Annotated in this window: 56 protein-coding genes and 1 riboswitch (1 of these 57 cut by a window edge); of the genes, 29 read left to right on the top strand and 27 right to left on the bottom strand. The window is 67.8% G+C overall.

What is annotated here, in order from left to right; translation table 11 throughout:
* The 3 genes in view from BN1263_RS09570 to BN1263_RS09560 are tightly spaced (at most 35 nt apart) and all read left to right on the top strand, a layout consistent with a single transcriptional unit that may run on beyond the window.
* On the top strand, positions 1–268 hold the end of the coding sequence (locus BN1263_RS09570; RefSeq protein ID WP_021204365.1) for a sensor histidine kinase. The gene continues 992 nt to the left of window position 1, outside the view; 268 of the gene's 1260 nt are visible here — the last part of the coding sequence; its start codon lies beyond the left edge, outside the window; it ends in the stop codon at positions 266–268.
* Entirely contained in the window at positions 258–1028 is a 771-nt protein-coding gene (locus BN1263_RS09565; RefSeq protein ID WP_058980720.1) for a LytR/AlgR family response regulator transcription factor, read from the top strand. The genes BN1263_RS09570 and BN1263_RS09565 overlap by 11 nt, the downstream gene beginning before the upstream one ends.
* 35 nt (positions 1029–1063) lie before the next feature.
* Positions 1064–1408, top strand: a complete 345-nt coding sequence (locus BN1263_RS09560) for a hypothetical protein (RefSeq protein WP_031270794.1) — start codon at positions 1064–1066, stop codon at positions 1406–1408.
* A gap of 39 nt (positions 1409–1447) precedes the next feature.
* On the opposite strand, the gene BN1263_RS09555 is transcribed toward BN1263_RS09560, so the two are convergent.
* Complete coding sequence (locus BN1263_RS09555; RefSeq protein ID WP_021204368.1) at positions 1448–2062, bottom strand: hypothetical protein; 615 nt, start codon at positions 2060–2062, stop codon at positions 1448–1450.
* 309 nt (positions 2063–2371) lie between these two features.
* Here BN1263_RS09555 and BN1263_RS09550 point away from each other — a divergent pair, with 309 nt between their 5' ends.
* A complete protein-coding gene (locus BN1263_RS09550) occupies positions 2372–3298 on the top strand; it encodes an oxygenase MpaB family protein (protein WP_058980717.1) in 927 nt (308 codons plus the stop codon).
* Positions 3299–3410: 112 nt separating this feature from the next.
* Here BN1263_RS09550 and BN1263_RS09545 read toward each other — a convergent pair whose 3' ends face one another.
* Positions 3411–3998, bottom strand: a complete 588-nt coding sequence (locus tag BN1263_RS09545) for a TetR/AcrR family transcriptional regulator (RefSeq protein ID WP_058980715.1) — start codon at positions 3996–3998, stop codon at positions 3411–3413.
* A 133-nt stretch (positions 3999–4131) separates the two neighbouring features.
* Between BN1263_RS09545 and BN1263_RS09540 the strand changes: the two genes are divergently transcribed.
* Complete coding sequence (locus BN1263_RS09540) at positions 4132–5346, top strand: MFS transporter (RefSeq protein ID WP_058980713.1); 1215 nt, start codon at positions 4132–4134, stop codon at positions 5344–5346.
* Positions 5343–6515 (top strand): MFS transporter, encoded by a 1173-nt coding sequence (locus tag BN1263_RS09535; protein WP_058980712.1) that lies wholly within the window; start codon positions 5343–5345, stop codon positions 6513–6515. Before BN1263_RS09540 ends, BN1263_RS09535 begins: the two co-directional genes overlap by 4 nt.
* A 113-nt stretch (positions 6516–6628) precedes the next feature.
* Here BN1263_RS09535 and BN1263_RS09530 read toward each other — a convergent pair whose 3' ends face one another.
* Positions 6629–8740: a M13 family metallopeptidase gene (locus BN1263_RS09530; protein ID WP_021204370.1), complete on the bottom strand. Its 2112-nt coding sequence runs from the start codon at positions 8738–8740 to the stop codon at positions 6629–6631.
* A 176-nt stretch (positions 8741–8916) separates the two neighbouring features.
* Here BN1263_RS09530 and BN1263_RS09525 point away from each other — a divergent pair, with 176 nt between their 5' ends.
* Entirely contained in the window at positions 8917–11979 is a 3063-nt protein-coding gene (locus tag BN1263_RS09525; protein ID WP_058980711.1) for a bifunctional diguanylate cyclase/phosphodiesterase, read from the top strand.
* Between the two features lie 90 nt (positions 11980–12069).
* On the opposite strand, the gene BN1263_RS09520 is transcribed toward BN1263_RS09525, so the two are convergent.
* Positions 12070–12951, bottom strand: coding sequence for a LysR family transcriptional regulator (locus BN1263_RS09520; RefSeq protein ID WP_058980710.1), 882 nt, complete (start codon positions 12949–12951; stop codon positions 12070–12072).
* Positions 12952–13047: 96 nt separating this feature from the next.
* On the opposite strand from BN1263_RS09520, the gene BN1263_RS09515 reads away from it, so the two are divergent.
* From BN1263_RS09515 to BN1263_RS09505, 3 genes are all read left to right on the top strand, one after another.
* Positions 13048–13458 carry a DoxX family protein gene (locus tag BN1263_RS09515; protein ID WP_058980708.1) on the top strand — a complete coding sequence of 137 codons (411 nt, stop codon included), beginning with the start codon at positions 13048–13050 and terminating at the stop codon, positions 13456–13458.
* Positions 13459–13489: 31 nt separating this feature from the next.
* Positions 13490–14278: a dioxygenase family protein gene (locus BN1263_RS09510; RefSeq protein WP_058980706.1), complete on the top strand. Its 789-nt coding sequence runs from the start codon at positions 13490–13492 to the stop codon at positions 14276–14278.
* Positions 14279–14395: 117 nt separating this feature from the next.
* Positions 14396–16045 carry a Na+/H+ antiporter gene (locus BN1263_RS09505; RefSeq protein ID WP_019660908.1) on the top strand — a complete coding sequence of 550 codons (1650 nt, stop codon included), beginning with the start codon at positions 14396–14398 and terminating at the stop codon, positions 16043–16045.
* 99 nt (positions 16046–16144) lie between these two features.
* Here BN1263_RS09505 and BN1263_RS09500 read toward each other — a convergent pair whose 3' ends face one another.
* The gene (locus BN1263_RS09500) at positions 16145–16393 is read right to left on the bottom strand and encodes a DUF3297 family protein (protein WP_026347120.1); all 249 of its coding nucleotides are present in this window, start codon (positions 16391–16393) and stop codon (positions 16145–16147) included.
* A gap of 90 nt (positions 16394–16483) precedes the next feature.
* Here BN1263_RS09500 and BN1263_RS09495 point away from each other — a divergent pair, with 90 nt between their 5' ends.
* Complete coding sequence (locus BN1263_RS09495) at positions 16484–17026, top strand: DUF6630 family protein (RefSeq protein ID WP_019660910.1); 543 nt, start codon at positions 16484–16486, stop codon at positions 17024–17026.
* A 94-nt stretch (positions 17027–17120) separates the two neighbouring features.
* Here the strand turns inward: BN1263_RS09495 and BN1263_RS09490 are convergent, their stop codons facing one another.
* The 5 genes from BN1263_RS09490 to msrB (BN1263_RS09470) all read right to left on the bottom strand — a co-directional run bounded on the left by BN1263_RS09490 (position 17121) and on the right by msrB (BN1263_RS09470) (position 20359).
* Positions 17121–17396: a DUF4031 domain-containing protein gene (locus BN1263_RS09490; protein WP_058980704.1), complete on the bottom strand. Its 276-nt coding sequence runs from the start codon at positions 17394–17396 to the stop codon at positions 17121–17123.
* 13 nt (positions 17397–17409) lie between these two features.
* Positions 17410–17895 (bottom strand): hypothetical protein, encoded by a 486-nt coding sequence (locus tag BN1263_RS09485; RefSeq protein ID WP_058980702.1) that lies wholly within the window; start codon positions 17893–17895, stop codon positions 17410–17412.
* A 108-nt stretch (positions 17896–18003) separates the two neighbouring features.
* The gene (gene motB, locus BN1263_RS09480) at positions 18004–18942 is read right to left on the bottom strand and encodes a flagellar motor protein MotB (protein ID WP_019660913.1); all 939 of its coding nucleotides are present in this window, start codon (positions 18940–18942) and stop codon (positions 18004–18006) included.
* 3 nt (positions 18943–18945) lie between these two features.
* Positions 18946–19800: a flagellar motor stator protein MotA gene (motA, locus tag BN1263_RS09475; protein ID WP_014645799.1), complete on the bottom strand. Its 855-nt coding sequence runs from the start codon at positions 19798–19800 to the stop codon at positions 18946–18948.
* A gap of 91 nt (positions 19801–19891) precedes the next feature.
* Positions 19892–20359 (bottom strand): peptide-methionine (R)-S-oxide reductase MsrB, encoded by a 468-nt coding sequence (msrB, locus tag BN1263_RS09470; RefSeq protein WP_019660915.1) that lies wholly within the window; start codon positions 20357–20359, stop codon positions 19892–19894.
* 139 nt (positions 20360–20498) lie between these two features.
* On the opposite strand from msrB (BN1263_RS09470), the gene BN1263_RS09465 reads away from it, so the two are divergent.
* Together BN1263_RS09465 and BN1263_RS20875 are read left to right on the top strand one after the other, a co-directional pair.
* Positions 20499–20873, top strand: coding sequence for a hypothetical protein (locus BN1263_RS09465; RefSeq protein WP_058980700.1), 375 nt, complete (start codon positions 20499–20501; stop codon positions 20871–20873).
* A gap of 142 nt (positions 20874–21015) precedes the next feature.
* Positions 21016–21192 carry a hypothetical protein gene (locus tag BN1263_RS20875; protein ID WP_058980698.1) on the top strand — a complete coding sequence of 59 codons (177 nt, stop codon included), beginning with the start codon at positions 21016–21018 and terminating at the stop codon, positions 21190–21192.
* Positions 21193–21253: 61 nt separating this feature from the next.
* Here the strand turns inward: BN1263_RS20875 and BN1263_RS09455 are convergent, their stop codons facing one another.
* Positions 21254–21733: an Lrp/AsnC ligand binding domain-containing protein gene (locus BN1263_RS09455; RefSeq protein WP_019660918.1), complete on the bottom strand. Its 480-nt coding sequence runs from the start codon at positions 21731–21733 to the stop codon at positions 21254–21256.
* Between the two features lie 149 nt (positions 21734–21882).
* Between BN1263_RS09455 and BN1263_RS09450 the strand changes: the two genes are divergently transcribed.
* Both BN1263_RS09450 and alr read left to right on the top strand, forming a co-directional pair.
* Positions 21883–23187 (top strand): D-amino acid dehydrogenase, encoded by a 1305-nt coding sequence (locus tag BN1263_RS09450; protein ID WP_058980697.1) that lies wholly within the window; start codon positions 21883–21885, stop codon positions 23185–23187.
* A complete protein-coding gene (gene alr / locus BN1263_RS09445; protein WP_058980695.1) occupies positions 23166–24233 on the top strand; it encodes an alanine racemase in 1068 nt (355 codons plus the stop codon). The genes BN1263_RS09450 and alr overlap by 22 nt, the downstream gene beginning before the upstream one ends.
* Positions 24234–24321: 88 nt before the next feature.
* Here the strand turns inward: alr and BN1263_RS09440 are convergent, their stop codons facing one another.
* Positions 24322–24885, bottom strand: coding sequence for a DUF3016 domain-containing protein (locus BN1263_RS09440; protein ID WP_058980693.1), 564 nt, complete (start codon positions 24883–24885; stop codon positions 24322–24324).
* Positions 24886–25128: 243 nt separating this feature from the next.
* Between BN1263_RS09440 and BN1263_RS09435 the strand changes: the two genes are divergently transcribed.
* Positions 25129–27117, top strand: a complete 1989-nt coding sequence (locus tag BN1263_RS09435; protein ID WP_058980691.1) for a hybrid sensor histidine kinase/response regulator — start codon at positions 25129–25131, stop codon at positions 27115–27117.
* A gap of 43 nt (positions 27118–27160) precedes the next feature.
* Entirely contained in the window at positions 27161–27454 is a 294-nt protein-coding gene (locus BN1263_RS09430; RefSeq protein ID WP_019660923.1) for a DUF3247 family protein, read from the top strand.
* Between the two features lie 70 nt (positions 27455–27524).
* Here the strand turns inward: BN1263_RS09430 and BN1263_RS09425 are convergent, their stop codons facing one another.
* The gene (locus BN1263_RS09425) at positions 27525–27788 is read right to left on the bottom strand and encodes a hypothetical protein (RefSeq protein WP_005407925.1); all 264 of its coding nucleotides are present in this window, start codon (positions 27786–27788) and stop codon (positions 27525–27527) included.
* Positions 27789–27944: 156 nt separating this feature from the next.
* On the opposite strand from BN1263_RS09425, the gene BN1263_RS09420 reads away from it, so the two are divergent.
* Genes BN1263_RS09420 through BN1263_RS09410 form a run of 3 tightly spaced genes read left to right on the top strand, consistent with a single transcriptional unit; the run spans position 27945 to position 30387 of the window.
* Positions 27945–29009 carry a class I SAM-dependent methyltransferase gene (locus BN1263_RS09420; protein WP_058980689.1) on the top strand — a complete coding sequence of 355 codons (1065 nt, stop codon included), beginning with the start codon at positions 27945–27947 and terminating at the stop codon, positions 29007–29009.
* Positions 29006–29707, top strand: coding sequence for a pseudouridine synthase (locus BN1263_RS09415; RefSeq protein ID WP_058980688.1), 702 nt, complete (start codon positions 29006–29008; stop codon positions 29705–29707). The genes BN1263_RS09420 and BN1263_RS09415 overlap by 4 nt, the downstream gene beginning before the upstream one ends.
* Entirely contained in the window at positions 29704–30387 is a 684-nt protein-coding gene (locus BN1263_RS09410; protein ID WP_021204381.1) for an HAD family hydrolase, read from the top strand. The genes BN1263_RS09415 and BN1263_RS09410 overlap by 4 nt, the downstream gene beginning before the upstream one ends.
* 97 nt (positions 30388–30484) lie before the next feature.
* Here BN1263_RS09410 and fabB read toward each other — a convergent pair whose 3' ends face one another.
* Both fabB and fabA read right to left on the bottom strand, forming a co-directional pair.
* Positions 30485–31693, bottom strand: coding sequence for a beta-ketoacyl-ACP synthase I (fabB, locus tag BN1263_RS09405; RefSeq protein WP_058980687.1), 1209 nt, complete (start codon positions 31691–31693; stop codon positions 30485–30487).
* Positions 31693–32208, bottom strand: coding sequence for a 3-hydroxyacyl-[acyl-carrier-protein] dehydratase FabA (fabA, locus tag BN1263_RS09400; protein ID WP_014035851.1), 516 nt, complete (start codon positions 32206–32208; stop codon positions 31693–31695). The genes fabB and fabA overlap by 1 nt, the downstream gene beginning before the upstream one ends.
* 191 nt (positions 32209–32399) lie before the next feature.
* On the opposite strand from fabA, the gene dinB reads away from it, so the two are divergent.
* A complete protein-coding gene (gene dinB / locus BN1263_RS09395) occupies positions 32400–33494 on the top strand; it encodes a DNA polymerase IV (RefSeq protein WP_058980739.1) in 1095 nt (364 codons plus the stop codon).
* A 119-nt stretch (positions 33495–33613) separates the two neighbouring features.
* Here dinB and BN1263_RS09390 read toward each other — a convergent pair whose 3' ends face one another.
* From BN1263_RS09390 to BN1263_RS09380, 3 genes are all read right to left on the bottom strand, one after another.
* On the bottom strand, positions 33614–34114 hold the full coding sequence (locus BN1263_RS09390; RefSeq protein ID WP_058980686.1) for a hypothetical protein: 501 nt from the start codon (positions 34112–34114) through the stop codon (positions 33614–33616).
* A gap of 151 nt (positions 34115–34265) precedes the next feature.
* Entirely contained in the window at positions 34266–35177 is a 912-nt protein-coding gene (locus BN1263_RS09385) for an MBL fold metallo-hydrolase (protein WP_058980684.1), read from the bottom strand.
* A 91-nt stretch (positions 35178–35268) separates the two neighbouring features.
* On the bottom strand, positions 35269–35907 hold the full coding sequence (locus tag BN1263_RS09380; protein ID WP_058980682.1) for an NAD(P)-dependent oxidoreductase: 639 nt from the start codon (positions 35905–35907) through the stop codon (positions 35269–35271).
* Positions 35908–36013: 106 nt separating this feature from the next.
* Here BN1263_RS09380 and BN1263_RS09375 point away from each other — a divergent pair, with 106 nt between their 5' ends.
* From BN1263_RS09375 to gph, 3 genes are all read left to right on the top strand, one after another.
* Positions 36014–36943: a LysR family transcriptional regulator gene (locus BN1263_RS09375; RefSeq protein ID WP_058980680.1), complete on the top strand. Its 930-nt coding sequence runs from the start codon at positions 36014–36016 to the stop codon at positions 36941–36943.
* Positions 36940–37731, top strand: a complete 792-nt coding sequence (locus BN1263_RS09370; protein WP_019660932.1) for a class I SAM-dependent methyltransferase — start codon at positions 36940–36942, stop codon at positions 37729–37731. The genes BN1263_RS09375 and BN1263_RS09370 overlap by 4 nt, the downstream gene beginning before the upstream one ends.
* Positions 37732–37794: 63 nt before the next feature.
* Entirely contained in the window at positions 37795–38463 is a 669-nt protein-coding gene (gene gph / locus BN1263_RS09365) for a phosphoglycolate phosphatase (RefSeq protein WP_058980678.1), read from the top strand.
* A gap of 119 nt (positions 38464–38582) precedes the next feature.
* On the opposite strand, the gene btuB is transcribed toward gph, so the two are convergent.
* Positions 38583–40427 carry a TonB-dependent vitamin B12 receptor gene (gene btuB / locus BN1263_RS09360; RefSeq protein ID WP_058980676.1) on the bottom strand — a complete coding sequence of 615 codons (1845 nt, stop codon included), beginning with the start codon at positions 40425–40427 and terminating at the stop codon, positions 38583–38585.
* 115 nt (positions 40428–40542) lie between these two features.
* A riboswitch (cobalamin riboswitch) is annotated at positions 40543–40765 on the bottom strand.
* A gap of 143 nt (positions 40766–40908) precedes the next feature.
* Here btuB and BN1263_RS09355 point away from each other — a divergent pair.
* On the top strand, positions 40909–41487 hold the full coding sequence (locus tag BN1263_RS09355; RefSeq protein WP_058980674.1) for a histidine phosphatase family protein: 579 nt from the start codon (positions 40909–40911) through the stop codon (positions 41485–41487).
* 90 nt (positions 41488–41577) lie between these two features.
* Here BN1263_RS09355 and BN1263_RS09350 read toward each other — a convergent pair whose 3' ends face one another.
* Together BN1263_RS09350 and msrC are read right to left on the bottom strand one after the other, a co-directional pair.
* A complete protein-coding gene (locus tag BN1263_RS09350) occupies positions 41578–41940 on the bottom strand; it encodes a TfoX/Sxy family protein (protein WP_058980671.1) in 363 nt (120 codons plus the stop codon).
* On the bottom strand, positions 41937–42419 hold the full coding sequence (gene msrC, locus BN1263_RS09345; RefSeq protein ID WP_005407940.1) for a free L-methionine (R)-S-oxide reductase MsrC: 483 nt from the start codon (positions 42417–42419) through the stop codon (positions 41937–41939). The genes BN1263_RS09350 and msrC overlap by 4 nt, the downstream gene beginning before the upstream one ends.
* Before the next feature lie 68 nt (positions 42420–42487).
* Between msrC and bioD the strand changes: the two genes are divergently transcribed.
* Positions 42488–43180, top strand: coding sequence for a dethiobiotin synthase (gene bioD, locus BN1263_RS09340; protein ID WP_058980669.1), 693 nt, complete (start codon positions 42488–42490; stop codon positions 43178–43180).
* A gap of 64 nt (positions 43181–43244) precedes the next feature.
* Here bioD and BN1263_RS09335 read toward each other — a convergent pair whose 3' ends face one another.
* From BN1263_RS09335 to msrB (BN1263_RS09320), 4 genes are all read right to left on the bottom strand, one after another.
* Complete coding sequence (locus tag BN1263_RS09335; protein WP_058980667.1) at positions 43245–44693, bottom strand: aminotransferase-like domain-containing protein; 1449 nt, start codon at positions 44691–44693, stop codon at positions 43245–43247.
* Between the two features lie 242 nt (positions 44694–44935).
* A complete protein-coding gene (gene msrA, locus BN1263_RS09330) occupies positions 44936–45673 on the bottom strand; it encodes a peptide-methionine (S)-S-oxide reductase MsrA (protein WP_058980665.1) in 738 nt (245 codons plus the stop codon).
* A gap of 14 nt (positions 45674–45687) precedes the next feature.
* The gene (locus BN1263_RS09325; RefSeq protein ID WP_058980664.1) at positions 45688–47457 is read right to left on the bottom strand and encodes a cytochrome c biogenesis protein DipZ; all 1770 of its coding nucleotides are present in this window, start codon (positions 47455–47457) and stop codon (positions 45688–45690) included.
* Positions 47458–47459: 2 nt separating this feature from the next.
* Positions 47460–48032, bottom strand: coding sequence for a peptide-methionine (R)-S-oxide reductase MsrB (gene msrB, locus BN1263_RS09320; RefSeq protein ID WP_021203379.1), 573 nt, complete (start codon positions 48030–48032; stop codon positions 47460–47462).
* 144 nt (positions 48033–48176) lie between these two features.
* Here msrB (BN1263_RS09320) and BN1263_RS09315 point away from each other — a divergent pair, with 144 nt between their 5' ends.
* Together BN1263_RS09315 and BN1263_RS09310 are read left to right on the top strand one after the other, a co-directional pair.
* Entirely contained in the window at positions 48177–48896 is a 720-nt protein-coding gene (locus BN1263_RS09315) for a response regulator transcription factor (protein ID WP_005407947.1), read from the top strand.
* Positions 48893–50362, top strand: coding sequence for a sensor histidine kinase (locus BN1263_RS09310; protein WP_058980662.1), 1470 nt, complete (start codon positions 48893–48895; stop codon positions 50360–50362). The genes BN1263_RS09315 and BN1263_RS09310 overlap by 4 nt, the downstream gene beginning before the upstream one ends.
* Here BN1263_RS09310 and BN1263_RS09305 read toward each other — a convergent pair.
* A complete protein-coding gene (locus tag BN1263_RS09305) occupies positions 50359–51705 on the bottom strand; it encodes an ATP-binding protein (protein WP_058980660.1) in 1347 nt (448 codons plus the stop codon). The genes BN1263_RS09310 and BN1263_RS09305 overlap by 4 nt on opposite strands.
* Entirely contained in the window at positions 51702–52391 is a 690-nt protein-coding gene (locus BN1263_RS09300; protein WP_010484092.1) for a winged helix-turn-helix domain-containing protein, read from the bottom strand. Before BN1263_RS09300 ends, BN1263_RS09305 begins: the two co-directional genes overlap by 4 nt.
* 347 nt (positions 52392–52738) lie before the next feature.
* Between BN1263_RS09300 and asnB the strand changes: the two genes are divergently transcribed.
* Entirely contained in the window at positions 52739–54640 is a 1902-nt protein-coding gene (gene asnB / locus BN1263_RS09295) for an asparagine synthase (glutamine-hydrolyzing) (protein ID WP_058980658.1), read from the top strand.
* The last annotated feature ends 84 nt before the right edge of the window (positions 54641–54724 follow it).

Below are 54724 nucleotides of genomic sequence, written 5' to 3'. Positions count from 1 at the left end.
CGGCCTGGAACCCAAGCCCGGCGGTGGCACGATCTGGATCCTCGCGCGTGGTTTCGATGACCACGTGACCGTGACCGTCGCCGACGACGGGCTCGGCTTCGGTCAGGGCACCAGCGGTACCGGCATCGGCCTGAAGAACCTGCGCGAGCGCCTGCGCCTGACCTGCGGTGAGCAGGCCGGTGTGGCGATCGTGGCCAATTTCCCCAGCGGCGTGGCCGCGACCATGACCCTGCCGCAGTCGCACAAGGAGCGCAGCCATGCCGCTTGAGGCACTGATCGCTGAAGACGAAGAACTGCTGCGGCAGTCGCTGGTGGAGCAACTTCGCCGGCTGTGGCCGGACCTGAAGCTGGTGGCCGAGTGCGAGGACGGCGCCAGCGCGCTGGAGCAACTGGCCGAGACGCAGCCGGACATTGCGTTCCTCGACATCCGCATGCCCGGCATCAGTGGCATCGAAGTTGCGCGCTCGCTGTCCGAGCTGAGCCCGCGTACCCAGGTGGTGTTCGTCACCGCCTATGACCAGTACGCCATCGACGCGTTCGAGCAGGGCGCGATGGATTACCTTCTGAAGCCGGTCAGTGACGAACGCCTGCTGGCGACGCGTGAGCGCATCCTGTCGCGGCTGCCATCGACGCGCCAGGATGACGCCGTGCTTGAACGCCTCCTGCAGCGGCTGGGTCCATCGCAGGGTGCTGCCGAGCGCCCGCCGCTGGCCTGGATCACTGCCAGCAACGGCCGCGAGACGCAGCTGATCATGCTGGAAGATGTCGCCTACTTCCGTGCCGACAACAAGTACACCACCGTGGTCACCGCTGCCGGCGAGAGCCTGTTGCGCACGCCGTTGCGCGAACTGCTGGAAGTGCTCGACCCGCAGCATTTCCGCCAGATCCACCGCTCGACCATCGTCAACATGAAGGCCGTGGCGGCGGTCAGCCGCGACGATACCGGGCGGGGCGTGCTGCGCCTGCGTGGCCGAACGGAAACGCTGGTGGTCAGCCAACCGTTCATGAGCCTGTTCCGCGGCATGTAGCCGCAGCCGCATCCCCCCTGCACCGAGGAATGAACATGTCCCGTCTGCTGATTGCGTGCGTTGCCGTGCTGGCACTGGCCGGCTGCGAAAAATCCCGCAACACCTCGATCACCCGCACCCATGCCAACGGCGTGGACACGCTGTACAGCAAGAGTACGGTGGTCGATGGCGAGGCGCGCTTTCAGTGCATTGCCAGCAGCAGTGGCCACTGCCATTACCTGGTGCTGGACCCAGCGTGCAGCACCGATGCCGCGTGCACCACGCCGCCGCTGCGTCGGTTTGCGGTTGCGGCAGGCAAGACCGAGGCCATGCGTGGCCTGCCCGACGGCTTCCGCCAGTGCGTCAGCCAGGACCCGATAGAACACTGCCACCGCGAGTGATCACGGTGGCAGTGTGGATCCCCCCGCTTCGCTGAAGGGTCAGTAGGCAGGCTGCAGCGTCAGCTCGTGATGGTGTTCGGTTTCGCCGACGTGGTTCAGGCGTCCGACCAGCTCCGAGTGCTGCTTCATCCGCCCGATCTCGGTCATGATGCGGATGTCCTCGTGGCGCAGTTCGCGCTTGGTGGTGACCGCCTGCTTGTAGTCCAGCACTTCCGGGTAGTGCTCGGCCAGGTCCAGCGCCTCGGCCACGTGCTCCACGCTGTCGGCCTTGGAACTGATGCGGGCGCGGCTGTTGAAGGCCTTCATCCAGCGCTCGAAGCCGGCTTGCTGATCGAACATGTTGGCCATGAACCAGATCACGAACAGGATCGATACCCATGAGCCGAACACGATCACCACGCGGGTGAAGGTGATATGGAAGTCATCGCGCCACAGGTAGTTGGCGATCAGGCCCAGGATCAGCAGAGAGGCTGCCTGCCAGCCGATGATCGATGCGATCAGCCACTGGCACTTGGCCTGGGCCAGCACCGCCACTTCATCGCGGATCTGCTGCTCGCTGAGGTTGCGCCAGTGCGCCACCTGTTTGTCGAACGGGCTGCTGTAGAGCTCGTTGTCGCGAAGCAGAATTCCCAAACCCTTGAACAAGGCAATCATGGCTGGCTCCTTGTGGAACGTGCGTCGATCAGCATTGGACGGTGTGGCGGGTCCAGTTCTAGCACTTCCAGCGGGCGGTGCAACGGGGGCAATGCCAAGCGGTGCAAGGGTTTGCCCGGCGGGGGTGAAAATTGATGCATTGCATCATCGCGGTCACACCCTGCGACAGGATGTCGCAGGGTGAAACGTGCTGCGGCCGCACATGAAACGGTCGCTGAGCGGGGAGGCTCGCCGCCTGCGCCGTGATCGCGGAGAATCGGGGCCGACCGCGCAAGATGCGACCGTTCTTCCGACTTTCCTGGACCCGTGATGCCGGCTTTGCTGCAGCGACTCTACCGCCCCGTCACCGCGCCGATCCGGCGCTGGGTACTGGACGCCTTCCCGCGCGGCCAGAGTGGCATCGACTACGACCATCCGCAGGGCGACCCGGGCTGGTTCGGCCCGGACAGCGTCACCTGGCGGCTGCACGCCGAATTTCCCTCGATGCTCGCCGGTGGCCTGTGCGCGCTGATGCTGCAGACCCTGCACCCGCGCGCGCTGGCCGGGGTCTACGATCACTCCAATTTCCGTCAGGACCTGGTGGGACGCCTGCGCCGCACCACCGCCTTCGTTGCCGGCACGAGCTATGCGCCCACCGGCGAGGTGGAGGCGCTGGTGGCCAAGGTGCGCCGTATTCATGCACGGATCCGCGGCCAGACCGCGCAGGGCGAACCCTACGCCGCCGACGATCCGCAGTTGCTGACCTGGGTGCACGTGACCGAAGCCTTCGGGTTCCTGCAGGGTTTCCGCCGCTATGGGCGCGAGGTGCCGGGGGACATCGCCGACCGCTACTACGATGAGTACCGCCGTGTGGCCGAGGCGCTGGGTGCAGTGGATGTGCCGTGCAGCGAAGCCGAGGTGGCGGCGTACTTCTGCGCGCGGCAACCGGAACTGCGCGTGGATGAGCGCTCGCGCGAAGTGCTGGAGGTGTTGTCCGGCGTGCGCCTGCCGGTACCGGTGCCGGGGCTGTCGCGCGAAGTGTTTCTGGGTGCAGGCGCGGCGCTGCTGCCGGACTGGGCCGAGGGCATGCTCGAGCGCAGTGGACGCCAGCGTGCGCAGGCGGCAGCTTCAGCGAAGTTGATGCAGGGCATGGCGCCGCTGTTCCGCCGCGCGCTGCCCGATGGCCTGGCCAGCCGCGCCTGCGCGCGGATGGGCGTGCCGGTGGAGATCCTGCGCGAGTGGCCCGCAGTTGCCTGATAGGTGCCAACCTTGGTTGGCACGCGTTGCGCGGTGCCGCAGAAGCGCCAACCAAGGGTGGTATCTACGCGAGCGGGTTCCGCAGCAGATCCATGCCATGCATGGATGCGTGTCACCGCGCCGACTTCAACCCACGCAACAGCAGGTCCAGCGCCGCCGTCGCCTGACGCAGTCGCGCATCACCATCCTCTCCTTCGGCGATCCAGAACGCGGCCTCGGCCAGGCTGCCGTAGATCAGCGACGCCAGCGCCTGCGCATCCACCGGTGCTACCACGCTCTGCGTGATCAACTGTTCGATCAACCGCTGCATCGAGTGCACGCAGTGGCGCTGCGATTCCGGTGAGGCGCCACCGAGCACCGCACGTGCATCGCGCAGCACGATGCGCTGGATCTCCGGTTCCAGCGCCATCTCCAGATAGGCGCGGCATCGCTGCACGAAGCCCTCCCAGGCATCGTCGGCGCTGTCACTGATCGCCTGCAGGCGCTGGTCGGTCTCGGCATCCAGCTGGGCGACCACTGCGGCCAGCAGCCCCTTCTTGTCGCCGAAGTGGTGGTACAGCGCACCGCGGGTGAGCCCGGCCTGGGCGGTCAGGTCATCCATCGAGGTGGCGGCATAGCCATGCGCGCTGAAGACGCGACGGGCGGTGGCCAGCAGGGTGGCGCGGGTTTCTTCCATCTCGGCGCGGGTGCGACGAACCATCCGGAACTCCTTACATACACAATGCATGATTGTTTACATACGGCGCGTATGAATGTAGCCTCTTATTCATACGCTCTGTATGTATTGTCGTGGCGCGCCGTGCGCCAGGCAAGTCGCTGCCCTGGAGATCCTGATGACCACCCCTTACCGCGACCTGTTCGCTGGCCCCGGCACCGCCGGCCTTGCTCTGGCCGGGCTGCTGGCACGCCTGCCGCTGCCTATGACCGGCATCGGCATCATCACCCTGCTGTCGCAGCTGCGCGGCAGCTATGCACTGGCTGGTGCGGTGTCGGCCACCTTCGTGCTGACCTACGCGCTGCTGTCGCCGCAGGTGTCGCGCTGGGTTGACCGCCGGGGCCAGGGCAGGGTGCTGCCTTGGGCCACGGCGGCCAGTGCGGCGGGGCTGGTGTTGCTGCTCGCGTGCACGCTGTTGGCTGCGCCGGACTGGACGCTGTTCATTGCGGCGATGCTGGCCGGTTGCATGCCCAGCGTGTCGGCGATGGTGCGCGCGCGCTGGACCGCGATCCATCGCGGACGCGCGCAGCTGCAGACCGCGTATTCGCTGGAGACCGTGTTCGACGAGGTGACCTTCATCGCCGGACCACCGCTGTCGGTGGGATTGTCGGTTGCGGTGTGGCCGCAGGCGGGCGTGCTGGCGGCAGCGTTGCTGCTGGTGTTTGGAGTGGCCGCACTGGTAATGCAGCGTGGCACCGAGCCGCCGCTGCAGCACCGCGAAGGTGCCGCACCCTCGCGTTCGTTGCTGCGGCAGCCGGAGATCCGCTTGCTGGCGTTGCTGATGCTGGCGATGGGCGTGATTGTGGGCACCGTCGACATCACCAGCGTGGCGTTCGCCGAAGAGCGGGGCCAGCCGCTTGCCGCCAGCGCGGTGCTGTCGGCCTATGCGCTGGGCAGCTGCACAGCGGGCCTGCTGTTCGGTGCACTGAAGCTGCAGGCACCGTTGCCGCGCCTGTTGCTGGCCGGCGCAGCGGCCACCGCACTGACCACGTTGCCGTTGCTGTGGGTGGGCAACCTGCCTGCACTGGCCTTTGCCGTGCTGCTGGCCGGGGTGTTCTTCGCGCCGACGATGATCGTGGCGATGTCGCTGGTCGAACAGCACGTGCCCGAATCGCGCCTGACCGAGGGCATGACCTGGTTGCTGGCCGGATTGAACATCGGCGTGGCGCTGGGTGCGGCGCTGTCCGGCCAGAGCGTCGATGCGGGGGGCGTGCGCAGCGGCTTTGTCGTTGCGCTGTTGGCAGGCGGTGGCGTGCTGCTGTTCGCCATGCTCGCGCAACGTGCACTGCGCCCGTCTGCTGCATCCACATCCCCTGAAGGAATCATCCCGTGAGCGGTTCATCGCCTGCGCACGCCGCGCCTGTGCCCCGCCATCCGTGGTGGGCAGTTTCCGCCGTCGGCCTCGCCACCTTCTCGGTGGTCACCACTGAAATGCTGCCGGTGGGCCTGCTTACCCCTATCGCCGAAGATCTCGGCGCGTCCACTGGTACCGCCGGTCTGATGATCTCGCTGCCGGCCCTGCTGGCGGCCCTGTTCGCACCGCTGGTGGTGATCGCAGCCGGTGGCATCGATCGTCGCCGCATCCTGTGCGCGCTGCTGGGGCTGCTGCTGGTCGCCAACCTTGCATCGGCGCTGGCACCGGGCATCGGCTGGCTGTTGGCCGCGCGCGTGCTGGTGGGGTTCTGCATGGGCGGCACCTGGGCCATCGCCGGTGGGCTGGCAGCGCGCCTGGTACCTGCGCAACGCATGGGCCTGGCCACCTCGATCATCTTCGGTGGCGTGGCCGCGGCATCGGTGCTGGGTGTGCCACTGGGCGCGCTGATCGGGGATGCATTGGGCTGGCGCAGCGCGTTCGTGGCGCTGGCGTTGTTCAGTGCGGCGGTGATGCTGCTGCATCTGCGGGTCGTTCCTGCGTTGCCTGTCAGTACATCGGTGCGGCTGCGGCAGTTCGTACAGCAGCTTGGCCAGCGCGACCTGCGGCGTGGCCTGTGGCTGACCGTGCTGCTGGTGTCCGGGCACTTCATCGCCTTCACCTATGTGCGGCCGCTGCTGACGTGCCTCTCCAGCATGGATGCGTCGTGGATCGGTGCACTGCTGTTTGCCTACGGCCTGGCTGGCATCGCCGGCAACTTCATCGCCGGGCCGCTGGCAGCACGCCATCCACGTGGCACGGTGCTGGCGATCGCATCGGGCCTGATGCTGACGCCGCTGTTGTTCCTGTGGGTGGGAAACACACCGTCCGCTGGCATCGCGGTGCTGCTGCTGTGGGGCCTGGCTTATGGCGGTGTATCGGTGGGCCTGATGAGCTGGATGATGAAAGCGGTGCCGCAGGCCGTGGAGATCGCCACCGCGCTGTATGTGGGTGTATTCAACATCGGCATCGCGCTCGGGGCGTGGGGCGGTGGACTACTGCTGGATGGCATCGGGCTGCACGCCACGCTGTGGGCTGCGGCGGTGTTGGCGGGGAGTGCTCTGCTGATGGTTGCCACCACCGGCAGGTAGATCCGTGCCATGCCAACCAAAGTTGGCTCCCACCGGAGCGGGGCATGTGCCGACCAAGGTTGGCCGCTACCGGGAAATGAAACGGGCGCCTTGCGGCGCCCGTTCCAGTCAGGTCACCACACCTTGACCCGCTTGTCCGGGGCCAGGTACAGCTTCTGGCCTTCCTTCACGTCGAACGCCGGGTACCACGCGTCGATGTTGCGCACGGTGAGTGCGCGGAACTGGCCCGGTGCATGCACATCGGTCAGCAGCGAGTTGCGCAGCGCCTGCTCGCGGCTCTTGCTGCGCCAGGCCTGGGCAAAGCCGAGGAAGAAGCGCTGGTCCGGGGTGAAGCCTTCCAGGGTCTGGCCCGGCTTGCCCTGCAGCGACAGCTGGTAGGCGTCGTAGGCGGTACCCAGGCCGGCCACGTCGGCGATGTTCTCGCCCAGGGTCAGCTTGCCATTCACATGCACGCCCGGGAACGGCTCGTAGCTGCTGAACTGCGCGGCCAGCGCATCGCCGGCGGCGTTGAACTGCTTCAGGTCCTCGGCGGTCCACCAGTTGTGCAGCTTGCCGGTTTCATCGAACAGTGCGCCCGCGTTGTCGAAACCGTGGCTGATCTCGTGGCCGATCACGGCGCCGATCGCACCATAGTTCACCGCGTCGTCGGCGGCGCCGTCGAAGAACGGCGGCTGCAGGATCGCGGCCGGGAACACCAGGCGGTTTTCCAGCGGCACATTCATCGCGTTGATGGTCTGCGGCAGCATCGCCCACTCGCCGTGGTCGACCGGCTTGCCCAGCTTGGCGATGTTGCGCTGGTACTCGAACAGCTCGGCGCGCTGTGCATTGCCCAGCGGGTCATCACGGCGGATCTCAAGGCCGGTGTAGTCGCGCCACTTTTCCGGATAGCCCATGCCCACGGTCAGGCCGGCCACCTTCGCCTTGGCGCTCGCCTTGGTCTGCGGCGACATCCACGCCAGCGCGTCGATGCGCTTGGCGAAGGCGGCAATGATGTTCTTGGCCATCTCGTCCGCGCGTTCCTTGGTCTTCGCGTCGAAGTGCTTTTCGACGTAACGCTTGCCGATCGCTTCGCCCACTGCGTGGTTGGCATCGTCCACCGCGCGCTTCCAGCGGTCGCTCTGCTGCGGCGTGCCGCTCAGCGCGGTGCCGTGGAAGGCGAAGCGGGCATCGGCGAATTTCTTCGGCAGGTAGGCGGCGGCACGGTCCAGCGCGTGGAAGGCCAGGTAGTCCTTCCACACCTCCAGTGGCTCGGTGGCGACCAGCCTGGACAGGCCGGCCACGGCCTTGGGCTGCCAGACGATGAAGTCCTGCTGCTTGCCCAGCGCGGCCGCGTCGAGGAAGGCGTTCCAGTCCATGCCGGGCGCCTTGGCATTGAAGTCGGCCTGGGTCCAGGGATTGGCACCCTTGGTCACATCATTGGTTTCTTCCTGGGTGGCATGTGCCTGCGCGATCTTCGTCTCCAGCGCGAGAATGCGTTGTGCCTTGCCGGCCGGATCGGCGACGCCGGCCAGCTGCAGCATCTGTGCGATGTAGGCCTGGTACTGCTTGCGCAGTTCGGCCATGCGGCCGCCGCCCAGGTAGAAATCGCGGTCGGGCATGCCCAGGCCGCCCTGCACCAGGTAGGGCGCATTGCGGTCCGGCTGCAGCAGGTCCACCGACACCCACAGGCCGAACAGGCGGTCGGTGTAGAAGTTGGTCGCATTGAGCAGGTCGACGTCGGCGCGCACATCGCCGCCCAGGGCGCGTGCCAGGCCGGCCTTGTCGGTGATGGCATCGATCGCCTTCAGCTGCGGCTCCACGGGTGCAACGCCGCGCTGCTCGATGCCGGCCTCGTCCATGTAAGCGGCGTAGTAATCGCCGATCAGCTTGTCGTCACCGCTGGCCTGGGTGTTGCCGGCGGCCCCTTCGAGAATGGCGCGGGTGTCGGCCAGGGTCTTCTCGGCAATGACGTTGAAGCTGCCGAAGCGCGACCGGTCGGCCGGAATCTCGGTGTTCTTGACCCAGGTGCCGTTGGCGAAGCCAAAGAAGTCATCGCCGGCGGCAATGCTGCGGTCCATGCCGCTGGCATCGAAGCCGAAGCTGCCCAGCATCGGCTTGGCCGCAGCGGGGGTGGCATCGGCCGGCGCGGTGGCCGTGGCGGCCGGCTCGGCCGGGCGGTCACAGGCGGCCAGGGACAGGCTGGCAACGATGGCCAGCGCCAGGGTGGGACGGCGCAGCTTGGACATGGACTTCTCTTGCGGCGGAAAACGCCAAGTCTAATCTGCGCCGGCCCGCCTGGCGGCCCTGTGCTGCGTCCTGTGCTGTGCAGGATCTGGCTGAACACGTGGAACCGACCTTCACGCCGTGAGCGACGTGGTGCATGCTGGACCCTGGAACCCTGCGCGGACACGGGGAGGTGGCCATGCGGGGGCGGGTCAGGCGTCAAGAATGGCGTCCACCGGCCGTTGAGGTCGGGGACGTGGAGGATTCGTTCGCGCATGAAGCCAGCCGACTGCACAAGGAACACCCGCCGATGCCCGCGCTGAAACGCGCGTTGGCCCGGCCGCTGCGCGCCATTACCTGGGGCGGAGTGCTGCTGGGCGTGCTGCTGGTCACCGGGCTGACCCTCATGCTGGTCAATGACTACCACCGCCGCCTGGAAGCGGCGCAGCGCCAGAGCCGCGCGCTGGCGGTGGGCAGCGAGCGCCTGCTGGCGCTGGAACTGCGCAACCTGGAGCGGGCCATGTCCGGCATCGCCGCCGACGCCGCCGAGCTGTTCCGCAGCGTGCCGGCGCAGGCGCCGGCCCTGCTGGATGCATCCATCGGCGGGGTGCTGGGCCGGCATGCCGAACTGCACAGCATCGCCGTGCTCGACCGCCATGGCCGACCGCTGACGGCCGGCGAGGGCGACCTGCAGCTGCCGCTGTGGACCGACCCGCAGCGTCGTGGCCAGGGCAGCGCGCTGTACATCGGCCCGCCGCAGCGGGCCAGCGATGGCGGTTGGGTGGTCCCGCTGGCGCTGCCGATGGCCGGCGAACGCTGGCTGCTGGCACGGCTGCGCTGCGGCGAACTGCAGCGCATCGTCGGTGGCCTCGACGTCGGCCCCAAGGGACTGGTCTCGATCAGCGATGCCGAAGGCTACATGCTGGCCCGCGTGCCTGACCCGCATGGCACGGTGGGCCACCGCTATGACCTGCCACGCCGTGACCTGCTCGGCACGCAGGCAGTGGTCGAGCTGGGCAGCATGCCGGGCGTGGTGGATGGCGTACCGCGCATCCTCACCATCAGCACGCTCGAACGCAGTCCGCTGGCGGTGCAGGTGGGCCTGGCCGACGAAGACGTGCTGGCACCGTGGTGGCCCTACCTGCAGGCATCGGTGGCAATCGTACTGGCCTACATCGTGCTGCTGCTGGTGCTGTTGTATGCGGTGCGGCGAACCACCCGCAGCCAGCAGTCGATGGCCGAAGAGCTGAAGGCCGGCCACGCCGAGCTGCGCCTTGCGCACCAGGTCGGGCGTGTCTGCACCTGGTACGTGGACGAGGATGCCGCGCTGCTGCGCTGGTCACCCCTGGCGCGCGAGATCTTCGGCGTGCAGACCGATGCCCTGCCGGTGGCCGACTTCTTCGCACGCGTGCATCGCGACGACGCCGCACGCCTGCAGCAGGCCTTCGACCAGGCCTTCGCCGGCGGCGCGGTGCTCGACCAGGTATTCCGCCTGGTGCTGCCCGGAGGCGAGGTGCGCTGGGTCGGGGCACGTGGGCAGCGGGTGGAAGTGGCCGACAGCGAGCGGCGCATGATCGGTGCGCTGACCGACCTGAGCGAACGCTATCAGGCGCGCGAGCAGATGAGCGAAGTGGAACGCCGCTTCCGCCTGCTGTTCGACCGCAATCCGGCACCGTTCTGGGTATTCGACCCGGACACGCTGCGCTTCATCGAGGTCAACGATGCCGCCGTGCGCCAGTACGGCTACAGCCGCGAGGAGTTCCTGGCGATGAGCATCCTCGACATCCGCCCGCGCGAGGGCTGGGACGAGGTGCGTGGTGCCATCCAGCGCGCACAGGTGGGCGATCCTCCGGACGCGACCGTGCGCCTGCACCGGCGCAAGGACGGCAGCGTGTTCGAGGTGCGCGCACACCTGTCCAAACTCGATTTCGACGGACAGCCCGCGTGCCTGGTGCTGGCCGAGGATGTGAGCGAACGGTTGGCCTACGAGCGCGACCTGGCCTACCAGGCACGGCACAACCCGGCCACCGGCCTGCTCAATGTGCGCGCCCTGACCGAACAGCTGGATGGGCAGGGCGAGGGCTATACCATCGCCTTCGTACAGCTGCGCGGCCTGCAGCTGGTGGCCGATACGCTTGGCCGCGAGATCGGCGATGCGGTACTGCAGTCGATGGCGACCCGGCTCGGGGGCCTGGGCGCGCGCTATGGCACGCTGGCGTTCCAGCCGGCCGAAGATTTCGTCTTGGCCATCGGTGCCGGGCACGATACCCAGCGCGTGCTGGACGACCTGCTGCAGATCGTGTCGGCGCCGATGCGCGGCAAGGACTCGCTGCACCAGTTCGAGCCGCGTATCGGCGTGGCCGTGCATGTCGCCGGTGACGGCCATGGCGCCGAACAGGTGATCGGCATGGCCGCGCAGGCCGCGCACGCGGCGCGTGCCGAGGGCAACGTGGTGGTCTGGTTCGATGCGGCGGTGACCACGCGGCTGGCCGATCGGTTGCGCCTGGCCGGGCGCATCCATGCCGCCATCGACAACGAGTTCCAGCTGTACTTCCAGCCGATCCGGCACGCCAGCGATGGCAGCCCGGCCGCGCTGGAGGCCCTGCTGCGCTGGCCGCAGGCCGATGGCAGCTTCATCCCGCCCAACGAGTTCATCCAGCTGTGCGAGGACACCGGGTTGATCCTGGCGCTGGGCCGCTGGGTGATCCGCGCCGCGGCGAAGGCGCAGCGCCGTCTGGTCGACGCCGGTTGGGGCGAGCTGCCGATCGCGGTCAACGTGTCGGCAGTGCAGTTCTTCAACAGCGACCTGGTGGCCGAATTCACCCGCGTCCAGCAGGAGTTCGGACTGGCCCGCGGCGCACTGCACGTGGAGCTGACCGAGAGCAGCCTGATGCGCAAGCCGGCGCAGGCGATGCAGACCATGCAACGCCTGCACGAGCAGGGCATCAGCGTGTCGCTGGATGATTTCGGCACCGGCTATTCCAGCATGTCCTACCTGCAGCACCTGCCGCTGGACATCCTGAAGATCGATCGCAGTTTCGTCGCCGACGTGGAAACCAATCCGCGCAACGCCTCGATCTGCCGCGCATTGCTGTCGCTGGGCCACAGCATGGGCCTGACCATCATTGCCGAAGGCGTGGAAACACCGGGGCAGCTGGACTGGCTGGCCGCGCACGGCTGCGACCAGGTGCAGGGCTACCTGCTGGGGCGGCCGGCACCGCTGGAGCGGATCATCGACGCGTTGGATGAAGTCCCCGCCTGATCGGGTTCGTATTTGCCGGCCAGCGGCCGGCACTACCCGGCCGAAGCATGACGGTAGTGCCGGCCGCGGGCCGGCAGGCACCAGGTTCGGCTACACCCCGGCTTCGACCAGATGGTCGATGAAACTGCGCACCTTCGGTGCCAGGTGGCTGCGGCTGGTATAGACCGCGAAGATGCCGATCGGGGCGGCCTCCCATTCGGGCAGCACGCGCACCAGCCGGCCATCGGCCAACGCGTCTTCCAGCAGGAAATCCGGCTGCAGGATCACGCCCATGCCGGCAATCGCCGCTTCGCGCAGCACGTCGCCGTTGTTGGCGTGCAGCAGGCTGCTTACCGCCACCTTCACTTCACCGCCGGGCCCCTGCAGCGGCCAGTTGTTGCCTGCGGCCCAGTAGCTGTAGCTCAGGCATGCGTGTGCCTGCAGCTCCTGCGGGGTCTGCGGGGTGCCGTGTGCGGCCAGGTAGGCCGGCGCGGCGCACAGGCTCACCCGCGATTCGCCCAGGCGGCGCGCGATCAGCGTGGGACCGGGCTCGCGGGTGATGCGGATGGCCACGTCGTAGCCTTCCTCGACCATGTCCACCAGGCGGTCGGACAGCGCCAGGTCCAACTCCACCTGCGGGAAGCGCTGGCGGTAGCTGGCCAGCAGCGGGCCGAGGCGGGCAATGCCCCAGCTCACCGGTGCGTTGATGCGCAGCGTGCCCGAAGGCTCCAGCGCCTGCGCGCCGATACTGGCTTCCAGCGCGTCGAATTCGGCCAGCAGGCGCACGCACTGGGCGTAGTAGGCGGCGCCGGCACTGGTCGGGCTGACCCGGCGCGTGGTGCGGTGGAGCAGGCGGGTGGACAGGCGCTTTTCCAGCGCCGCGACCTGGCGCGTGACGCCGGCGGTGGACATGTCCAGGGCCTGGGCGGCGGCACTGAAGCCGTTGCGCTCGACCACCGCCACGAACACGCGCATCGCTTCGAGGGTGTCCATTGTTGCGCCTTGTGAAATAAATACGGTCAAACGATCGTATTTATCAGTCCGTGAAGGCGCAATAACCTGTGCCCGCTCCCTTCAAGGTGCTTTGCCATGCACACCACGACCGCTCCTGTTTCGCCGCTGGCGCCGTATGGCGCCACCCTGCTGCGCCTGGCTCTGGGCGTGCTGTTCCTGGTCCACGCACTGACCAAGCTGCTGGTGTTCACCCCGGCCGGTACGGCGGCGTTCTTCGAGTTTCTGGGCCTGCCCGGCGTGCTCGGCTACCTCACCATCGGCGTCGAGCTGGTGATCACCGTCGCGCTGCTGCTGGGCATCTACGCACGCTGGGTGGGCCTGGTCGGCGTGCCGCTGCTGCTGGGCACCATCGTCACCGTGCACGGCGCCAACGGCTTCGGTTTCGCCAATGCCGGCGGCGGCTGGGAATACCCGGCGTTCTGGGCGCTGGCGCTGGTGGTGCTGTTCCTGGTCGGCGATGGCAAGTGGACCCTGCGTTCGCGCTGATCGCCGCCTGATCCTGCAACTGGAGAATTCCATGTCCCGCCTGCCTTCGCTGTACATCTCCCATGGTTCGCCGATGACTGCCCTGCATCCAGGCCAGGTTGGTGTGCGCCTGGCCGAGCTGGCGCGCGACCTGCCCACGCCGCGCGCCATCGTGATGGCCTCGGCGCACTGGCTGGGCCGGCAGCCGCTGGTCGGGGCGCATCCGCAGCCGCCAACCATCCACGATTTCGGCGGCTTCCCGCGCGCGCTGTTCGAACTGCAGTACCCGGCGCCGGGCGACCCGGCACTGGCCGAAGAAGTGGGCGGCCGCATCGCCGCCGCAGGACTGCCAGTGGCCATCGACCCGCAGCGTGGCCTCGACCACGGCGCGTGGGTACCGCTGCGGCTGTTGCGCCCGCAGGCCGACATCCCGGTGGTGCCGGTGTCGATCCAGCCGCTGCTCGGCCCCGAGCATCAGTTCGCGCTGGGCCGCGCGCTGGCACCACTGCGCGAACAAGGCGTGCTGCTGGTCGGCTCGGGCAGCATCACCCACAACCTGCACGACTGGGGCGACTACCAGGACGGCAAGGAAGCGCCATACGTGCGGCCCTTCATCGAGTGGGTGGAGCAGCGGCTGGCCGCTGATGACCGCCAGGCCCTGCTGGATTACCGCCGGCAGGCGCCATTCGCCGAGCGCGCGCACCCGACCGACGAACACCTGCTGCCGCTGTTCTTCGCGATGGGCGCGGCCGGCGAGGGCGGCTTCGGTGCGCGTCGCATCGATGCCGGCATCGACGCTGGCTTCCTGGCCATGGACCTGTACCGCTTCGACGGGGCATGAGCCGGGGCTGACGCGCGACGGCCCCGGCCGTCGCGGTCGTGGCCGCATGTGGTAGTTTTTTCCGGGTTTCCGGCGCTGGCCTTCAAGCCGCCCCACGCGCCGCTTCCTGGAAGAAGCATGCATACCATTGAAGTCGTCCTGGCGATGCTGGTGGCCGTTGTCGCCAGCGGCTACCTGGTTCGCGTCCTGCCGTTCTCGTTGCCGCTGCCGCTGGTGCAGATCGGCCTGGGCGCGGTCATTGCCGGGGTATTCAACCGCGGCCACGCGCTAGAGCCGGAAGTGTTCTTCCTGCTGTTCCTGCCGCCGCTGCTGTTCCTGGATGGCTGGCGCATTCCCAAGCAGGGCCTGTTCCGCGACAAGGGCGCGATCCTCGAACTGGCGTTCGGCCTGGTGGTGTTCACCGTCATCGGCGCAGGCTTCCTGATCCACTGGCTGATTCCTGTGATGCCGCTGGCGGTGTGCTTCGCGCTGGCGGCGATCGTGTCGCCGACCGATCCTGTGGCAGTGGGTGCGATCGCCTCCAAGGCGCCGATTCCCAAGCGCCTGATGCACATCCTGGAAGGCGAGTCGCTGCTCAACGATGCATCGGGCCTGGTCTGCTTCCGCTTCGCGGTGGCTGCGGTGATGACCGGCACGTTCTCGCTGGCCACGGCCTCGCTGACCTTCGTGTGGGTGGCCGTGGCCGGCCTTGCGGTGGGCGTGGCGGTCACCCTTGGTGTGTCGACCTTCCAGCGCTGGCTGTGGCGCCGCTTCGGCGAGGAGCCGGGCGCGGCGATGCTGGTCAACCTGCTCATTCCGTTCGCGGCCTACCTGCTGGCCGAAGAGATCCACGCCTCCGGCATCCTCGCCGCGGTCGCCGCCGGTATCGCGATGAGCTACGTCGAGCTGACCGGCCGCGTCTCCGGCAGCATGCGCGTGCAGCGTGCCGGGGTCTGGAACATGCTGCAGTTCAGCTTCAACGGCATCATGTTCGTGCTGCTGGGCGAGCAGCTGCCCGGTATTGTCGAACGTGCCACCACCACCATGAACGAGACCGGCCACCAGAGCGCGTGGTGGCTGCTGGTGTACGTAGTGGTGATCAACCTGGCGCTGGTGGTGCTGCGCCTGCTGTGGGTGTGGCTGTCGCTGCGCTGGAACCTGCTGCGCGCGCGCCGCCGCGGACTGGAGCGGGGCGAAGCGCCGAACTGGCGCATCGTGGTGGCGACCTCGGTGGCCGGCGTGCGTGGTGCGATCACCCTGGCCGGCGTGTTGACCCTGCCGCTGTTCCTGCCTGATGGCAGTGCGTTCCCGGCACGTGACCTGGTGATCTTCCTGGCCGCCTCGGTGATCCTGTTCTCGCTGCTCGGCGCCAGCATCGCGCTGCCGCAGCTGCTGAAGGGCCTGCAGCTGCCGGCCGATTCGGGTGAACGCAAGGAAGAGGACCTGGCGCGCCGGCTGTCGTCGAAGGCGGCGCTGGCCGGGGTCGAGCGCATGCGCCAGCAGCTGGTGATGAACCAGAACACCGAGAACGTGCAGCTGTACAACGATGCCGCCTCGCGGGTGAGCCTGCTGTACCAGCGGCACCTGGAGAAGGACAACGACGGGCCCGACGTAGACCCGGAGAAGGTGCGGCGCATGGAGCTGGGCTACCGCCAGCTGCGCAGCGCCGGCCTCAACGCCGAGCGCGAGGAACTGTTCCGGCTGACCCGGCGCGGGGTGATCTCCGATGAGATCTCGCGGCGCCTGATCCGCAACCTGGACCTGCTGGAATCGCGCAAGCGCGAATGACCGTGTACCCCGGGTGGGTACGGACCTCGGTCCGCGTTGATCGGGGTCAGATCCCTTTCCGCAGGAAAGGGATCTGACCCCAGGATCGGGGAGCCGTGCTTATTCCGGCTTCTGGTCCAGGAAATACACCTCGACTTTGCCCTTGACCTTGATCGTCATCGGGTTGCCGCGGCGGTCACGGGCCTTGCCGGCCTGCACGCGGATCCAGCCTTCGCTGACCGAGTATTCCTCGACGTTGTCGCGCTCGATGTCGTTGAAACGCACGCCAACGCCGCGCTCCAGCGCCTGCGCATCATGGAAGGGGCTGGCCGGGTTGATCGCCAGGTGGTCGGGAGGGGTATCGCTCATCGCTTCATTCACAGTGACGGCCACCAAGGCCGGCTTCAGCGGCACAGGATAAACCGTAGAATGCCGACCTGCCCCAGAGGACGTTCCGCCATGCCCGACAACAGCGACTATTTCGACTTCGAGGAAGACATCCACGACTTCGACGAGGAGGGCTTCGAGGCGCGGGTCTGGAACCTGCTGGTGCTGATCAACCCGGGTGACGAAGAGTTGGCCCTGCAGCAGTTCAACCGCTGGCGCGAGCACCTGGCCGAGGACGGTCAGCCGCTGGAAGCGGACAGCGACTGGCTGCCGGCGCTGTTCACCGCCATCGCCTGGCAGTCCGGTTTCGATGTGGAGCGCGAGGACCTGGAGTCGCTGCAGTCGGCGGTGAACGAGCTGTCGGCGCGCTTCAACCTGCAGCTGGACTGGGGTGGCGACCTGGACGACGAGGACTTTGCCGAAGGCCTGGACGGCGTGCAGCTGATGGCCACCGCCTTCGACCGCCTGCGCGAGCACAACTACACGCTGTGGAGCGTGGATGCCGGCAGTGATGGCTTTACCGGGGTGATGGCGCTGACCCGCGACGATGACGCGATGCTTGCGCTGTGCTCGCTGCTGAACGTGGAAATCCGGCTGGGCAGCGACCCGTTCTGATCGGGCCTGTAGAGCCGAGCCCACGCTCGGCTGCATTTCGCGTAGAGCAGCCGAGCATCGGCTCGGCACTACAGGAGGCACACGGCAGCCGAGCCTACGCCCGGTACTGCGCCCGGGCGTTGGCAATCACCGCCTTGACCAGCTCGCGGTCGGTGTGCCGTGAGATCGCCCGGGCGCCGAGCGCAATGGCCTGTGCGCGCAGCCCGGCAGTGACATCGTAGTGGGCGCCGCTGGCCTTGTTCTGGAAGGCGCGCGGTGGAATGCCGAGCTGCGCGGCCATTGCGTGCAGCTCGGCCAGGGTGTCGGCCATCAGGTGCGCCCAGCGCTGTCCGCGCCAGGGATGCACTGCGTCATCGACGTAGACCGTCACCGCCGCGGCCGGTTCAGGCCTGCGGCTTGCTGTCGCTGTCAGCGGCCGGGGCGGCCTCGGCGTCGGCAGCAGCTTCAACCACATCGCCTTCGGCGGCTTCTTCGCCTTCTTCGGCTTCCACGGTCTCGAACTCGGACACCAGCTTGTCCAGGTATTCGTCGGCGGTCTGCTCGGATTCGGCCGCCAGGGTGTCCAGCAGCTTCTGCAGCAGTTCGGAGTACTCCAGGTTGACCTTGCGGCCTTCCTTCTCCTGCACGTTGGCCAGGTGCTTGAGCATGGCCAGCATCGGCACCGGGTTCTCGGCGTTGCCCATGGTCTGGCCGCCGATGGCCAGCAGCCACTCGCGGCCCTGCAGGCCGATGGCCGCCACCACCTGGCCGTCTTCGTTGGTCAGCACGGCATGGTTCTGCACCTGCTGCTGCGCGTTCAGGCGGAGGAACGGGCGCTTGCCCTGCTGCTTCTTGCGCTTGTCGCGCTTGGCCTTGGAGTTCTGGGACATGGGGGAGAGATCACCTGGAAACGGAAAGACCGCCATTGTAGCGGGTGCGGCGTGGTGCGCTCGCCCGGCATGGCCCTGTGGATTCGGACCAAGGCGCGCACCCACAGCTTATTCCGCTTGCCCCTGCGCGGCCTGCACGTCCGGGTCGGCGGTGGGCGCCGACAGCCCCACCTGGGGGCCGGCACCCGCCAGCGCTGCCTCCTCGGCGGCCTTGGTCATCACCACGATGCTGATACGGCGGTTGATCGGGTTCTGCGGGTCGGCCTTGTCGAACAGCACTGACGAGGACAGGCCGACCACGCGGGTGATCTTGCTGTCCTCCAGGCCGCCGTCCACCAGTGCACGGCGCGCAGCGTTGGCGCGGTCAGCGCTCAGTTCCCAGTTGCCGTAGCCGCGCGCGGCCGAATAGGCGGTGATGTCGGTATGACCGGTCAGGCTGATCCGGTTCGGCACGTGGTTCAGGTAGTTGGCCAGCTCGTGCAGGATCTGCTGCGTGTACGGCTTCAGCGTAGCGCTGCCGAGGTCGAACATCGGCCGGTTCTGCTTGTCCACAATCTGGATGCGCAGGCCTTCCGGAGTCAGGTCCAGCAGCAGCTGGTCCTTGAAGGGTTCCAGTGCCTGGCTCCGGCTGATCGCTTCCTGCAGCTCCTTCATCAGTGCTTCCAGCTGCTGCTTGTCGCGCTGCTGCTGGTCAACCGGTTGCGGCACCGCTTCCTTCTGGTTCTGGAAGGGATCGTTGCTGCTGCCGCGCGAGATGTCGGTGGCACCGCCCAGCTTGATCATCGATGTGCTGGCGCCGCCCGGGCCGGCCATGCCGGGTGCCGGCGTGGCACTCTGCCCGCTCAGCGGGCTCGGGTTGCGGAAATACTCGGAAATGGCGGCCCGGTCGTTCTTGTTGGTGGTGGCCATCAGCCACAGCACCAGGAAGAAGGCCATCATCGCGGTCACGAAGTCGGCATAGGCCACCTTCCACGAGCCACCGTGGTGGGCGGCGTGGCCGGCCTTCCTGACCCGGCGGACGATGACGGTGGGCTTGTTCTCGGCCATGGCTTACTTGACCGTCTTCAGGTGCTGCTCGAAATCGGAGAAGGCCGGGCGCACGTTCGACGGTAGCGTCTTGCGGGCAAATTCCAGCGCGATCTTCGGGTTGTAGCCGCGCAGGCAGGCAAGCAGGGCGGTCTTGACCGATTCGTAGATGCGGCTGTCCTGCTCGGCGCGCGCTTCCATGGCGGCGGCCATCGGGCCGACGAAGCCATAGCCCAGCAGGATGCCGAGGAAGGTGCCGACCAGCGCACCGGCCACGTGGCCACCGACCTCGACGATGTCGCCGCCGATCGAACCCATGGTGATGACGATGCCCAGCACCGCAGCCACGATGCCGAAACCGGGCAGTCCGTCGGCGACCTTGGTCAGCACCTGCGACGGCGCCATGGCCTCGGCGTGGTGCTTTTCCAGCTCCAGTTCCAGCAGCGGTTCCAGCTCGTGCGGCTCGATGTTGCTGCCAATCATCAGGCGCAGGCAGTCGGTGATGAAGTCGATCAGGTGGTGGTCGGCCTGCACCTTGGGGTAGTTGGCGAACAGGGCGCTCTCGGCCGGGCGTTCGACATGGTCTTCCAGTGCCATGAAGCCTTCGCGGCGCGCCTTGTTGAGCAGTTCATAGAGCAGGCTGAGGACATCGATGTAATCCTGCTGCTTGTAGCGCGGGCCCTTGAACACGCCGACCATGGCCTGCAGGGTCTGCTTGACCGTCTTGGCCGGGGTACCGACCAGGAACGCGCCGAGCGCGGCGCCGCCGATGATGACCAGCTCGTAGGGCTGCCAGAGGGCACCCAGGCGGCCGTGGGCACCGAGGTAGCCCCCGATCACGCTGATGATGACGACCAGGAATCCAACGATGATGAGCATGGGGCGACGCAGGGAGAGGGGATATCTCCTTGTCGGCCCGTCGCCCGGGTTTCTGAAGAGGGAATTCTGTGAAATCGGTCAGCAGGGTGCTTCAGCCCGCCACGCCGCTTTCCGCGCCGCCACGCTGCAACGGATCGGGCCAGGGCTCGCCATTGCCGACGAAGGAAAGTGAGACGGAGTTCAGGCAGTGACGCTCGTAGGTGGGCGGCGGACCGTCCGGGAACACGTGGCCCAGATGGCTGCCGCAGCGCGCGCAGGTGATCTCGGTGCGGACCATGCCGTGGCTGGTATCGCGGATCTCGCGCACATGCGCCGGGTCGAACGGGGCAAAGAAGCTGGGCCAGCCGGTGCCGGAATCGAACTTGGTGCTGGAGCGGAACAGCGGCAGCGCGCACAGCCGGCAGCAGTAGACGCCCTCGCGCTTGTTGTCGAGGAACACGCCGCAGAACGGCGCTTCGGTGCCGTGCTGCAACAGCACGCGGCGTTCCTCGCTGCTGAGGCCGGCGACCAGGGCCTCGGTCTGGGTGGCGGTGGGGGGCGTCAGGTCGAAGGCGGTCATGGCGGCGCTCCGTGGGTCGATGGCCTGGGGATGCCGGAAAACGTGGGGGTGCCGGCGCGCGCTTGCAAGTGTGATGGCCGTTCATGGGTGGCACACGGGCGCGGGAGCAAGGTGGGTGTCATAGACGCCGGAGCGTGCCATGAAGCCGACCCTTCCCCTGCTGTTGATCGCCCTGTTGCCGGCACTGGCGCTGGCCCAGGTGCCCACCCCCGACCCCACGGCCACCCGCAGCGCGACCACCGTGGCGCCGCAGCCGGTGGCGCCACCGCCACAGGCGGCCCGGCCGCAGCCGCAGTTGCTGCCTACGCCGCAACGGGCGCAGCCGATCAAGTCCACCGGTCCGGCCCAGATCACGCCGCCGCCAGCACCGAGGCCGGCCGACAAGGTCTACGACCGCAACGGCCGCATCGTGCCCGGCGTGCGCCCGGCCGGCCCGAACCGCGTGTTCGACTCGCGCACCGGCCGCTACTACGACAGCGTGCCGGCCGGCGATGGCCAGCAGATCAAGCGCTGAACCCTGGTGCCACCAAGGTTGGCTGCTGGCTGGCCTGAGCGGGCTGAACGCGCGAAAACAGCGTCCAGCCGATCACTGCTTTTTCGCCTGCGATTAACCGTTCCGGGGCCACCGTGGCCCTGCGCCGGCATCCCGCCGCCGCATGTCCTTCGTCCACTGGATCGCGACCATGAAAAACCAGCAGAACCGTCATCCCGGCAAGGAACCGCAGGGCCGCAACCCGCAGCAGCAACAGCAGCAACAGCAGATGGAGCCGCAGCAGCACAAGGGCGGCAGGCAGCAGGAACAGCGCCCGCATAAGCATCCGCAGCAGCGCTGACTGTCGCCATGATCGGGGTCAGAGCCCGCTGTACGGGATCTGGCCCCACCCAGCAGCAGCCTCAGTCCGGAATCGGCAGGCTCAGTGTTTCCTTCACTTCTTCCATCACGATGTAGCTCTTCGACTCACGTACATGCGGCAGTGTCAGCAGCGTGCTGCCGAGCAGCTTGCGGTAGGAGGCCATCTCGCTGATCCGCGCCTTCAGCAGGTAATCGAAGTCGCCCGATACAAGATGGCATTCCAGTACGTTGGGCAGCTTCAGCGCGGCGCGCCGGAACTCCTCGAAGATGTCGCCGGATTTGTACGCCAGGCTGATCTCCACGAACACCAGCAGGCTCGCTTTAACTGCGGCCGGGTCGAGGTGGGCGTGGTAGCCGGTGATCACCCCTTCGCGCTCCAGCCGGCGCACGCGCTCGGTGCACGGGGTGGTCGACAGGCCCACCCGCTCGCCCAGTTCGGTGAAGGAGATGCGGCCCTCGGCCTGCAGGATGCGCAGGATCTTGCGGTCGATCTTGTCCAGTTCGCGGATCCGGGTGGCCATGACCGTCAACCTTCGGGAGTGAATTGAAGTGGAACATCCTGCCGGTTGATTTCAAAACAGGCAAATCAACTGGGAATGGCTGTCTATACTTCCCCAATTATGGTCCCTGTGCGCTCCAGTGCAGGGAATGATCGGGTTGGAGAAGTCCCATGCGAGTCCTAGTTCTCGGCAGCGGCGTGATCGGTACCACCAGTGCCTGGTATCTGCGACAGGCCGGGTTTGAAGTCACGGTCATCGACCGCCAACCCGGCCCGGCGCTGGAAACCAGCTTCGCCAATGCCGGCCAGCTGTCGTTCGGCTACACCTCGCCGTGGGCGGCCCCGGGCGTGCCGAAGAAGGCCATCGGCTGGCTGTTCGAGAAGCACGCGCCGCTGGCGATCCGCCCGGGCATGGACCTGGCCCAGTACCGCTGGCTGTGGCAGATGCTGCGCAACTGCACCCACGAGCGTTATGCGATCAACAAGGCGCGCATGGTGCGCATGTCCGAGTACAGCCGCGACTGCCTGAACGAGCTGCGCGCGCAGATCGGCATCGAATTCGAAGGCCGCGACCTTGGCACCACCCAGCTGTTCCGCACCCAGCAGCAGCTGGATGCTTCGGCGCAGGACATCGAGATCCTGGCCCAGTACGGCGTGCCGTACGAGGTGCTGGACCGCGCCGGCATCATCCAGGCCGAACCGGCCCTGGCCCATGTCGATGGCCTGGTCGGCGCGCTGCGCCTGCCGCGTGACCAGACCGGCGACTGCCAGTTGTTCACCCGCCGGCTGTCGCAGTTGTGCATGGATGCCGGCGTTGAATTCCGCTTCGACCAGGACATCACCGGCCTGGAGTTCGATGGCGACCGCATCACCGGCGTGCGCATCGACGGCAAGCTGGAAACCGCCGACCGCTTCGTGGTCGCGCTTGGCAGCTACTCGCCAGCGCTGGTCGCACCGCTGGGGATGCGCCTGCCGGTGTACCCGCTGAAGGGCTATTCGCTGACCCTGCCGATCACCGACCCGGCGATGGCACCGACCTCGACCATCCTCGATGAGAGCTACAAGGTGGCGGTGACCCGCTTCGACGACCGCATCCGTGTCGGTGGCATGGCCGAAGTGGCCGGCTTCGACCTGTCCCTGTCGCAGCGCCGCCGCGAGACCTTGGAACTGGTGGTCAGGGATCTCTATCCGAAGGGCGGCGACCTGTCGCGCGCGCAGTTCTGGACCGGCCTGCGCCCGGCTACGCCGGACGGTACGCCGGTGATCGGCGCCACGCCGTTCCGCAACCTGTACCTCAACACCGGACACGGCACGCTGGGCTGGACCATGGCCTGCGGCTCGGGCCGCTACCTTGCCGACCTGATGAGCGCGCGACAGCCGCAGATCAGCACCGAAGGCCTGGATATTTTCCGCTACGGCCAGTACGGTCACGCGCCGCAACACGAGAACCGCACATGCGTCCTGCCCGCGCGCTGATCGATCTGGGCGCCCTGCGCAGCAATTACCGCCTCGCCCGTGAACTGGGCGGTGGCAAGGCGCTGGCGATCATCAAGGCCGACGCCTATGGGCATGGCGCGGTGCGCTGTGCGCAGGCGCTGGAAGGCGAGGCCGATGGCTTCGGCGTAGCCACCATCGAAGAGGCATTGGAGCTGCGCCAGGCCGGCATCCGTGCGCCGATCCTGCTGCTGGAAGGCATCTTCGAGCCGAGCGACATGACGCTGGTGGCCGAGCATGACTTCTGGTTCGCCGTCGGTTCACCGTGGCAAGTGGAGGCACTGGCGGCGTTCGACAGCCCGCGCCCGTTGACGGTGTGGCTGAAGCTGGACAGCGGCATGCACCGCCTCGGCCTGGACGTGGACAGTTTCCGCGCGGCGCACGCGCGCCTGTCGGCGCTGCCGCAGGTCGAGCGCATCGTGCTGATGACCCACCTGGCGCGTGCCGACGAGCTGGACAGCGAACGCACCCACGAACAGGCGGCGACCTTCGCCCGCGCCATTGATGGACTGGCAGGCGAGACCAGCGTGTGCAACTCGCCTGCGCTGCTGGGCTGGCCGGATGTGCGCAGTGATTGGGTGCGCCCGGGCCTGATGCTGTACGGCGCCAACCCGCTGCCGGACAACACCGTGTTGACCGAGCGGCTGCGCCCGGTGATGACGATGCAGTCGAAGGTGATCGCCGAGCGCTGGATCGAAGCCGGTGAACCGGTGGGGTATGGCGCGCGTTTCGTGGCCAAGGCGCGCACCCGCGTGGGTGTGGTTGCACTCGGCTATGCCGACGGTTATCCGCAGTTCGCTCCAAACGGCACTCCGGTGCTGATCGACGGCCAGCCCGGTGCGCTGATCGGGCGCGTGTCGATGGACATGCTGACGGTGGACCTGACCGCGCATGCGCAGGCCGGCATCGGCAGCGTGGTGGAACTGTGGGGTTCTGCGCCGACCCTGTCGGAGCTGGCGCCGCGCTGTGGCGTGAGCGCCTACCAGCTGCCGTGCGCGGTCAAGCGCGTGGCGAAGGTGTACGTGTAGCGCCGAGCCCGCGCTCGGCACCGGTAGCGGCCGACCTCGATCGGCGCCGTGAATGCGTGTCGACCAAGGTCGACACCTGCCGGGGGACCTAACGCGCGGCGGTCGCCTGACTGGCCAGCTGGCGCTTCACCCAGTCATCGATCAGGCGCTTCTCGTAGCGCAGTGGATCGCTGTCGCTCTTCAGTCCCACGTTGTGCAGGTAGCCGGTATCGCTGAGGCGCGCATCGCCCTCGCTGACAATACGGCCGCTGGCATCCTTCAGCGTGTACTGCAGGGTGATCCGTGGCGGGTAGATGTCGCGCATGATCCGGATGTCGCGGCCACGCGGGCCGTGCCAAGGCTCGTAGTCACCGGCACGCTTGATGTCGACGAGGGTCACATCGAGGGTCTGCCCAGGCTGCAGCGGCTTGGCTGCGGTGGTCTGCAGGTAGCGGGCCAGCTGCTGCACCCAGTCACCGCGTTCGGCCTCGAAGCGGTTGCTGCTCTGGCGTATTTCGGTGAACTTGGCCGGATCTTCCCATTTCACGCTGACCGGTCCATCGGCCTGCAACGCACGCGGCGCGCCTGCATCGGTCACGGTGCGTGGCGCAGCATTGGCGCCACCGGCCGCCAGGGCGCCTGCCAGCAGGGCAATCGCGAGTGAGCGTTTCATGACGGTCTCCTGCGTCCCCGCGCTGGGGGGGTGTTGATCACGGATCGAGTGTGAGCCTGCTGCCGGACGACCGCAATGGACGATTGCGTCGTGGGCAAGAGCGGTTGCCGCCAATTCATCGACGTCAACCATGACTGACGGCGCTTGACGCTGTGAATACGCCCTTTGGAAGATGCTGTGCTCCCAACCTGGCCTGCAAAGACCCCCTTGTCCACACTGCCGCCCCTCGTGGAGCGCCCACCGATGCTGGTGCCGGCGCCAGAACCCGACCTGCATCGTGGCGTGCTTGAGCGCATCAACGCCGGCTTCTGCGTGATCCAGGTGCTGTTCGAGGGTGATCGTGCGGTCGACTATTGTTTCATCGAAGTCAACGACGCGTTCGAGCGCCACACTGGGCTGAAGGACGCGCGTGGCAAGTGCATGACTGCGCTGGAACCCAACCACGAGCAGGACTGGTTCCGTATCTATGGCGAAGTCGCACGCAGCGGCCGCCCCGCTCAGTTCGAGATGGAAGCCCGTGCGCTGGGCCGCTCGTTCGCGGTCGACGCGGTGCGGGTGGGGCGGCCGGGAGAAGACAAGGTCGGCATCCTGTTCTTCGACATCACCGCGCGCAAGCAGATGGAAGTGGAGCTGGGCGAAAGCGAAGCCCGTTTCAGCGCGCTGGCCGACGGCCTGCCGATGCCGGTGTGGGTGCTCGATGAGCGCGGCCATGCGCGTTTCGTCAACAGTGCCTTCAGCGAGTTCTTCGGTGGTGATGAAACGCGTGTGCCGGAAGATGTCTGGCGCGGTCTCGTGCATCCGGATGACGCGTCCGTGTTCGAATACGAACTGCAGGAAGCGCTGAAGGCGCAGCGTTCGATGCACGCGCTGGTGCGTGCGCGGCGCGCGGATGGCCAGTGGCGCTGGCTGGAGATGAACGCCCGCCCGCGTTTTTCGCGGATGGGCCGCTTCATCGGCCTGGCCGGCAGCAGTCCGGATGTCACCGAACGACGCGAAATTGAACTGGCCCGCGAGGAGCTGCTGCAGTCCGAGCGTGCCGCGCGCAGCGCTGCGGAGAACATGGCGCGGCTGAAGGACGAGTTCCTGGCCACGCTGTCGCATGAACTGCGTACGCCGCTGACCACCATCCTGGGCTGGAGCGAACTGCTGCTGCAGCGCGTGGACAACACCAGTCCGCTGTACAAGGGCCTGAACGTGATCGCCAACAGCGCCGGTGCGCAGAAGCGGCTGATCTCGGACATGCTGGACCTCAGCAGCATGCTGCTGGGCAAGGTGCAGCTGGAGGTGGAGATACTGGACCTGCGCGACCTGCTGAGCGAAGCCATCGGCGCGCAGGAGCTGGTCGCCGAAGGCAAGGCGCTGGATGTGAGCCTGCTGCTGCCGGAACAGCCGTGCTTGGTGCTGGGCGATGCCACCCGCCTGCAGCAGGTGTTGTGGAACCTGCTGTCCAATGCGATCAAGTTCACCCCGGCCGAAGGCCGCGTCGACCTGCAGCTGCAGGCCGATGGCAATCACTGGGTGATCACCGTGCGCGACACCGGCGACGGCATCGCGCCCGAATTCCTCAACCATCTGTTCAGCCGCTTCCGGCAGGCTGATGGCACCACCACGCGCCGTCATGGCGGTCTCGGCCTGGGCCTGGCGATCGTGCAACAGCTGGTCGAACTGCATGGCGGCACGGTCACTGCCGCCAGCGAAGGGCATGGCCACGGCGCCACCTTCACCGTGCGCCTGCCCCAGCACCTGCCGGATGCAGAGCGCCGACCGCTGCGCGAAGTGATCAGTGGGCCGATCCTGGAGCCGGTGGTCGTCGAACCCTATCCTCTGCGCGGCATGCACGTGCTGGCGGTGGAGGATCAGCCGGAAGTGCTGGAATATCTGCGCCGCATGCTGGAAGAGCAGGGCGCCAGAGTATCGGCGGCCAGCTCGGCCGGCGAAGCGCTGGCACTGCTGGCCGACACCGGCCACCTGCAGTACCACGTGCTGCTGACCGACATCGGCATGCCGGGCATGGATGGCTATGGGCTGGTGCGCACCTTGCGCGAGGACATGGGCGTGGACGCGGCGACCTTGCCTGCGGTGGCGGTGACTGCACTGGCGCGTGCCGACGACCGCCGCCGCGCGCTGGCCTCGGGCTTCCAGGAGCACGTCGCCAAGCCGTACTCGGTGGCGCAGCTGGTGGCTGCCGTGCGCAAGGTGCAGGTGGCGCGCGCGGACAGTGCGCTGCACTGAACATTCACGGCCGATCGGCGACCCTGCAGTCAGGAGGTCGCCGATGTCCCGCATAGCTCCACGTATCCACACCGATCCGGCGCAGATCGCGCGCCTGGAAGCCCTGCTGCCGCAGCTGGATGGCGAAACGCAGGTGGAACTGATTCTGCACGATGGCCGCCGCCTGCTCGGCACGGTGGCCGTGAGGCCAACTGTGCAGCAATACCGCAACGCCGCGGGTGATGAAGGCAGCAACGGCCAGTTGCGCCTGGATGACTACGACACGCCGGTGCAGCAGCACCATGTGTGGCTGGATGAGATCGCCAGTATCAACCGCCTGCCACCCAAGGCGCCTTGATCCGATGTAGAGCCGAGCCCACGCTCGGCTCTGCCGCCGCCCGAGCGTGGGCTCGGGCGCTACAGATGTGTCAGTGCTCGAACAGGGTCGGCGTCGCCTCGAACCGGCGTGCGTACGCCCGCTCCTCTGCAACCCTCGCCACCTCGTCATCGGCCAGGTCCGGTGCCCCATAGACGGCGTAGGCAACGCTGCCGTCGGCGCCATGACCGACCTGGTGCAGCCGGTAGCGTGAGTGGCCGCCGCCGGTGTCCTCGGGGTAGTGCACGGGCGGATGGCTGCCTTCCAGGTCCATTTCACTGTTGTCGACCACGCCACCGACGAACAAGGCTCGCATGCAGGTTCTCCTGGGTTTCCGGGGGAGCCTCTACCCTGAACGTTTCAATGTTGCTGGCAGATCAAAGCCCCGTTCGGGTTTCGCAAAGCGGCTGCCGGGGCCGGCCCGGTCAAGCCGGTACAATGGACGGCCCTCACGCTTGAAGTACCCGCGCCGATGGCCTCCAGCGACGACGCCCCCCTGCAGACCCTGTTCCTGCCGTTCTCACAAGGCACCCTGCGCTGGCCGGAAGGTCCGGTGGCCTTCCTGCGGGCCCGCGACGGCTGGCCGCTGCGCGAAGCGGCCGGCAACCGCGAGGTGCACTGTGAACAGAGCTTCGCCCCGTTCGCGCAGCCGCTGCAGCAGGCCGCCGGCTGGACCGTCAGCGGCCAGCTGGATGATGTGGCCGGCAAGGGCCGCTACCCGTTGGTGCTGGTGCTGCCGCCGCGCCAGCGCGAAGAGGCTCGTGCGTTGTTTGCGCGCGCGCTGGCGCTGGTCGCCGACGGTGGCCGCATTGTCGCCTGCCAGTCCAACAACGAAGGCGCGCGCTCCGGCGAAGGCGACCTCAAGCAGTTGGCCGGCCTCGGCGGCAGCCTGACCAAGAACCATTGCCGCGTGTACTGGACCGCCCCACTGCAGGGCCAGCACGACGCCGACCTGGCCAAGCGCTGGTCGGCACTGGACGCGGTGCGCCCGATCGTCGGCGGCCGTTTCCTCAGTCGCCCGGGCGTGTTCGCCTGGGATCGCATCGACCCGGCCTCGGCACTGTTGGCCGAGCACCTGCCGGCCGAGCTGGCCGGGCGTGCTGCCGACCTGGGCGCTGGCTACGGTTACCTGTCACGCGAACTGCTGGAGCGTTGCCCGAAGATCACCGCGCTGGACCTGTACGAAGCCGAGCAGCGCGCACTGGCGCTGGCCGAGCTGAACCTGGCGCCGCCGCCGCGCCCGCTGCCGCTGCGCTTCCTGTGGCGCGACGTCACCGCCGGCATCGAGCCGGGCTACGACGTCATCATCAGCAACCCGCCGTTCCACACCCCATCGCGTGCCGACCGCCCGGACATCGGCCAGCGCTTCATTGCCGTGGCTGCGCAGGCGCTGCGCCCGGGCGGGCGCCTATACGTGGTGGCCAACCGCCACCTGCCGTACGAGCACACCCTCAACGACAGCTTCGGCGCGGTGCGCGTGGTCGCCGAGCGCGACGGCTTCAAGCTGGTTGAAGCGGTGAAGGGGAAGGGCAAGTGAAGCTGGTCAAGCTCATCGCCAACCTGGGCTATGGCAGCCGCAAGCAGGTGCAGTGGATGTTCCGCGAAGGCCGCATCACCGACGCCGACGGCGAGGTACTGTACGCCGACGACCAGGTGCCGCACGAGGTGATCCGGGTTGATGGCGAGCCGCTGGACCCGCCGGTGGGCCTGTCGATCGCGCTGCACAAGCCGGCTGGCTACACCTGTTCGACCAAGGATACCGGCCGCCTGATCTACGACCTGTTGCCGCCGCGCTTCCGCGACCGCGATCCGGTACTGTCCACGGTGGGCCGCCTCGACCGCGAGACCAGCGGCCTGCTGCTGCTGACCGACGATGGTGGCCTGCTGCACCGGATCATCTCGCCGAAGTCGAAGCTGCCGAAAGTCTATGAGGTCGAATTGAGCGAGGACCTGCGCGGCGACGAGGTGGCGCTGTTCGCCAGCGGCACGCTGATGCTGGAGTCCGAGAAGACGCCCCTGCTGCCGGCTGAACTGGAAGTGCTGGATGCGCGTCGCGCGCGCCTGGTGCTGCACGAAGGCCGCTACCATCAGGTACGCCGCATGTTCGCCGCCACCGGCAACCACGTGCAGGCCCTGCACCGCAGCCGTGTTGGCGGGCTGGACCTGCAGGGGCTGGACGAAGGGCAATGGCGGCAGCTCACTTCCACCGACCTGGATACGCTGTTCGCTCCATGACCACCATCGCTGCGCTGCCGTTCCTCCCCGACGCCGTCATCTTCGACATGGACGGCCTGATGATCGACAGCGAGCGGGTCTCGCTGGCCTGCTGGAGCGAGGCCGCCGACGAATTCGCACTGGGCCTGGACGAGGCAGTGTTCCTGCGCATGGTCGGCCTCGGCGACCGGGATTCGCACGCGCTGCTGCGTGCGCAGGGTATCGAGGACAGCGTGATCGAGGCGGTCGCTGCACGCTGCCACGAACTGTACGAAGGACGCACACAGACCGGCCTGCCGTTGCGTCCGGGCATCCTGGAACTGCTGGAGCTGCTGAAGGCGCACGCGGTACCGCGCGCGGTGGCCACCACCACGCGGCAGCCGCGTGCCAACCGCAAGCTGGCGGCGGCCGGACTGCTGCCGTATTTCGACGCGGTGATCACCAGTGGCGACGTGGCGCGGCCGAAACCGGCGCCGGACATCTACCTGCTGGCCGCGCAGCGACTGGGCCAGGTGCCTGGGCGCTGCCTGGCGCTGGAAGACTCACCCGCTGGCACGCGCGCGGCATTGGCCGCTGGCATGACCGTGATCCAGGTACCGGACCTAGTGCATCCTGACGAAGAGCTGCGCGCGCTTGGCCATCGCATTGTCGGTTCGCTGGTGGATGCGCACGCGTTGCTGCTGCCGCTGCTGCCGAAATAAGCGGTAGGTGCCGACCGTTAGCCGGCACTGAGCCGAGCATGGCTCGGCTCTACATCTATTGGTGGGTGCCGACCGTTGGTCGGCACACCTGCCCCCATCACACCCGCCCGAACACCAGCGCGGCGTTGGTGCCACCGAAGCCGAAGCTGTTGGACATCACCGTGTCCAGCGTCTGCGCGCGGCTTTCGCGCAGGATCGGGAAGCTCTCCACCTTCGGGTCCAGTTCGCCGATGTTGGCCGAACCGGCAACGAAGCCATCGCGCATCATCAGCAGGCAGTAGATCGCCTCGTGCACGCTGGCCGCACCCAGCGAATGGCCGGACAGCGCCTTGGTCGAGGACAGCGGCGGCACCGCATCGCCGAACACTTCGCGGATGGCGTTGAGCTCGGTGACGTCGCCCAGCGGCGTGGAGGTGCCGTGGGTGTTGAGGTAGTCCAGCGGGCGATCGACGCCCTGCAGTGCCATTTTCATGCAGCGCACCGCGCCTTCACCGGACGGGGCGACCATATCGGCGCCGTCGGAGGTCACGCCATAGCCGATCAGTTCGGCATGGATGCGCGCGCCGCGCGCAACGGCGTGGTCGTAGTCCTCCAGCACCAGCATGCCACCGCCGCCGGCGATGACGAAGCCGTCGCGGTCCTTGTCGTACGGGCGCGAGGCGCTGGCCGGGGTCTCGTTGAAGCTGGTCGACAGCGCGCCCATCGCATCGAACATCACGCTCATCGACCAGTGCAGGTCTTCGCCGCCACCGGCGAACATGATGTCCTGCGCGCCATGGCGGATCATGTCCGCGGCGGCGCCGATGCAGTGCGCCGAGGTCGCGCAGGCGGCCGACAGCGAGTAGCTGACGCCCTTGATCTGGTAGGCCGTGGCCAGGCAGGCCGAGACCGTCGAGCACATCGTGCGCGGCACCATGTACGGGCCGACCTTGCGCACGCCCCGTTCGCGCAGCAGGTCGACGGCACCGATCTGCCATTCGCTGGAGCCGCCGCCGGAGCCGGCAATCAGGCCGGTACGCAGGTGGCTGACCTGCTCGGGGCTGAGCCCGGCGTCGGCGATGGCATCGCGCATGGACAGGTAGGCGAAGGCCGCCGCGTCGCTCATGAAGCGCTTCTGCTTGCGGTCGATCAGCGCCTCCAGATCGAGGTCGACACGACCGCCGACCTGGCTGCGCAGGCCCGCTTCGGCGTGGTCGGCCAGGGCGGTGATGCCCGAGCGCCCTTCGCGCAGCGCGGCCGAAACGGTATCCAGATCATTGCCGAGGCAGGAGGTGATGCCCATGCCGGTGATGACGACGCGACGCATCAGAAGCTCCCGGTTTCGGTGAACAGGCCGACGCGCAGGTCGCGGGCGCTGTAGATTTCGCGATCATCCACGTACATGCGGGCATCGGACTGGGCCATCACCAGCTTGCGGTTGATGACCCGGCTGATGTCGATCTCGTAGCGTACGAGCTTGGCGTCCGGCAGTACCTGGCCGGTGAACTTCACCTCGCCACAGCCCAGCGCGCGGCCCTTGCCGGGGGCACCCAGCCAGGTCAGGAAGAAGCCGGTCAGCTGCCACATGGCATCCAGGCCCAGGCAGCCGGGCATTACCGGGTCGCCGATGAAGTGGCAGCCGAAGAACCACAGGTCCGGGCGGATATCCAGCTCGGCGCGTACCATGCCCTTGCCGTGCGGTCCGCCGTCCTCGTGGATGTCGGTGATGCGGTCGAACATCAGCATCGGATCGTTGGGCAAACGGCCGGCGGCGGTGCCGAACAGTTCACCGCGTGCGCTGGCCAGCAGCTGTTCGCGGTTGAACGCGTGGAGACGGGTCATGAAGCACAATCCTGGAAGCGGGGAAACAAGGAAACAAGCGTTCGAGGATGCCCGTGGAAACTGCGCCGATCAAACATTTCAACCGTACGCAACCGTAGTGTTTTCAATGGAATACGCGCATCCTGTTGATGTGCAACGACCATACTTCGGCGTGTGGCCCGTTCGGCACGCCCCCGCCCTTTCCGCCTGACATGACCCGACTGCGCAAGATCATCCACGTCGACATGGACGCGTTCTACGCGTCGGTGGAGCAGCGCGACGATCCGTCACTGCGCGGCAAGCCGGTGGTTGTGGCATGGCGCGGCGCGCGCTCGGTGGTGTGTGCGGCGTCCTACGAGGCACGCGTGTTCGGCGTGCGTTCGGCGATGCCGGCGCTGCGCGCCGAACGCCTGTGTCCGGACGCGATCTTCGTGCCGCCTGACTTTGCACGTTACAAGGCGGTGTCACGCCAGGTGCGCGAGATCTTCCTGCGCCACACCGACCTGGTCGAGCCTTTGTCGCTGGACGAGGCCTACCTGGACGTGACCGAGCCGAAGAGCGGCATCGAACTGGCCACCGACATCGCCCGCACCATCCGTGCGCAGATCCGTGAGGAGACGAACCTGACCGCTTCAGCCGGGATCGCGCCGAACAAGTTCCTGGCCAAGATCGCTTCGGACTGGCGCAAGCCCGATGGCCAGTTCGTGATTCCACCGCAGCGGGTGGACGCGTTCCTGCAGCCGTTGCCGGTGAACCGGGTGCCCGGCGTCGGCAAGGTGATGGAAGGAAAACTTGCCGCGCGCGGCATCGCCACCTGCGGCGATCTGCGGCAATGGGCATTGACCGATCTGGAAGAGGCGTTCGGCAGTTTCGGCCGCAGCCTGTACAACCGCGCACGCGGCATCGACGAGCGGCCGGTGGAACCGGACCAGCAGGTGCAGTCGATTTCCTCGGAGGACACCTTCGCCGAAGACCTGCCGCTGGAAGACCTGCGCGAAGCGATCGTGCAGCTGGCGGAGAAGACCTGGAAGGCCACGCGCAAGACCGAACGCGTCGGCCACACCGTGGTGCTGAAGCTGAAGACCGCGCAGTTCCGCATCCTCACCCGCAGTTTCACCCCGGAGCGTCCGCCGGAATCGATGGAAGAGCTGCGTGACATCGCGCTGGCCCTGCGCGCGAGGGTGGATCTGCCGGCGGAGACGCGCTACCGCCTGGTCGGCGTCGGCCTGGGTGGCTTCCGCGAAAAGGAACCGGTGGTGCAGGGGGAATTGTTCGAGCACGGATCGAGCCATTCCGCAGGCAATTAAGCGTTCGCCAAACAGCTCTCCCACCCGCACGAACCTGAGGCGCTGACAGCAGCTTGGAGCGCCCCTAGGACTTCTTCAGTTCAATGGGGGCGGAGAGAATGCGTCGCGCTTCCTGCTCCTCATCGGCATGGGTTCTTTCGAAAATCTGTGCCGGGCAGCTCCACAACAATCACACCGCGCTGTCCGTCGATCATGATTCCCTGATGCTCCGGGAAAAGTTCTGCCACCTTTCCTGACTTCACTATCTGCTTCAGTTGCGTCAGAGAGTGGGTTGCCCCGACCGTGAAGCGGTAGGTGATGGTGCCATGGACAGTGCTCACAGTTCGCGATGGCACTGGCTCGGTCCCGGTCAAACGGACCGTTACGATCATCGGGTTCTCACTGAAGCTCTTGCCTGCGAAGCGATCAGGCATTCCTTCCAGAATGCGCGCAAGCTCTTCCCCTGCCTCAATTCGAAGTCTGAGCCGCCTGTCGGCTTCTTGGGTGGACAACCCCTCATGCTGGGCAAAGGCTTGAACAACGGGGTCGGTGGAGGGCGTCACCTGTTGGGAGAACGCGGGGGGCGCGACCAGCGCGGTGGTGGACAGCAGCAGTTTGGCCAACACACTCTTGATCTTCATCGCGAATTCTCCGTTCCATCGGTTTACTCAACTACGCAATCCATCGTACAGCTGTTGACGTTCAGGCCAGCTTTGGATGTTGAGGGTGCCGGCCAGCGGCCGGCACTACCGCAGGTGCAGGGCGCAGCCCTGCAAAAGAAGACTCCCTACCTCATGGCCACTGCATCTCGCCCTTGGCCACCTTCGCGCTCAGCTCCAGCGATGCGACGCCATCCAGCTTCGGGTAGCGCGACTGCATTGCCTGCACCAGCGCCGCACTGTCCTTCGCCTTTGCCGCTTCGATATCGAACGTGCGGATGTAGTCCGCAGTGAAGCGCAGTGCACTGGCATCCAGCGCCGCACCTGGCGCGTAATGCCCCGGCACCACCACCTTCGGCTTCAGCGCCTGCAGCTGCTGCAGGGTCTGCAGCCAGTCGGTGTGCGACTTCGGCGTCTGCGTGTCGGCCATCCACACGTGCTCACCGGCCACCACCGGAATGCCGCCGACGATCGCGCGCAGCGACGGTACCCACAGCACCGTGCGGTCCGGGGTCGGGCCATCCAGGCCGATCAACGGCAGGCGCTGGCCTTCCAGCTGCAGGGCATCGCCGTCCAGTACCTGCGGCACCACGATGCGTGCCGGCACGTCGGCACCCATCTTCGGTCCCCAGTAGGCCAGCTTGCCGGCCTGGGTCTGCTGGATGTGGGCGACGGTCTGCGCAGTGGCGACGATGCGTGCCTGCGGGAAGGCATCCTGCAGGGTGGCCAGGCCGAAGTAGTAGTCCGGATCGCCGTGGCTGATGTAGATCGTGGTCAGCTGCTTGCCACTGGCGCGGATCCGTTCGACCAGCTTGCGTGCGTCGCTGGCGCCGAACTGCGCGTTGACCAGGATCGCGTCATGGCGGCCTTCGATCAGCACCGAGGATACCGAGAACATCGCCTGCGGGCCGGGATGGAAGGTCTGCAGGTGCAGTTGGGATTTCGTCGCGGTGGTCGGCGCCGCGGTGGCCGGTGCGGCCAGCAGCGGCGCACTGGTGAAAGTGGCGGCCAGGGCGAGGGGAAGCAGCAGGGCAGCGGTACGCATGGGAATTCCTTGTCTAGAGCCGGGCCAATGCCCGGCTGCATGTTCGCGTAGAGCCGAGCGCGGGCTTGGCTCTACATGGGACGTGCGTGGATCAGTACGCGGCGGTGATGATCTGCTTCGGGTACGCGTGCGCTTCCAGCTCGGCGACGAACGCGGCGCCGTAGTCGGCATAACTGATGCGGCTGTGGCCGCTGGCGTCGGCCAGGAAGGCCCTGGGCTGCACGCGGTAATGGCCACGCTCTTCGCCCGGGCCGATTTCGGCGGCCGGCGAGAAGAAGGTCCAGTCCAGGTCGTCCACCGCCTGCAGTCGATTGAAGGCTTCTCGATGGGCCAGCGCGTATGGCTTGTAGGCCTCCGGGAAGGTGGGGGTATCGACCAGCTGCACGCCGGGTGCGACTTCCAGGCTGCCGGCACCGCCGACCACCACCAGGCGCGGTACACCGGCCTTGCGCGCGGCCGCGGCCAGCTGTGCGGCCACCTCGCCGACGCGGCCGATGTCATCGCCCGGGCGTGGGCCGTAGGCGCTGGCCAGCACGTCGTGGCCGGCGATGGCGGCGACCAGCGCGTCCTGGTCGTCCAGCGAGGCGACCACCGGATGGACGCCGGCCAGTTCGGCCGGAAGATCCTGCGCGCTGCGCACGATGACAGTGAGTTCGTGGCCGTTCGCCAGCGCGTGGCGGGCGATCTGGCGGCCGATGTTGCCGGTGGAACCGACGAGGGCGATCTTCATGGCAGGACTCCGTGGGGCGGTGTGGGGGGGACGCGGCCACTGTAGGCCGCTGCAGTCGCTCGAAAAACAGCGTATAACGCACTTGTTTGTTGCATGGATCGAGCATATGGACCGATTGACCGCCATGACCGTGTTCGTCGAGGTGGCCGAGCGCGGCAGCCTGACCGCAGCGGCAGAGGTGCTGGACATGTCACGGGCGATGGTCAGCCGCTACCTGGCCGAGGTCGAGGGCTGGCTGGGCGCACGCCTGCTGCACCGGACCACACGGCGGGTCAGCCTGACCGGCCCCGGCGACGCGGCGCTGACGCGCTGCCGGCAGATGCTGGCGATAAGTGAGGAACTGCAGGGCGAGCTGGCCAGCGATGATCCCGAACCGCACGGCACGCTGCGGGTGACCGCCAGCGTTTCGTTCGGGCAGAGCCACCTGGCACGAGCGGTGGCCGGTTTCGTCGCGCGCCATCCTGCCGCGCGCATCGAACTGCTGCTGGTCGACCGCACCGTGAACCTGGTGGAAGAACGGGTGGACCTGGCCGTGCGCATCGCGCGCCAGATCGATCCCAGCCTGATCGCACGGCGGCTGGCGACCTGCCGCTCGGTGCTGTGCGCGACGCCGTCCTACCTGGAGGCGCGCGGTACGCCAACCGCTCCCGAACACCTGGCCGCGCACAACTGCCTGACCCACCACTACGTCGGCAAGAGCCTGTGGCACCTGCACCGCGATGGCCGTTCGCTGTCGGTGGCTGTGGGCGGCAACATCAGTGCCAACGAGGCATCGCTGCTGCTGGAGGCGGTGCGGGCCGGTGCCGGTATCGCCATGCTGCCGACCTACCAGGTGGCGCCGATGCTGCGCAGTGGCGAACTGGTCGAACTGCTGCCCGAATTCAGTCTGGACGAGCTCGGCATTCATGCCGTGTACGCGTCAAGGCGACAGCAGCCCGCTATCATGCGGCGATTCCTGGACTACCTGGCCGAGTGTTTCGCCAGCCCGGCCTTCCAGGATCTGGATTGGCGCCCGCCGGGCACGGAGGACACATGAACCATGGACAGGCCTTGATCGACCACAACCGTGCTGCCTGGGACCGCCAGGCCAGTGAAGCGCGCGAATGGTCGCGCCCGGTGGAAAGCTCAACGATTGCTGCCGCGCGCGCAGGCCGCTGGCAGGTGCACCTGACGCCGCGCGCGTTGCCGCTGGACTGGATGGGCGACGTGCGCGGCCGTCGCATCCTGTGCCTGGCCTCGGGTGGTGGCCAACAGGCACCGGTGCTTGCTGCCGCTGGCGCCGATGTCACCGTGTTCGACCTCTCCGACGGGCAGCTTGAACAGGACCGCGCGGTCGCCGCGCGCGATGGCCTGCAGCTGCGCACCGTGCAGGGTGACATGCGCGACCTGCACGTGTTTGCCAATGACAGTTTCGATGTGGTGTTCCACCCGATCTCGAACCTCTACGTCCCTGACGTGCGCCCGGTATGGACTGAATGCCGCCGCGTGCTGGCGCGCGATGGCATGCTGATGGCCAGTTTCTACAATCCGGTGCTGTTCGTGGGTGCGCGCGATCCGCAGCTGGATGCACAGGGCCTGATCCGTCCGCAGTACGCCATTCCCTATTCGGACCTGGAAGACCTGCCGCAAGCCGAACGCGAGGCGAAGCTGGCCCGTGGCGACGCATTGACCTTTGGCCACAGCCTGACCGAGCTGATTGGTGGCCAGCTGGATGCCGGCTTCGTCATCGATCGCTTCATGGAAGACTGGCAGCCGCGGCCGCGCTTCCTGATCGACCGTTATCTTCCCACCTTCCTGGCCACCCGAGCGCGCCGGATCGGTTGAGGCGGATCGGCGCGGAAACCAGCGGCGTACAATGGGGGGCCCACGTCGTGCAGGTGCCGTTCCTTGTCGTATCCCTATCCACTGGTCGTGTTCGACCTTGATGGCACGCTGGTCGACAGCGCAGCTGATATCGCCGAAGCGCTGAACCGCACGCTGGAGGACATCGGCATGGCACGCGTGCCGGAAGCCACCGTGCTCGGCTGGATCGGCGACGGTGTGCGCCGCCTGGTCGAACAGGCCGTGCATGCGGCAGGCCGCGAGGTCGACCTGGCGGAAGTGATGCCGGTGTTCATGGTGCACTACCGTGAATGCCTGCTGCGCAGCCCGCGCCTGTTCGATGGCGTGGCCGACGCACTGGCGCAGCTGCGCGCGCGCGACGTGCCACTGGCGATCTGCACCAACAAGCCCGAAGCACTGGTGCCGCCGCTGCTGCAGCACCTGGGCATTGGTGATGCGTTCGCGCTGATACTGGGCGGTGATTCGCTGCCGCAGCGCAAGCCCAGTGGCGAACCGCTGCGGCACATCGCCGCGCATTTCGCGCTGCCGGTGGAGGCGTGCCTGATGGTGGGAGATTCGTTGACCGACTACCGCGCCGCCGAAGATGCGGGCATGCCGATCGCACTGGTGCGTTACGGTTATCCGCGTGGCCTGGACCTGGCCACCGCACAGGCGGTGGCGGTGATCGACGACCTGCGTGAGTTGCCGGGGTTGGCCGCGGGCGTTCGGGTGTAGAGCCGAGCCCACGCTCGGTTGCTTCATTGCGTGAGCCGAGCATGGGCTCGGCTCTACAGTAGATCGACGCCATGCGTCGATGGCATCAGGAGGCGCCGGGCGATGCCCGGCGCGCGCCTTCATTTCGGCTGGTAACGCACGCTCAGCTGGTACTCGCGGCCGGGCTGGTTGAACCACGCCACGGTCTCGTAGCGGCGATTGAACACATTGGCGGCACGCGCCAGCAGCGTCCACGACGGCGTCAGCGCGTACTCGGCGCGCAGGTCCAGCGTACTGTAACCGCCGACCTTTATCGTGTTGGCCGCATTGTCATAACGCTTGCCTGAACCCTGAACCGTCAGACCGGCGCGGAAGTCGCCGAAGCGGCGGTCGATGTCCAGGCGTGCGGTCTGCTGCGCGCGGCGCGGCAGCCAGTTGTCGAACTGGGTGCTGCCATGGGTACGGTTGCGCGGGTCGGTGTAGCTGAGCTGTGCGTTGATGTCGAAGCCGGCCAGCAGCACGCCACCGGTCAGTTCGGCGCCGCGGATGCGGGCCTTCTCCACTTGCTGCATCCTGAAGGTCGCCGCATCGTAGGTAATCAGATCATCGATGCGGGTTTCATATACGTCCAGGCCCCAGTGCCAGCCCTGTCCCTGCTGCGAAACGCCCAGGTTGGCGCTCTTGGACTTCTCCGGGTTCAACGTCGGCACGCCGCTCCACGGGTCGTACAGATCGCTGAAGGTCGGCGCCTTGAACGCGGTGCCATAGCTGGCGTTGAGGCGCAGGCCGTGGCCCAGTTCCATCGCCCAGCCGGCGCTGCCGGTGGCGTGGTTGCCGAACTGCTGGTTGTCGTCGTTGCGTGCGCTGACCTGCAGCTGGTGGCGGCCGAAGCGGCCCTGGTACTGCACGAACACGCCGGTGTTGCGGCGGCTGTCGACGAGGTACCCGGCGCTGCTGCCATCCAGGTTGTCTTCGCTCCAGTCCACGCCGGTGCTCAGCAGCTGGCCTTCGGCCATGCCGAAGTCGCCCTGCAGCGAGGCGCTGTCACGATGGGTCTGGGCGCTGCCACGGGCATCGAAGTCGCCGAAGTTGTCCGACTCGTTGTCACTGCGGCCGACATTGGCGGTGAACGCCAGGCGTTCGGACGGGGTGTAGCGCAGCTTGCCGGACAGCACCTGCTGGCGGGTTTCCGAATAGTTGTAGTAGCCGTCGTAATGGTTCTTTCCGTCGGCACGCAATGCACTGCCTTCCACGTTCCATTGGTCGTTGAAGGTGTAGCCACCGCGCAGGCTCTTGGACAGGTTGCGGTAGCCGTCGCGGTCATGCTCGTCGGCAAAGCAGCCCGCGGCGAACAGCGTGGCCGAGCCGCGGCAGGCGTCGATGCCATCGGAATGCTGGTAGGCGATATCCGCACCGAACCAGCCGCGTTCGGTATCGCCGCCAATGCCACCGCTTACTTCACGCAGGCCGTTGCTGCCACCGCCAAGCTGGAAGTGCGGGGCGAAATCGCCCTGGTTGCGGCGGGTGAAGATCTGGATCACGCCACCGATGGCGTCGGCACCGTACAGACTGGACTGCGGGCCGCGAACGATTTCGACGCGCTCGATCTGCGCCAGCGGCAGGTCCTGGTACATGGCCAGGCCGAGGTCGGCACTGTTGATGCGCACGCCGTCGACCAGCACCACGGTGTGGCCCGAGTTGGTGCCGCGCAGGAACAGCGAGCTCTGCTTGCCGAGGCCGCCGGCATTGGTCAGGTTGATGCCGGCGCGGCCGCGCAGCAGCTCCTGCAGCGAGGTGGCCTGGCTGGATTCGATCTGCGCGCGGTCGATCACCTGCGCCGGCGCGATACTGTCCTGCAGCGCGATCGGGGTGCGGGTGGCGGTGACCAGGATCTGGTCGAGCGCAGTGGTGTCATCGGCGGCCTGGGCCAGCGCGGGCAGGGTGGCCAGCACGGCCAGGGACAGCATTCGGGACTGCAGCTTCATGGGGGACTCCAGGTGCCACGCACGCCCGCGTGGCGAAGGGGAGGAGCCGCGAAGGCAGGCATGCGCCGACGCCGCAGCGCAGGCTGCGGTCATCCAGCGCCATGCCCACCGCATCGCGACGTGAGGCTTCCGGGCCGGTCTCCGGGCTTGCCGCCGGGTGGCTTGGGGCCACCGTCCAGGCGCCTTCCCATGCCTGCGGCACAGTGGCGGTGTAGCCTGGAACTGACGTGCTTACCGTTGCGGGGGCAGCGCCGGCCTGGCGTGGAATCACGCGTCACCGGCTTCCCGTTTCAACCTGCCGGCCGTGGCCGCAGGTCACCTGGAAGTGCGCGCAGTCTACGGCATCGCAGGCAGTCCCGTTGCGTCGCGCCTGCTCGACTGCCTTTGCTGTGCCCTTAGAATGGTCCCTCGATCCCGTGGTGCCGTTGCCGATGTCCGCCCGTTTCCCGCTGTCCCCGCGTTGCCTGTACGGAACGCACGCATGATCCTCGACCTGGTCCGCCATGCCGGCAACGGTCGCGATGAGTTCCTCGATGGCCGCAACGATCCACCGCAGCTGGCCCGCCTGCCGCAGGAACTGGTCGACGCCTACGCCGCGCAGCCCTGGGAGCGGGTGATCAGTTCGCCGCGGCTGCGCGCGCTGCACACGGCAATGGCGCTGGCCACGCCGCGCGGGCTGGACGTGGAAGCGGACGAGGAATGGGAAGAACTGGATTTCGGCGATTGGGACGGGCAGTCGCTGTTCGACCTGCCGGAGGATGCACTGGCTGCCTTCCATGCTGACCCGCATGCGTTCCCGCCGCCGAACGGCGAGAGCTGGGGTCATTTCGAGCGGCGCATCGCGCGCGCGCTCGATCGCCTGCTCGATGAGGACGATCCGGTGCCGACGCTGGTGGTCAGCCATGGTGGCCCGCTGCGCATGGTGCTGTCGCAGGTCTGCGGCCTGCCGATGTCGCTGTGCTGGGCGCTGCGCATCGACCATGGCACGCGCCTGCGGGTATGGCTGGGGCGCGGTGAGGTCGGGCTGGTGGGCGAGCTGCTGGAGCTGCAGCAGCCGTAACCCCTCGGTCGTGCCGGCCGCTCGCCGGCAGCCTCGGGAACGCTGCGAAGATCATGCAGTTGCCGGCCAGCGGCCGGCACTACCAAGCCGTCAATCCTCGTCCGCATCCTCGGCAACGCTGTCTTCCGCGTCATCGTCGGCATCGAAGCGCTGCTCATGCACCGGGCCCGACGCCGGGCCGGCCGCCTTCAGCGGATGCGCGGCGATGCGCGCTTCATAGTCGTGTACCAGCGCATCGCGCTGCGGCTCGCTCAGTTCCTGCCAGTGGCAGTCCAGCAACGCACCTTCCAGCGAGTACAGCAGGTTCAGGCTGGGCTTGAAGCCGGCACGCTTGACCTTGACGAAGGCACCGACCGCTCCGATCGCGACCAGGTCGTCGCGGCTGCGCAGGCCGACCTGGCGCAGCCAGGCCGCGCTCTTGGGGCCGATGTTGCGCAGCTTGGGTGCGTTCATCCCAGCGCCTCGACGAACACGCGGGCGATGGCTTCCAGGCCGGCCTGGTCGTCGGCATCGAAGCGGCCCACCTTCGGGCTGTCGATGTCGAACACGCCGATCAGTTCATCGCCGCGCAGCAGCGGCACCACCAGCTCCGAACGCGAGGCCGAATCACAGGCGATGTGGCCGGGGAAGGCGTCGACATCCTCCACGCGCTGGGTGACTCGCTGGCTGGCGGCGGCACCGCACACGCCCTTGTCCAGCGGGATGCGCACGCAGGCCGGCAGGCCCTGGAACGGGCCGACCACCAGTTCCTTGCCGTCGTACAGGTAGAAGCCCACCCAGTTCAGGTCGGGCAGGGCGTGGTAGACCAGTGCGGAGAGGTTGGCCGCGTTGGCGATGCGGTCGGACTCGGCGTAGACCAGGCCACGGGCCTGTTCCAGCAGCTGGGCGTATTGTTCCGGCTTGCTGCCGGTGAGCGAGGCATTGGCGAACATGCCCGCAGTCTAGCAAGCGCGACGGGCCGGCGATAATGCACGCTCTGTTGCCCTGTTGGAGCCCATCGATGCCGTTGCCTGCCACGCTGCCGCCCGCCCTGTTCGTTACCGGCACCGACACCGAAATCGGCAAGACCGCGGCCAGCACTGCGCTGCTGCATGCGCTGCGCCGGCGCGGCCTGCGTGCGGTCGGCATGAAGCCGGTGGCCAGTGGCAGCGAAGACCTGGGGCAGGGCCTGCGCAACGAGGACGCGCTGGCACTGCAGGCGGCCAGCTGGCCGGTGCCGGACTATGCCGACCTGAACCCGTATGCGCTGCGGCAGCCGCTGGCACCGGAGCTGTCGGCGGCCGAGGACGGCGTGCAGGTGGAACTGGCGCCGATCGTGGCCGCGTTCGAACGCCTGCGCGCGAAGGCCGATATCGTCGTGGTGGAGGGCGTGGGCGGTTGGCTGGCGCCGGTCTCGGCCACGCTGGACCAGCTCGACCTGGTGCGTGCGCTGCAGCTGCCGGTGCTGCTGGTGGTGGGCATGCGGCTTGGCTGCGTCAACCATGCGCGGTTGACTGCGCAATCACTGCAGGCCAGCGGCGTGGACCGCCTGGGCTGGATCGGCAACCACATTGATCCTGCGATGCAGCGCCAGGACGAGAACATCGCCACGCTGCAGCAGCGCCTGCCGATGCCGTGCTGGGGACGGCTGCCGCATCTGCCGGGGGCGGATGGTGAAGCGTTGAGCGCGCATCTGTTCGACGACCTGGGGTAGTGCCGGCCGCTGGCCGGCAACCTCGATGAATCACGTCCATGCAGTTGCCGGCCAGCGGCCGGCACTACCGTGCTGCAGCCGCCAGCTCCCGTGCGATCGCACCCAGCCGCTCCACCGCACCGATGAAGCGCGCATCCAGGCTCTGGCAGCACGACAGCCGCAGGCAGTGGCGGTAGCGTGCGCCGCGCGAGTACACCTGGCCCGGCATGAACACGATGTCCTCCAGCAGCGCTCGCTCGAACAGCTCGCGCGTGTCCACGCCCGGCAGTTCCAGCCACAGCAGGAAGCCGCCCTGCGGTTCGGTGGCGCGGGTGCCGGCCGGGAAGTGTTCGGCCACCAGCTGGCGCAGCCGCCCGACCTGTTCGCGGTACAGGCGGCGCATGCGGTGCAGATGGTGCTCGTAGCTGCCTGCTTCCAGATACGCGGCCACCGCATCGCCGAGCAGCTGCGGCTCGCCGCCGGTGGACTGGAACTTCAGCAGTGCGATGCGCTCTGCGAAGCGGCCGCCATCCAGCCAGCCGATGCGGTAATCCGGCGCCAGTGTCTTTGAGAAGCCACCGACCACCATCACCCAGCCATCGCGATCGAAGGCTTTCAGCAAGGGTGCCGGCGGTTCGCAGAACTGCAGCTCGGCGTACACCGCATCCTCGATCAGCGGCAGCTGCCGTGCGTTGACCAGCTCGGCCAGGCGTTGTTTGGCGGCGGTCGGCATGGTGCAGCCGAGCGGGTTGTGCACGGTCGGCATCACCACCAGTGCGGCCAGCGGCCTGTGCTCCAGCAGCGCATCCAGTGCATCCACGTTCAGTCCGTGCTGCGGGTGGGTGGGCAACTCGATGGCCTGCAGGCCGAGGTTGGCCAGCAACGGATACAGGTTGAAGTAGGACGGCGCCTCAATGCCCACCGCGTCACCGGGCTGGGTGACCGCGCGCAACGCCAGCTGCAGGGCTTCCATCGCACCATGGGTCAGCAGGAGTCGCTCGGCGTGGGTGTGCAGCCCCATGCGCGGACTGCGGCGCACGATCTGTGCCAGCAGCCGGGGGGAGCCGTTGGGTCTCGCGTAGGTCTCCACCGTCTGCTGGCCGTGGCGCAGCACCTGCGCGGTATGCCGGGCCAGCTGCGCGCCGGGATAGAACTGGCGACCACGTGGGCCGGCGAAGGCCAGATCGACCACACCCGGGCGGCGCTGTGCTTCCAGTACCCGGGCCATCAGCACCTGCTGCAGCGGCGCGGTGGGCGCGGATGGGGTGTCGCGCAGCGAACGCTCCGGCACCGACAGCCGCGGCGCGACTTCGAAGCCCGCCTTCGGCCGCGGAATCACCAGTCCGGCATCTTCCAGCTGGCGATAGGCGGCAATCACCGTGTTCAGGCTGAGCCTGCGCTGCAGGGCCATCTGCCGCAGCGAAGGCAGGCGGCTGCCGACCGGAAGGCGGCCACCATGAATGGCTTCGGCCAACTCATCCGACAGCCGTTGATAGCGGGGGGGAATCATCGAGGCCTGGTCATCTGTATCCATCGAATATCCCGCCATCTGGTGCTGTACCCATGATGATGGCGAGCCTAGCATGTCGTTGTCGGCCGGGCCTGATCGGGGCACGGCCGATACTTCCCAAACGCACGGCTGGATGGCCGTGCGTCTTTTTCTGTGTGTAGAGCCGAGCCCATGCTCGGCTGCACTTCCGCCAACAGCAGCCGAGCGTGGGCTCGGCTCTACAGAGAGCACCGTCGAGCGTCGGTCAGCCCACGGGGGAATGCCGGCTACCGCATCGGCACCAGCGTCGCCTCGCGCCGGTACAACGCCGGGAACTGCTTGCCCAGCGCCGCAAGCTTCGGTGCGTCGTAGTAGCGGATGTAGGCCGCCTGCGGGTAGTTGGTCATGTAGTTCTGGTGGTAGCTTTCGGCCGGGTAGAAGCGCTGGCCGCTGACCAGCTGGGTGACGATCGGCGCGCGGTAGCTGCCGGCCTGGCCGAGCTGGGCGATGTAGGCGCGGCTGGCAGCCTGCTGGCGGGCGTCATCGGTGAAGATTGCCGATCGATACTGGCTGCCGTGGTCCGGCCCCTGGCGGTTGAGCTGGGTCGGGTCGTGTGCCACCGAGAAGAACACCTGCATCAACTGCCCGTAGCTGACCTGGCGCGGGTCGTAGTCGATCTTCACTGCTTCGGCGTGGCCGGTCTGGCCGCTGCTGACCCGCTCGTAACGCGCGTCGGCGGCGCTGCCGCCGATGTAGCCGGACACCGCATTGCTCACGCCCTTGACGTGCTGGAACACGCCCTGCACGCCCCAGAAGCAACCGCCGGCGAACACCACGCTGGCGTGGGTCGCGTCATCGCGGAACGCCGCATCGCCCGTGGGTGCCGGTAGTGCCTGGGTCTGCGCGCTGGCTTCGAGCGGTGCCGCGATGGCGCCGTGGTCAACGAGTAGCACACCGGCGATCAATGCCGTGGCCACCAGACCTGCAACACCGGCGGCGATGCCCTGTTCAAAGGAGAGTTTCATCGTGTCCTCCCGGTTCAACCGAAGGTGAAGGCATAGGCCTGCACGCCCGCGTCGAGGAACTCGATCTCGAAGCGGTGCGGGCCGACCGTGACGCGCTGGCGCACCAACTGGTACAGGCGGTGCTCGTCGACCACGCCACTGCCATCGGCGCCGACATCACTGCCGGCATCGGCGGCGGGCAGCGGCTTGCCGTCCAGCCAGACGCGAAAGCGCACCGGCGTGCCGTCGCGGGTCGGTGCCAGCACCAGGTGCAGGTCGCGCGCATGGAACTGGAAGGCAATGCGGCCACCGGCCCGCTGCAGCTCTGCGGCCTCGTCGGTAATGGTCCAGTGGCCGGACAGTCCCCACTGGTTCAACGCCAGGGTGGTCGGCAGCGTGTAGTCGAACGCGCTGTCGCTGCGCTGTCCGCCGGGTGAGGCGAACTGCTCGGCACGGGCGTGGCCGAGGTAGGTTTCCGGCGAGCGCAGGTTGCCCATGTCGGCCTGCACGGCCACGCCCTTCAGGTCGGCGGCAGCGGGATCGGCCGGTGGCGGCAGGTTCGTCTGCCCGGCTTCGGCCAGCAGGCGACGGATCACCTGTTCCGAGCGCGCGTAGTTGCCTTCGCCGAACTGGTGGCCGCGGATGTTGCCCTGCGCATCGACGAAGTACTGCGCCGGCCAGTAGCGGTTGTTGAACGCGCGCCAGATCGTGTACTGGTTGTCGAGCGCCACCGGGTACTCGACCTTCAGCTGCTGCACCGCCTTCATCACGTTGCGTGGGTTACGCTCGAAGGCGAACTCCGGCGTGTGTATGCCGATCACCACCAGGCCGTGGTCACGGTAGCGGCGTTCCCATTCGTGCACGAACGGCATCGCGCGCAGGCAGTTGATGCAGGAGTACGTCCAGAAATCGACCAGTACCACCTTGCCGCGCAGCTGCTGGGCCGTCAGCGGTGGGCTGTTGAGCCAGCCGGTGGCGCCGTCCAGCGCGGGCAGGGTGCCTTCCACCGGCAGCGGTGCATCGGCTGCGGCGTTGGCACCGGCCATCATCATCATCGGCGGTGCCGCCGGCTGCGCACCGGGTACCGCATCCAGCAGGCCCTGCTCGATGCGTGCGGTGCTGACCGTCGAAAGACGGGTGAGCAGGCCGGTATCCCAGCCCAGACCAATCGCCACCACCGCCAGCAGCGCGGCTACGCCCAGCACCTTGCGCAGTACGTCGCCCAGCCCAAGCCGCGCCTGCAGCGCGCGGAACACGCGGCCACCTACCCATACCGCCAGCGCCAGCGCGCTGATCGCACCCAGCGCATACGCCAGCAGCAGCGCACTGGTACCGGCACTGGCGCCATGCAGGGCGGCACCGGTCAGCACGAGGCCGAGGATCGGCCCCGCGCAGGGCGCCCACAGCAGGCCGGTGGCGACGCCGATCAGCAGCGAGGTCCACGCGCCGCCGTGCCCCGCGGCATCCGCCGCATCGGCACGCGCGCTCAGCCGTGCGCCGACGCGCTGGAATGGCGCCAGCAGATGGTCGGCCAGTCGCGGCCACAACAGTGCCAGCGCGAACAGCGCCATCAGCAGCAGGGCGACCCAGCGTCCGACCTGGTTGGCCTGCGCCACCCATTGGCTGCCCACCGCAGCCAGGCTGGCGACCACGGTGAAGGTGAGCGCCATGCCCAGCAGCAACGGCAGCGTGCTGCGCAGGAAGGGGCGGTCGGCACGCGCGAACACGAACGGCAGCACCGGCAGGATGCACGGGCTGAGCAGGGTCAGCGCGCCGCCGAGGTAGGCAAGCAGCAACAGCAGCATCGTCAGGCTCCGGAAGCAGGGGAAGAACCGACCGGCACCCGCCAGCCGTCGGCGGTACCGTCCGTGGCGCCGGGAACGAACACCATCGCCGCACCATTCATGCAGTAGCGCAGCCCCGTCGGGCGCGGGCCGTCGTTGAACACGTGGCCAAGGTGGCCACCACAGCGGCGGCAGTGCACCTCTACCCGCAGCATCCCGAAGGTCACGTCGCGGTCTTCGCCGATGGCGTTGTGCAGCGGTGCCCAGAAGCTGGGCCAGCCGGTGCCGCTCTCGAACTTGGTGGAGGAGGAGAACAGCGGCAGTGCACAGCCGGCGCAGGCGAAGGTGCCTTGCCGGTGTTCCTTGTTGAGCGGGCTGCTCCAGGGGCGTTCGGTGGCCTGCTGGCGCAGTACCGCGTACTGCGCCGGGGTCAACCGCTGGCGCCATTGGGCATCGCTGTGCATGACCTCGAACTGTCGCGGCGGGCGCGCTTCAGCGGCCGCCGGGGCGGCGCGGCTGCAGGCCCCCAGACCGAGCAGGCCGGCAGCGGTGGCAACACCACCCAGGCCCAGCAGATGGCGGCGGGACAGGGACATGGCGGACTCCGGGAAGGGGCGACGGGGCCATGCTGCGCCCGCCCGGGTCAACGAATCCTCACGCAGGATTCAATTTTTCGTGAGGTATCGGCGGCCGCCCCGCGCCACAATGCTGCCAGCCTCCCCACTGGCCCCGAGCTGCCGATGTCGACCAAACGCGTGCTGATCGTTGAAGACGATGCCCACATCGCCGACCTGCTGCGCATGCACCTGGGCGATGAGGGCTACGACGTGGCCCATGCCGCCAGCGGCGATGCCGGCCTGCGCCTGCTGGAGCAGGAAGGTCCGTGGGATGCATTGGTGCTGGACGTGATGCTGCCCGGCGTGGATGGCCTGCAGGTCTGCCAGCGTGCACGCGCGATGGCGCGCTATGTGCCGATCATCATCATCAGCGCGCGCGGCAGCGAAACCCAGCGCATCGTCGGCCTGGAACTGGGCGCCGACGATTATCTGGCAAAGCCCTTCTCGATGCCGGAACTGGTAGCGCGGGTGCGCGCATTGCTGCGCCGCGCCGAGGCGATGGCGCAGAGCGCGCGCATCGATGCCGGCGCGATCGAACTGGGCGGCCTGCAGCTGGATCCGGTCGCGCGCACCGCCTCGGTGGATGGCAACGCGCTGGAGCTGACCCCGCGCGAATTCGACCTGCTGCTGTTCTTCGCCCGTCACCCGGACCAGGTGTTCGCGCGCATGGAACTGCTCAACCAGGTCTGGGGTTACCAGCACGATGGCTACGAACACACGGTCAACACCCATATCAATCGCCTGCGCAGCAAGATCGAGCCGGACCCGGCCAACCCGCGGCGGTTGCTGACGGTGTGGGGCCGTGGCTACAAGCTGGTCGATCCGGCCGGGGCGGCGGCATGATCAAGCCGAACCTGTGGCAGAAGCTGGCGGTGGTTACCGCTGCGCTGATGCTGGCGTGCTGCATGGCGCTGCTTGCACTGCAGATGCGGGCCAACACCCGCCACGAGCAGGAGGTGGTACAGCGGCTGTCGCTGGGCCTGGCCGAGCACATTGCCCAGCGCAGCGAGCTGATGGATACCAGCGGCATGCGCGATGCCGCCGTGCGCGCGCTGTTCGGCCAGCTGATGGCGGTCAACCCCAGCGTCGAGGTCTACCTGCTGGACGACCAGGGCCGCATCCTTGGCCACGATGCGCCCAGTGGGCACCTGGTGCGCACCCGGGTGGACGTGGCGCCGCTGCGCCGCCTGCTGGCGGGAGCACCGTTGCCGATCCTCGGTGATGATCCGCGCAGCGCCGATGGCCGCAAGGTGTTCAGTGCTGCACCGTTGATCGTGCAGGGCCGCCAGGCCGGCTATGTGTACGTGGTGCTGGTGGGCGAGCACCGGCAGATGCTGGCCGACGACCTCGCCGCCGGCAGCCAGTGGAACACCACGCTGTGGTCGGTGGCACTCGTTGGTGGCCTCGGCCTGCTGGCCGGGCTGGTGGCCTTCTACTGGGTGACACGCCCGCTGCGGCGGCTGACCCGGCGCATCCAGGCCTTCGACATCGATGCACCCACGCCACTGCCACCGGCGGAGCCGCTGCGCCCGGGTGAGCGCGATGAACTGGTGATCCTCGAACATGCGCATGCGCAGATGGCGCAACGGTTGGGCGAGCAGTGGCAGCAGCTGCGCCAGCAGGATCTGCAGCGCCGCGAGCTGGTCGCCAACATCTCGCATGACCTGCGTACGCCGTTGTCGTCGCTGCATGGCTACCTGGAAACACTGGCGTTGAAGGACGCCACGCTGTCGCCGGACGAGCGGCGCCGCTACCTCGGCATCGCGCTGGCACAGAGTGCCAAGGTCGGCCGGCTGGCGCGCGCGCTGTTCGAGCTGGCGCGACTGGAGCACGGCGAAGTACGTCTGGAGTGGGAGGTGTTCGCATTACCGGAACTGCTGCAGGATGTGCTGCAGAAATTCGAGCTGGCGGCGCAGGCGCGCAACCAGCACCTGCACGCCGAGTTCCCGCCCGGCCTGCCGCTGGTGCGTGCCGATCTGGGCCTGGTCGAGCGGGTGCTGACCAACCTGCTCGACAACGCGCTGCGGCATGCACCCGAGGGTGGGCAGATCGAGGTGCGCCTGCGCGCAACCGATGACAGCGTGGAGGTCAGCGTGGCCGATGATGGCCCCGGGGTGGCGCCAGCGCTGCGCACCCACCTGTTCCAGGCACCGGCCGCGCTGGGGGCACGGCGCGGCGAGAACGGCGGGCTGGGCCTGCTGATCGTGCAGCGCATCGTGCAGCTGCATGGGCGCAGGATCGAACTGCGTGACAGCGCGAGCGGCGCGTTGTTCGTGTTTGCCCTGCCACGCGCCGAACCGGCGGCCTAGCAGGCCGGTTCGCCCGTCACCGCACCGCCGCTTTCCAGCGGCAGTTTCAGGCGGATGCACGCACCTCCCAGTTCGGAGTCGGTCACTTCAACGTGGCCGCCATGCTTGTCGGCCACCACCTGCACCAGCGCCAGGCCGAGGCCGAAGCCGGGGCTGCCCGGGTCCAGCCGCACATAGGGTTGCAGTACCTGGCCGCGCAGTTCGGGTGCGATGCCGGGGCCGTCGTCCTCCACCTGCAGGCACAGCCAGCCGTCATTGGCGGTGCTGGCAATACGGATCTGCCGGCGCGCGTAACGCAATGCATTGCCGAGCAGGTTGCGCAGTGCCAGCTCCAGCATGTGCCGGTTGACGTTGACCAGGCCCACCGGCGACAGCGCCTGCTGCACCGGCACCGGCAGCGGCGCGAACTGGGCGACCACGCCGCGCACCAGCGCCGCCAGCTGCAGGCGCTGGCGGGTCAGCTGATGGCAGCGACCCAGTGCGGCGTACTCGACGCCGGCGTCGGTCAGGTGCTGCAGCCGATCCACATCGGTGCGCAGGCCGCCCAGCGCATCGCGCTGCACGTCGTCGAGTGCGCTGTCTTCCAGCTCGGCCAGGCCGAAACGCATCCGTGCCAACGGCGTGCGGACTTCGTGCGCCACCGCCTGCGCGAGCACCCGCTGGCTTTCCAGCAGTTGCTGCAGCTGCTCGGCCATGTGGTTGAAGGCATTGGCCAGCGGCCGCACCAGTGCGGTGCCGGCGCGCGGCGCACGCGTGTCCAGCTGGCCGTCGCGCATCCGCCGCGCCGCCTGGGCCAGCTGCGAGACGTCGCGCCACAGCCGGTAGACCATCACGTACATCGGCAGTGCCACCGCCACCATCAGGATCAGCAGCAGGATCGCCACGCCGGAGACTTCGCTGTCCTGCCAGCTTTCGTCAGGCAGCGCTTCGTCCAGCGGCCCCAGCATCAGCGCGTAGTCGCTGTCACCGATGCGCTGCAGGCTGCGCATGTGCTTCAGGTCGATCTGCACCCGGCCGTTGTTGAATGGCGGTCGCTGGCTGGACTGCAGCGCCTTCACCGCCTCGGCCAAAGGAACCAGGCGTAGGGCATAGGCGAAATCAGCGTCGAGTTCGCGGGCCAGCGCCGGCCACTGTTCACGCGGGGTTTCGGCGAAGCGATGCTGCAGCAGCGCGTGCGTGCCGCGCATCTCGGCCTGCAGGCCGGCTTCGGTGCGGTCTTCCAGCAGGGCATCCCAGGCCCACAGGCCCAGCACGATCAGCAACAGATGGGCGAGCAGGAAGCCGATGCCGTAGCGCAGGAAGTGGAAGGCGTGGCCGCGCATCGCCGACGGCGTGCGCGTCATCCCCATGCCGAGCGGCTGAACAGGTAGCCGCGGCCGCGAACGGTCTTGATCCGTTCTGGCTGCTCCGGGTTGTCGCCCAGCTTGCGGCGCAGGCGCGAGATGCGGGCATCGATCGAGCGGTCCAGGCCGTCGAAGGCGATCCCGCGCAGGCCGCGCAGCAGCGCATCGCGGTCCAGGATCTGGCCGGCGTTGCTGGCCAGCAGGAACAGCAGGTCGAACTCGGCCGTGGTGAGCTCCAGCAGGCCGCCCTGCAGGTGTACGTTGCGGGTGGAAGGGTCGATGTTCAGCTCGCCGAAGCGCAGGCTGCCGTCACGTGGCTCGACCCGGCGGTGGCGGCGCAGGTGGGCACGCAGCCGGGCCAGCAGCACCCTCGGTTCGATCGGTTTGCCGATGTAATCGTCGGCCCCCAGTTCCAGGCCCAGCACCTGGTCGATGTTGTCGGTGCGGGCGGTCAGCACGCAGATGATGCCGTCATAGTGGGGCCGGATCTGCCGACACACTTCGAAACCATCCTGGTCGGGCAGGCCGACATCGAGCAGGACCAGCGCCGGCTTTTCCGCCAGGATCCGGGCCACTGCCCGCTCGCCGCTGCGTTCATGGGCGACCTGGTAGCCATGCCGCTGCAGGTAGTCACTGACCATCGTTCCCAGGCGGGCATCGTCTTCGACCAGTACGATATCCAGCATTTCCAAGGCCTCCGTGGACGCAAACGTACCGCCACGGCACGAGCGCGGCGATGCTATCCCAGCCTGCGGGCCGCCCGGGTCCAGCGGGTGGGCGCCATTCAGCCGGGGTTGCTGGCGCTGGGGCCGCACTCCAGGCCTGGCAACAGCTTGGCGTTGAGCATAGCCTAAGGCTGTTACAAAACGTTACCTTCGTGATACGTCTGGTGACCATCGCTGACAGCAACGCGACTGACGCGGGGCCGTCAGGGCGCAGAGCATGGAGTCTCCTCCGCTCCGCGTGCCGTTCCCATGTCGCCCGCCCTCTACCTGCTGAACCCGTCCCGCCGCTGCCGCTGCAGAGGTGCCCGATGAGTGGCGTGGTCGGGGCCTGGCTGCCACCTGCCGAGGACGAACACCTGCTGCAGCGCCTGGCACCGATGCTGCGCGCCCTGCAGCAGCGCGGCCGGGGCCGCATTGGCTACTGGACCGACGCCGGGGCCGGCCTGGCACTGGGCCACTGCCGGGCGCCCACCGATACGCCATTACAGCCGCTGAGCTCGGACTGCGGTCGCTACGTGCTGTGCCTGGACGGCCGCCTGTACAACCGCAGTGACGTGCAGGCGCAGCTGCGCGACCTGCCACGCAGTTGCAGCGATGCGCGGCTGCTGCTGCAGGCGATCGTCGAATGGGGCGTGGAGCGGGCGCTGTCGCGCATCGAGGGCGCGTTCGGTTTCAGTGTGTGGGACCGGGAGGCGCGCGAACTGTGGCTGGCCCGCGACCGGGTCGGCGAGCGGCCGCTGTACTACGGTTGGTACCAGGGCCAGTTCCTGTTTGCCTCGGAGTTGAAGGCGCTTCAGGCCTTCGCCGGATTTGCCCCTGGCATCGACCAGGATGCGCTGAGCCTGCTGCTGCGCCATGACTATGTGCCGGCACCACACACCATCTACCGCGGTATCCACAAGCTGGTGGCCGGCGCGACGCTGCGCATCGATCTGAATGACCATGCGGCTGGCGGTTCCAGCCAGGCCGCCCAGGGCGGCTCACGCTACTGGTGCGCACGCGATGCGATGCACAGCGCACTGCAGGAATCCCTGCGGCCGGCACCCAGCCTGGAGCAGGCTACCGACCAGCTGGAGACGGTACTGCAGAAGGCCATTGCCGCACGCATGCATTCGCCACTGGCCTGCGGCGCGTTCCTGTCCGGTGGCACCGACTCGTCGCTGGTGACCGCGATGATGCAGGCGCAGTCGACCCTCCCGATCGAGGCATGGACGGTCGGTTTCGACGATCCCGGCCATGACGAGAGCGACTGGGCCTCGCAGGTCGCGCGGCATCTCGGCGTGCAGCACCACCTGCACCGGATGGACGCGCGCCAGGGACTGGACCTGCTTCAGCGGCTGCCGCAGGTCTGGTGCGAGCCGTTCGCCGACGCCTCGCAGCTGCCGACGTTGCTGGCCAGTGAACTGCTGGGGGCGCGCAAGCCGGTCGCGCTGACCGGTGACGGCGGCGATGAGCTGTTCTTCGGTCACCCCAGCTACGGCCGCGCGCTGCGCATTGCGCGACTGTGCGGTGGCTTGCCGGATTGGGTGCGGGACCTGGCGCGACGCAGCGGCAACCGGATGAATCCCGAGCGCGGCCGCCTGGGGGGCTGGCGTGCGCTGGTGGCCGAGGTGGCTGCCAACGATGTGGAGGGGCATTACCTGCAGCGCGTGACCCGCTGGCGGCAGCCGGCGCAGGTAGTGCTGGGTGCGCGTGAGCCGCTGACGATCTTCCAGCAGCAGGACACGGCGCTGCCGGCCGAGGCGCGCATCCAGCTGCTGGATTTCCGCATGGACCTGGCCGAGGGCATCCTTGCCAAGGTTGATCGCGCGGGCATGGCGGCGGGCGTTGAAACCCGTGCGCCGTTGCTGGACATGGAGGTGGTGCGCCTGGCCTGGCGCCTGCCGCAGCACCTGAAGTACCGCGATGGCGAACACAAACTCATTCTGAAGAATCTGTTGGCACGCTACCTGCCCGAGCTGCTGGTGTACCGTCCCAAGCGTGGCTTTGGCCCGCCCATGGCGCGCTGGCTGGCCGGTCCGTTGCGCGATTGGGCGGAGGCGCTGCTGGACCCGCAGCTGCTTCGCAACCAGGGCTGCTTCGATGCGGCACGCGTGCGCGGCATCTGGGAAGCGTTCCTGCGCGGCGAGCGCAAGTGGCACACGCACCTGTGGAACGTGCTGATGTTCCAGGCGTGGCACCAGCATTGGCATGATGGTCGCGGGCGCTGAGCCCTTCCTGCATCGCGTGCGGCGGGTTCATTCTGCGTGGCGCCGGGCGGATGCCTTGCGTACGAATGTCCTCCGGCGCCGGCC

Source organism: Stenotrophomonas thermophila (genome assembly GCF_001499715.1).
Classification (GTDB): domain Bacteria; phylum Pseudomonadota; class Gammaproteobacteria; order Xanthomonadales; family Xanthomonadaceae; genus Stenotrophomonas; species Stenotrophomonas hibiscicola.
The sequence above is the reverse complement of the archived record's forward strand: the minus strand, read 5'-3'. Positions and strand labels throughout refer to the sequence as shown.

Bases quoted from the DNA above. Each gene is read 5' to 3' on its own strand.
- BN1263_RS09325 (WP_058980664.1), bottom strand. From the start codon at position 47,457: ATGCTGCTGTTGCTGCTTGCCTACCTCGGCGGCGCGCTGACCCTGCTC.
- BN1263_RS09550 (WP_058980717.1), top strand. From the start codon at position 2,372: ATGCCGGCTTTGCTGCAGCGACTCTACCGCCCCGTCACCGCGCCGATC.
- BN1263_RS09545 (WP_058980715.1), bottom strand. From the start codon at position 3,998: ATGGTTCGTCGCACCCGCGCCGAGATGGAAGAAACCCGCGCCACCCTG.
- BN1263_RS09495 (WP_019660910.1), top strand. From the start codon at position 16,484: ATGCCCGACAACAGCGACTATTTCGACTTCGAGGAAGACATCCACGAC.
- BN1263_RS09350 (WP_058980671.1), bottom strand. From the start codon at position 41,940: ATGAACGCACCCAAGCTGCGCAACATCGGCCCCAAGAGCGCGGCCTGG.
- BN1263_RS09410 (WP_021204381.1), top strand. From the start codon at position 29,704: ATGACCACCATCGCTGCGCTGCCGTTCCTCCCCGACGCCGTCATCTTC.
- BN1263_RS09560 (WP_031270794.1), top strand. From the start codon at position 1,064: ATGTCCCGTCTGCTGATTGCGTGCGTTGCCGTGCTGGCACTGGCCGGC.
- BN1263_RS09440 (WP_058980693.1), bottom strand. From the start codon at position 24,885: ATGAAACGCTCACTCGCGATTGCCCTGCTGGCAGGCGCCCTGGCGGCC.
- BN1263_RS09555 (WP_021204368.1), bottom strand. From the start codon at position 2,062: ATGATTGCCTTGTTCAAGGGTTTGGGAATTCTGCTTCGCGACAACGAG.
- BN1263_RS09390 (WP_058980686.1), bottom strand. From the start codon at position 34,114: ATGAAGATCAAGAGTGTGTTGGCCAAACTGCTGCTGTCCACCACCGCG.
- motB (WP_019660913.1), bottom strand. From the start codon at position 18,942: ATGGCCGAGAACAAGCCCACCGTCATCGTCCGCCGGGTCAGGAAGGCC.
- BN1263_RS09505 (WP_019660908.1), top strand. From the start codon at position 14,396: ATGCATACCATTGAAGTCGTCCTGGCGATGCTGGTGGCCGTTGTCGCC.
- BN1263_RS09540 (WP_058980713.1), top strand. From the start codon at position 4,132: ATGACCACCCCTTACCGCGACCTGTTCGCTGGCCCCGGCACCGCCGGC.
- fabB (WP_058980687.1), bottom strand. From the start codon at position 31,693: ATGCGTCGCGTCGTCATCACCGGCATGGGCATCACCTCCTGCCTCGGC.
- BN1263_RS09355 (WP_058980674.1), top strand. From the start codon at position 40,909: ATGATCCTCGACCTGGTCCGCCATGCCGGCAACGGTCGCGATGAGTTC.
- BN1263_RS20875 (WP_058980698.1), top strand. From the start codon at position 21,016: ATGTCCTTCGTCCACTGGATCGCGACCATGAAAAACCAGCAGAACCGT.
- BN1263_RS09310 (WP_058980662.1), top strand. From the start codon at position 48,893: ATGATCAAGCCGAACCTGTGGCAGAAGCTGGCGGTGGTTACCGCTGCG.
- BN1263_RS09370 (WP_019660932.1), top strand. From the start codon at position 36,940: ATGAACCATGGACAGGCCTTGATCGACCACAACCGTGCTGCCTGGGAC.
- msrA (WP_058980665.1), bottom strand. From the start codon at position 45,673: ATGAAACTCTCCTTTGAACAGGGCATCGCCGCCGGTGTTGCAGGTCTG.
- BN1263_RS09455 (WP_019660918.1), bottom strand. From the start codon at position 21,733: ATGGCCACCCGGATCCGCGAACTGGACAAGATCGACCGCAAGATCCTG.
- BN1263_RS09520 (WP_058980710.1), bottom strand. From the start codon at position 12,951: ATGGACACCCTCGAAGCGATGCGCGTGTTCGTGGCGGTGGTCGAGCGC.
- dinB (WP_058980739.1), top strand. From the start codon at position 32,400: ATGACCCGACTGCGCAAGATCATCCACGTCGACATGGACGCGTTCTAC.
- bioD (WP_058980669.1), top strand. From the start codon at position 42,488: ATGCCGTTGCCTGCCACGCTGCCGCCCGCCCTGTTCGTTACCGGCACC.
- BN1263_RS09430 (WP_019660923.1), top strand. From the start codon at position 27,161: ATGTCCCGCATAGCTCCACGTATCCACACCGATCCGGCGCAGATCGCG.
- BN1263_RS09510 (WP_058980706.1), top strand. From the start codon at position 13,490: ATGTCCCGCCTGCCTTCGCTGTACATCTCCCATGGTTCGCCGATGACT.
- BN1263_RS09385 (WP_058980684.1), bottom strand. From the start codon at position 35,177: ATGCGTACCGCTGCCCTGCTGCTTCCCCTCGCCCTGGCCGCCACTTTC.
- BN1263_RS09335 (WP_058980667.1), bottom strand. From the start codon at position 44,693: ATGGATACAGATGACCAGGCCTCGATGATTCCCCCCCGCTATCAACGG.
- BN1263_RS09305 (WP_058980660.1), bottom strand. From the start codon at position 51,705: ATGACGCGCACGCCGTCGGCGATGCGCGGCCACGCCTTCCACTTCCTG.
- BN1263_RS09465 (WP_058980700.1), top strand. From the start codon at position 20,499: ATGAAGCCGACCCTTCCCCTGCTGTTGATCGCCCTGTTGCCGGCACTG.
- BN1263_RS09425 (WP_005407925.1), bottom strand. From the start codon at position 27,788: ATGCGAGCCTTGTTCGTCGGTGGCGTGGTCGACAACAGTGAAATGGAC.
- BN1263_RS09420 (WP_058980689.1), top strand. From the start codon at position 27,945: ATGGCCTCCAGCGACGACGCCCCCCTGCAGACCCTGTTCCTGCCGTTC.
- asnB (WP_058980658.1), top strand. From the start codon at position 52,739: ATGAGTGGCGTGGTCGGGGCCTGGCTGCCACCTGCCGAGGACGAACAC.
- msrC (WP_005407940.1), bottom strand. From the start codon at position 42,419: ATGTTCGCCAATGCCTCGCTCACCGGCAGCAAGCCGGAACAATACGCC.
- BN1263_RS09375 (WP_058980680.1), top strand. From the start codon at position 36,014: ATGGACCGATTGACCGCCATGACCGTGTTCGTCGAGGTGGCCGAGCGC.
- BN1263_RS09565 (WP_058980720.1), top strand. From the start codon at position 258: ATGCCGCTTGAGGCACTGATCGCTGAAGACGAAGAACTGCTGCGGCAG.
- msrB (WP_019660915.1), bottom strand. From the start codon at position 20,359: ATGACCGCCTTCGACCTGACGCCCCCCACCGCCACCCAGACCGAGGCC.
- btuB (WP_058980676.1), bottom strand. From the start codon at position 40,427: ATGAAGCTGCAGTCCCGAATGCTGTCCCTGGCCGTGCTGGCCACCCTG.
- BN1263_RS09525 (WP_058980711.1), top strand. From the start codon at position 8,917: ATGCGGGGGCGGGTCAGGCGTCAAGAATGGCGTCCACCGGCCGTTGAG.
- BN1263_RS09450 (WP_058980697.1), top strand. From the start codon at position 21,883: ATGCGAGTCCTAGTTCTCGGCAGCGGCGTGATCGGTACCACCAGTGCC.
- motA (WP_014645799.1), bottom strand. From the start codon at position 19,800: ATGCTCATCATCGTTGGATTCCTGGTCGTCATCATCAGCGTGATCGGG.
- BN1263_RS09515 (WP_058980708.1), top strand. From the start codon at position 13,048: ATGCACACCACGACCGCTCCTGTTTCGCCGCTGGCGCCGTATGGCGCC.
- fabA (WP_014035851.1), bottom strand. From the start codon at position 32,208: ATGACCCGTCTCCACGCGTTCAACCGCGAACAGCTGCTGGCCAGCGCA.
- BN1263_RS09485 (WP_058980702.1), bottom strand. From the start codon at position 17,895: ATGTCCCAGAACTCCAAGGCCAAGCGCGACAAGCGCAAGAAGCAGCAG.
- BN1263_RS09530 (WP_021204370.1), bottom strand. From the start codon at position 8,740: ATGTCCAAGCTGCGCCGTCCCACCCTGGCGCTGGCCATCGTTGCCAGC.
- BN1263_RS09500 (WP_026347120.1), bottom strand. From the start codon at position 16,393: ATGAGCGATACCCCTCCCGACCACCTGGCGATCAACCCGGCCAGCCCC.
- BN1263_RS09315 (WP_005407947.1), top strand. From the start codon at position 48,177: ATGTCGACCAAACGCGTGCTGATCGTTGAAGACGATGCCCACATCGCC.
- BN1263_RS09435 (WP_058980691.1), top strand. From the start codon at position 25,129: ATGCTGGTGCCGGCGCCAGAACCCGACCTGCATCGTGGCGTGCTTGAG.
- msrB (WP_021203379.1), bottom strand. From the start codon at position 48,032: ATGTCCCTGTCCCGCCGCCATCTGCTGGGCCTGGGTGGTGTTGCCACC.
- BN1263_RS09380 (WP_058980682.1), bottom strand. From the start codon at position 35,907: ATGAAGATCGCCCTCGTCGGTTCCACCGGCAACATCGGCCGCCAGATC.
- BN1263_RS09300 (WP_010484092.1), bottom strand. From the start codon at position 52,391: ATGCTGGATATCGTACTGGTCGAAGACGATGCCCGCCTGGGAACGATG.
- alr (WP_058980695.1), top strand. From the start codon at position 23,166: ATGCGTCCTGCCCGCGCGCTGATCGATCTGGGCGCCCTGCGCAGCAAT.